This window comes from Streptomyces sp. NPDC091209, from assembly GCF_044757755.1.
Lineage (GTDB): Bacteria > Actinomycetota > Actinomycetes > Streptomycetales > Streptomycetaceae > Streptomyces.
On the sequence record NZ_JBIVVR010000006.1, the window covers coordinates 423,424 to 481,094 of the forward strand.

General features: G+C 71.7%; 44 protein-coding genes and 1 pseudogene (1 of these 45 running past the window's edge). 30 read left to right on the forward strand and 15 right to left on the reverse strand.

The window, feature by feature from the left end; translation table 11 throughout:
- Nucleotides 1-2,310, reverse strand: a 2,310-nt coding sequence (locus ACIQRL_RS20160; protein ID WP_401333016.1) for a DEAD/DEAH box helicase, incomplete at its 3' end; no start/stop codon positions are given.
- A 278-nt stretch (nucleotides 2,311-2,588) separates the two neighbouring features.
- Here ACIQRL_RS20160 and ACIQRL_RS20165 point away from each other — a divergent pair.
- Complete coding sequence (locus ACIQRL_RS20165; protein WP_401333018.1) at nucleotides 2,589-3,350, forward strand: ferritin-like fold-containing protein; 762 nt, start codon at nucleotides 2,589-2,591, stop codon at nucleotides 3,348-3,350.
- Between the two features lie 61 nt (nucleotides 3,351-3,411).
- Here the strand turns inward: ACIQRL_RS20165 and ACIQRL_RS20170 are convergent, their stop codons facing one another.
- From ACIQRL_RS20170 to ACIQRL_RS20185, 4 genes are all read right to left on the reverse strand, one after another.
- Nucleotides 3,412-3,681, reverse strand: coding sequence for a hypothetical protein (locus ACIQRL_RS20170; protein ID WP_401333020.1), 270 nt, complete (start codon nucleotides 3,679-3,681; stop codon nucleotides 3,412-3,414).
- A gap of 250 nt (nucleotides 3,682-3,931) precedes the next feature.
- Entirely contained in the window at nucleotides 3,932-4,159 is a 228-nt protein-coding gene (locus tag ACIQRL_RS20175) for a DUF3107 domain-containing protein (RefSeq protein ID WP_328558121.1), read from the reverse strand.
- A gap of 182 nt (nucleotides 4,160-4,341) precedes the next feature.
- Complete coding sequence (locus tag ACIQRL_RS20180) at nucleotides 4,342-4,983, reverse strand: TetR/AcrR family transcriptional regulator (protein ID WP_401333022.1); 642 nt, start codon at nucleotides 4,981-4,983, stop codon at nucleotides 4,342-4,344.
- 187 nt (nucleotides 4,984-5,170) lie between these two features.
- The gene (locus tag ACIQRL_RS20185; protein ID WP_401333024.1) at nucleotides 5,171-5,389 is read right to left on the reverse strand and encodes a hypothetical protein; all 219 of its coding nucleotides are present in this window, start codon (nucleotides 5,387-5,389) and stop codon (nucleotides 5,171-5,173) included.
- Between the two features lie 159 nt (nucleotides 5,390-5,548).
- Between ACIQRL_RS20185 and ACIQRL_RS20190 the strand changes: the two genes are divergently transcribed.
- The 12 genes from ACIQRL_RS20190 (at nucleotide 5,549) to moeZ (ending at nucleotide 20,672) form a co-directional block, all read left to right on the forward strand.
- Nucleotides 5,549-6,538, forward strand: a complete 990-nt coding sequence (locus ACIQRL_RS20190; RefSeq protein WP_401333025.1) for an alpha/beta fold hydrolase — start codon at nucleotides 5,549-5,551, stop codon at nucleotides 6,536-6,538.
- Nucleotides 6,539-6,546: 8 nt separating this feature from the next.
- Nucleotides 6,547-8,175 carry a DUF3152 domain-containing protein gene (locus ACIQRL_RS20195; protein ID WP_401333027.1) on the forward strand — a complete coding sequence of 543 codons (1,629 nt, stop codon included), beginning with the start codon at nucleotides 6,547-6,549 and terminating at the stop codon, nucleotides 8,173-8,175.
- Nucleotides 8,176-8,231: 56 nt separating this feature from the next.
- Nucleotides 8,232-8,324: an Ms4533A family Cys-rich leader peptide gene (locus tag ACIQRL_RS20200; RefSeq protein ID WP_328553587.1), complete on the forward strand. Its 93-nt coding sequence runs from the start codon at nucleotides 8,232-8,234 to the stop codon at nucleotides 8,322-8,324.
- A 200-nt stretch (nucleotides 8,325-8,524) separates the two neighbouring features.
- Nucleotides 8,525-10,243 carry an ABC transporter substrate-binding protein gene (locus ACIQRL_RS20205; RefSeq protein WP_401333030.1) on the forward strand — a complete coding sequence of 573 codons (1,719 nt, stop codon included), beginning with the start codon at nucleotides 8,525-8,527 and terminating at the stop codon, nucleotides 10,241-10,243.
- A gap of 4 nt (nucleotides 10,244-10,247) precedes the next feature.
- Entirely contained in the window at nucleotides 10,248-11,408 is a 1,161-nt protein-coding gene (locus ACIQRL_RS20210) for an ABC transporter permease (protein WP_401333032.1), read from the forward strand.
- 28 nt (nucleotides 11,409-11,436) lie between these two features.
- Nucleotides 11,437-12,435, forward strand: a complete 999-nt coding sequence (locus ACIQRL_RS20215) for an ABC transporter permease (RefSeq protein ID WP_401333034.1) — start codon at nucleotides 11,437-11,439, stop codon at nucleotides 12,433-12,435.
- Nucleotides 12,432-14,270 carry a dipeptide ABC transporter ATP-binding protein gene (locus tag ACIQRL_RS20220; RefSeq protein WP_401333036.1) on the forward strand — a complete coding sequence of 613 codons (1,839 nt, stop codon included), beginning with the start codon at nucleotides 12,432-12,434 and terminating at the stop codon, nucleotides 14,268-14,270. The genes ACIQRL_RS20215 and ACIQRL_RS20220 overlap by 4 nt, the downstream gene beginning before the upstream one ends.
- Nucleotides 14,271-14,480: 210 nt before the next feature.
- Nucleotides 14,481-16,244, forward strand: a complete 1,764-nt coding sequence (locus ACIQRL_RS20225) for a DUF3492 domain-containing protein (RefSeq protein WP_401333392.1) — start codon at nucleotides 14,481-14,483, stop codon at nucleotides 16,242-16,244.
- Complete coding sequence (locus ACIQRL_RS20230) at nucleotides 16,241-17,485, forward strand: hypothetical protein (RefSeq protein WP_401333038.1); 1,245 nt, start codon at nucleotides 16,241-16,243, stop codon at nucleotides 17,483-17,485. The genes ACIQRL_RS20225 and ACIQRL_RS20230 overlap by 4 nt, the downstream gene beginning before the upstream one ends.
- Before the next feature lie 245 nt (nucleotides 17,486-17,730).
- Complete coding sequence (locus tag ACIQRL_RS20235; RefSeq protein WP_401333039.1) at nucleotides 17,731-18,693, forward strand: NAD-dependent epimerase/dehydratase family protein; 963 nt, start codon at nucleotides 17,731-17,733, stop codon at nucleotides 18,691-18,693.
- Nucleotides 18,681-19,430: a spherulation-specific family 4 protein gene (locus ACIQRL_RS20240; protein ID WP_401333041.1), complete on the forward strand. Its 750-nt coding sequence runs from the start codon at nucleotides 18,681-18,683 to the stop codon at nucleotides 19,428-19,430. The genes ACIQRL_RS20235 and ACIQRL_RS20240 overlap by 13 nt, the downstream gene beginning before the upstream one ends.
- Before the next feature lie 63 nt (nucleotides 19,431-19,493).
- Nucleotides 19,494-20,672, forward strand: a complete 1,179-nt coding sequence (gene moeZ / locus ACIQRL_RS20245) for an adenylyltransferase/sulfurtransferase MoeZ (RefSeq protein WP_401333043.1) — start codon at nucleotides 19,494-19,496, stop codon at nucleotides 20,670-20,672.
- 71 nt (nucleotides 20,673-20,743) lie between these two features.
- On the opposite strand, the gene ACIQRL_RS20250 is transcribed toward moeZ, so the two are convergent.
- The 3 genes from ACIQRL_RS20250 to ACIQRL_RS20260 all read right to left on the reverse strand — a co-directional run bounded on the left by ACIQRL_RS20250 (nucleotide 20,744) and on the right by ACIQRL_RS20260 (nucleotide 26,987).
- The gene (locus tag ACIQRL_RS20250; RefSeq protein ID WP_401333044.1) at nucleotides 20,744-22,297 is read right to left on the reverse strand and encodes an alpha/beta hydrolase; all 1,554 of its coding nucleotides are present in this window, start codon (nucleotides 22,295-22,297) and stop codon (nucleotides 20,744-20,746) included.
- 115 nt (nucleotides 22,298-22,412) lie between these two features.
- Nucleotides 22,413-23,954 carry an alpha/beta hydrolase gene (locus ACIQRL_RS20255; protein WP_401333046.1) on the reverse strand — a complete coding sequence of 514 codons (1,542 nt, stop codon included), beginning with the start codon at nucleotides 23,952-23,954 and terminating at the stop codon, nucleotides 22,413-22,415.
- 153 nt (nucleotides 23,955-24,107) lie between these two features.
- A complete protein-coding gene (locus ACIQRL_RS20260) occupies nucleotides 24,108-26,987 on the reverse strand; it encodes a lysylphosphatidylglycerol synthase domain-containing protein (RefSeq protein WP_401333047.1) in 2,880 nt (959 codons plus the stop codon).
- Between the two features lie 185 nt (nucleotides 26,988-27,172).
- Between ACIQRL_RS20260 and ACIQRL_RS20265 the strand changes: the two genes are divergently transcribed.
- The 5 genes from ACIQRL_RS20265 to nudC all read left to right on the forward strand — a co-directional run bounded on the left by ACIQRL_RS20265 (nucleotide 27,173) and on the right by nudC (nucleotide 37,631).
- Entirely contained in the window at nucleotides 27,173-27,538 is a 366-nt protein-coding gene (locus ACIQRL_RS20265) for an MGMT family protein (protein WP_401333049.1), read from the forward strand.
- A gap of 248 nt (nucleotides 27,539-27,786) precedes the next feature.
- Complete coding sequence (locus ACIQRL_RS20270) at nucleotides 27,787-31,308, forward strand: UvrD-helicase domain-containing protein (RefSeq protein WP_401333051.1); 3,522 nt, start codon at nucleotides 27,787-27,789, stop codon at nucleotides 31,306-31,308.
- A 191-nt stretch (nucleotides 31,309-31,499) separates the two neighbouring features.
- Nucleotides 31,500-35,165: a UvrD-helicase domain-containing protein gene (locus ACIQRL_RS20275; protein WP_401333053.1), complete on the forward strand. Its 3,666-nt coding sequence runs from the start codon at nucleotides 31,500-31,502 to the stop codon at nucleotides 35,163-35,165.
- A gap of 10 nt (nucleotides 35,166-35,175) precedes the next feature.
- Nucleotides 35,176-36,588 carry a dipeptidase gene (locus tag ACIQRL_RS20280; protein ID WP_401333055.1) on the forward strand — a complete coding sequence of 471 codons (1,413 nt, stop codon included), beginning with the start codon at nucleotides 35,176-35,178 and terminating at the stop codon, nucleotides 36,586-36,588.
- Nucleotides 36,589-36,683: 95 nt separating this feature from the next.
- A complete protein-coding gene (gene nudC / locus ACIQRL_RS20285; RefSeq protein ID WP_401333057.1) occupies nucleotides 36,684-37,631 on the forward strand; it encodes an NAD(+) diphosphatase in 948 nt (315 codons plus the stop codon).
- A gap of 281 nt (nucleotides 37,632-37,912) precedes the next feature.
- Here nudC and ACIQRL_RS20290 read toward each other — a convergent pair.
- A pseudogene (locus ACIQRL_RS20290) lies at nucleotides 37,913-40,282 on the reverse strand (ABC transporter permease).
- A complete protein-coding gene (locus tag ACIQRL_RS20295) occupies nucleotides 40,279-40,971 on the reverse strand; it encodes an ABC transporter ATP-binding protein (protein ID WP_401333058.1) in 693 nt (230 codons plus the stop codon). The pseudogene ACIQRL_RS20290 and the gene ACIQRL_RS20295 overlap by 4 nt, the downstream one beginning before the upstream one ends.
- Nucleotides 40,972-41,196: 225 nt before the next feature.
- Here ACIQRL_RS20295 and ACIQRL_RS20300 point away from each other — a divergent pair, with 225 nt between their 5' ends.
- The gene (locus ACIQRL_RS20300) at nucleotides 41,197-42,498 is read left to right on the forward strand and encodes a sensor histidine kinase (RefSeq protein ID WP_401333060.1); all 1,302 of its coding nucleotides are present in this window, start codon (nucleotides 41,197-41,199) and stop codon (nucleotides 42,496-42,498) included.
- Complete coding sequence (locus ACIQRL_RS20305) at nucleotides 42,495-43,175, forward strand: response regulator (protein ID WP_401333062.1); 681 nt, start codon at nucleotides 42,495-42,497, stop codon at nucleotides 43,173-43,175. Before ACIQRL_RS20300 ends, ACIQRL_RS20305 begins: the two co-directional genes overlap by 4 nt.
- Nucleotides 43,176-43,269: 94 nt before the next feature.
- Here ACIQRL_RS20305 and ACIQRL_RS20310 read toward each other — a convergent pair whose 3' ends face one another.
- Nucleotides 43,270-43,527 carry a mycoredoxin gene (locus ACIQRL_RS20310; protein ID WP_328553569.1) on the reverse strand — a complete coding sequence of 86 codons (258 nt, stop codon included), beginning with the start codon at nucleotides 43,525-43,527 and terminating at the stop codon, nucleotides 43,270-43,272.
- A gap of 282 nt (nucleotides 43,528-43,809) precedes the next feature.
- Between ACIQRL_RS20310 and ACIQRL_RS20315 the strand changes: the two genes are divergently transcribed.
- The 5 genes from ACIQRL_RS20315 (at nucleotide 43,810) to ACIQRL_RS20335 (ending at nucleotide 47,829) form a co-directional block, all read left to right on the forward strand.
- The gene (locus ACIQRL_RS20315) at nucleotides 43,810-46,110 is read left to right on the forward strand and encodes an ATP-dependent DNA helicase UvrD2 (RefSeq protein ID WP_401333064.1); all 2,301 of its coding nucleotides are present in this window, start codon (nucleotides 43,810-43,812) and stop codon (nucleotides 46,108-46,110) included.
- Nucleotides 46,111-46,274: 164 nt separating this feature from the next.
- The gene (locus ACIQRL_RS20320) at nucleotides 46,275-46,601 is read left to right on the forward strand and encodes a hypothetical protein (RefSeq protein WP_401333066.1); all 327 of its coding nucleotides are present in this window, start codon (nucleotides 46,275-46,277) and stop codon (nucleotides 46,599-46,601) included.
- A 175-nt stretch (nucleotides 46,602-46,776) separates the two neighbouring features.
- A complete protein-coding gene (locus tag ACIQRL_RS20325) occupies nucleotides 46,777-47,145 on the forward strand; it encodes a WhiB family transcriptional regulator (protein ID WP_028802016.1) in 369 nt (122 codons plus the stop codon).
- Complete coding sequence (locus tag ACIQRL_RS20330; protein ID WP_401333068.1) at nucleotides 47,142-47,465, forward strand: hypothetical protein; 324 nt, start codon at nucleotides 47,142-47,144, stop codon at nucleotides 47,463-47,465. The genes ACIQRL_RS20325 and ACIQRL_RS20330 overlap by 4 nt, the downstream gene beginning before the upstream one ends.
- Before the next feature lie 139 nt (nucleotides 47,466-47,604).
- Entirely contained in the window at nucleotides 47,605-47,829 is a 225-nt protein-coding gene (locus ACIQRL_RS20335; RefSeq protein WP_401333070.1) for a hypothetical protein, read from the forward strand.
- An 18-nt stretch (nucleotides 47,830-47,847) separates the two neighbouring features.
- Here the strand turns inward: ACIQRL_RS20335 and ACIQRL_RS20340 are convergent, their stop codons facing one another.
- Both ACIQRL_RS20340 and ACIQRL_RS20345 read right to left on the reverse strand, forming a co-directional pair.
- A complete protein-coding gene (locus ACIQRL_RS20340) occupies nucleotides 47,848-49,224 on the reverse strand; it encodes an ABC1 kinase family protein (protein ID WP_401333072.1) in 1,377 nt (458 codons plus the stop codon).
- The gene (locus ACIQRL_RS20345; protein ID WP_401333074.1) at nucleotides 49,217-50,413 is read right to left on the reverse strand and encodes a TOMM precursor leader peptide-binding protein; all 1,197 of its coding nucleotides are present in this window, start codon (nucleotides 50,411-50,413) and stop codon (nucleotides 49,217-49,219) included. Before ACIQRL_RS20345 ends, ACIQRL_RS20340 begins: the two co-directional genes overlap by 8 nt.
- A gap of 217 nt (nucleotides 50,414-50,630) precedes the next feature.
- On the opposite strand from ACIQRL_RS20345, the gene ACIQRL_RS20350 reads away from it, so the two are divergent.
- From ACIQRL_RS20350 to ACIQRL_RS20365, 4 genes are all read left to right on the forward strand, one after another.
- Nucleotides 50,631-51,227 carry a M48 family metallopeptidase gene (locus ACIQRL_RS20350; RefSeq protein WP_401333075.1) on the forward strand — a complete coding sequence of 199 codons (597 nt, stop codon included), beginning with the start codon at nucleotides 50,631-50,633 and terminating at the stop codon, nucleotides 51,225-51,227.
- Nucleotides 51,228-51,351: 124 nt separating this feature from the next.
- Complete coding sequence (locus ACIQRL_RS20355; protein ID WP_401333076.1) at nucleotides 51,352-53,016, forward strand: TerD family protein; 1,665 nt, start codon at nucleotides 51,352-51,354, stop codon at nucleotides 53,014-53,016.
- A gap of 11 nt (nucleotides 53,017-53,027) precedes the next feature.
- Nucleotides 53,028-53,708 carry an AIM24 family protein gene (locus ACIQRL_RS20360; protein ID WP_401333078.1) on the forward strand — a complete coding sequence of 227 codons (681 nt, stop codon included), beginning with the start codon at nucleotides 53,028-53,030 and terminating at the stop codon, nucleotides 53,706-53,708.
- A gap of 16 nt (nucleotides 53,709-53,724) precedes the next feature.
- On the forward strand, nucleotides 53,725-54,480 hold the full coding sequence (locus tag ACIQRL_RS20365; protein ID WP_401333080.1) for an AIM24 family protein: 756 nt from the start codon (nucleotides 53,725-53,727) through the stop codon (nucleotides 54,478-54,480).
- A gap of 118 nt (nucleotides 54,481-54,598) precedes the next feature.
- Here the strand turns inward: ACIQRL_RS20365 and ACIQRL_RS20370 are convergent, their stop codons facing one another.
- Entirely contained in the window at nucleotides 54,599-55,120 is a 522-nt protein-coding gene (locus tag ACIQRL_RS20370) for an NUDIX hydrolase (protein WP_401333082.1), read from the reverse strand.
- Nucleotides 55,117-56,580 (reverse strand): zinc-dependent metalloprotease, encoded by a 1,464-nt coding sequence (locus tag ACIQRL_RS20375; RefSeq protein WP_401333083.1) that lies wholly within the window; start codon nucleotides 56,578-56,580, stop codon nucleotides 55,117-55,119. The genes ACIQRL_RS20370 and ACIQRL_RS20375 overlap by 4 nt, the downstream gene beginning before the upstream one ends.
- Before the next feature lie 190 nt (nucleotides 56,581-56,770).
- Between ACIQRL_RS20375 and ACIQRL_RS20380 the strand changes: the two genes are divergently transcribed.
- A protein-coding gene (locus tag ACIQRL_RS20380) for an SDR family oxidoreductase (protein WP_401333085.1) crosses the window boundary here: on the forward strand, nucleotides 56,771-57,671 show its 5' portion. Its footprint extends 215 nt past the window's final position; only the first 901 of its 1,116 coding nucleotides appear in the window; its start codon is at nucleotides 56,771-56,773; the stop codon falls past the right edge of the window.

Consider the following 57,671-nt stretch of genomic DNA (forward strand, 5'->3'; position numbering starts at 1 on the left):
CTTGGCGCGGGTGCGCCGGGGCTTGGTCTCGGTCACGGTCTCGGCGACCTCGGTGGCGACGGCCTCGACGGTGTCGAGGACGGCCTCCGCGGCCTTACGGGTCCGGCGCCGCACGGGCTTTGCCTCGGCGTCGTCGGTGGCCTGGGCCGGGATGTCGGTGTCGGCGACGGCCTTGCGGGTGCGTCGGCGTACGGGCTTGGCGTCCGTCGCGTCGGCGGTCTCGGCGGTGTCCGTGACGGTGGTCGCGGCCTTGGCGCGGGTGCGCCGGGGCTTGGTCTCGGTCACGGTCTCGGCGACCTCGGTGGCGACGGCCTCGACGGTGTCGAGGACGGCCTCCGCGGCCTTGCGGGTCCGGCGCCGCACGGGCTTGGCCGGAGCCTCGGTGACCTCGGCGGGCTCGGCGACCGTCTCGGCGACGGGCGCCGTCTCGACGGCCTTGCGGGTCCGACGGCGGGCGGGCCTGGCCGGAGCCTCGGCGACGACCTCGGCGGCGACGCTCTCGACCACGGCCTCCGCGGCGGTCACCGCGGCCTCCGCCGGCTCGACGACCGTCTCGGCGGCCTTCCGGGTCCGGCGACGGCGCGGGGCGGCCGGCTCTTCGCTGACGCCCTCCGCCGTCGCGACGGCGGCTTCGGCGGCCTCGGTCACGGGGGCTGCCACAGCGGCGGCGGCCACCGGCTCGGAGCCCGTTCCACCGCGGGTACGCCGACGGCGGCGCGGCGTACGGGGCTCGGTGGCCTCGGCCGACGCGGGAGACTCCGTGGTCACCTCGGGGGACGTGGACGCGGACGTCTCGTCCGTCGTCGCACCGTTGCGCGTACGACGGCGCTGACGCGGCGTGCGCGCAGGGCGCTCATGTTCGCGCTCGGTGGCCGACGGCGCGGCCGTACGGCCACCGCGGCCACGCGGGCCGCCACGGCCACCGGTCTCGCCCAGGTCTTCGACCACCTCGGCCGCGAGCCCGGCGCGGGTGCGCTCGGAACGCGGCAGGACACCCTTGGTGCCGGCCGGGATGCTCAGTTCCTCGAAGAGGTGCGGGGACGTGGAGTACGTCTCCGGCGGGTTGCCGAAGCCGAGGTCCAGCGCCTTGTTGATGAGCTGCCAGCGCGGGATGTCGTCCCAGTCGACGAGGGTGATCGCGATGCCCTTGGCACCCGCGCGGCCGGTCCGGCCGATGCGGTGCAGGTACGTCTTCTCGTCCTCGGGGGACTGGTAGTTGATGACGTGGGTGACACCCTCGACGTCGATACCGCGGGCCGCGACGTCGGTGCAGACGAGGACGTCGACCTTGCCGTTGCGGAACGCGCGCAGCGCCTGCTCGCGGGCGCCCTGGCCGAGGTCGCCGTGGACCGCGCCGGAGGCGAAGCCGCGCTGCTGGAGCTGGTCGGCGAGGTCGGCCGCCGTGCGCTTGGTGCGGCAGAAGACCATGGCCAGGCCGCGGCCGTCGGCCTGCAGTATGCGGGCGACGAGCTCGGGCTTGTCCATGTTGTGCGCGCGGTAGATGAACTGCGCGGTGTTGCGGACCGTCGCGCCCGAGTCGTCCGGCTCGGAGGCGCGGATGTGCGTGGGCTGCGACATGTAGCGGCGCGCGAGACCGATGACCGCGCCCGGCATGGTGGCCGAGAACAGCATCGTCTGACGGCGGGGCGGCAGCATGTTCATGATCTTCTCGACGTCGGGCAGGAAGCCCAGGTCGAGCATCTCGTCGGCCTCGTCGAGGACGAGCGCCTTGATGTGCTTGAGGTTGAGCTTCTTCTGGCCCGCGAGGTCCAGCAGCCGGCCCGGGGTGCCGACGATCACGTCGACGCCCTTCTTCAGGGCCTCCACCTGGGGCTCGTACGCCCGGCCGCCGTAGATGGCGAGAACGCGTACGTTGCGGACCTTGCCCGCGGTCAGCAGGTCGTTCGTCACCTGGGTGCACAGCTCGCGCGTCGGGACGACGACGAGGGCCTGCGGTGCGTCGGTGAGCTGCTCGGGCTTGGCCCGGCCCGCCTCGACGTCCGCGGGGACGGTGACGCGCTCCAGGAGCGGGAGGCCGAAGCCCAGCGTCTTGCCGGTGCCGGTCTTGGCCTGGCCGATGACGTCGGAGCCGGAAAGGGCTACCGGGAGCGTCATCTCCTGGATGGGGAAGGGGTTGATGATGCCGACGGCCTCGAGGGCTTCGGCGGTCTCAGGAAGGATTCCGAGGTCTCGGAAAGTCGTAGTCAGGGTGCTGCCTCTTCTGTGTACGCGGTGCGAGGCGAGCGCGGGGGTCGTGACGGGACCGTGCCGGGGACGTCGGCCGCTCTTGACGGGCGGGCCGAGTGGCATGGGACCACTGCCGACGCTCGAGCTCTCGTGCCGCTGAGGGTTCCCTCCGGATGCCGTACGCAAGGTGCCGTACCGGCGAGGAGGGCTGTCGGGTCGGAGCCGATCGGGCCACCGACCGGGCATCCTCATTCGTGCGGCCCGTCGAATTTACTCGCCGGGCGCATTACCACCATACCCCGGAATCACGCACATGTGATGGCCGATTTGGTCACGTAGTCGTCGTCACACTGGTTGACCAGGGACTTCCCTCGTGCTGTGAGCGGGCTATTGTGCGCTTCATGACGACGCCTGACAACGCCGCTGAAAAGCCCGCCGAGGCCCCCGCCGACACCGCCCCCGCGGCCACCGGAGTCGCCGCGCAGAACTGGGACACGGCCTCGGCCGAGCCGCAGTACCGCGCCGCGGTCGTGGACCTGCTCGGAGCGCTCGCGTACGGCGAGCTCGCGGCGTTCGAGCGGCTCGCGGAGGACGCCAAGCTGGCGCCCACGCTCAGCGACAAAGCGGAGCTGGCGAAGATGGCGTCGTCCGAGTTCCATCACTTCGAGCAGCTCCGGGACCGGCTCTCCGCGGTCGGCGCGGAGCCGACGCAGGCGATGGAGCCCTTCGTCGCCGCGCTCGACGGCTTCCACCGGCAGACGGCTCCCTCGGACTGGCTGGAGGGGCTCGTCAAGGCGTACGTCGGCGACTCGATCGCCAGTGACTTCTACCGCGAGGTCGCGGCCCGCCTCGACTCGGACACCCGCAAGCTCGTCCTCGGCGTCCTCGACGACACCGGTCACGCCGGCTTCGCCATCGAGAAGGTGCGCGCCGCGATCGACGCCGACCCGCGGGTGGGCGGCAGGCTCGCGCTGTGGGCGCGACGGCTGATGGGCGAGGCCCTGTCCCAGTCGCAGCGCGTGGTCGCCGACCGGGACGCCCTGTCGACGATGCTCGTGGGCGGCGTCGCGGACGGTTTCGATCTCGCGGAGGTCGGCCGGATGTTCTCCCGGATCACCGAGGCGCACACCAAGCGGATGGCCGCACTGGGCCTCGCCGCCTAGGACCTGTCCGGCTGTCTAGGGGCGCGGTGCACGGTCGCGGGAGCGGCGCCCGCGGAACGGCTTACGCCGTCGCCGAGCGGCGCCGAAACCGCTCCTCGGGGCGGAGCAGCAGCGACAGCAGTGCCGCGGAGACCACCGCCGCGCCGAGAAGGATGGCCAGAAAGTGGCCGGAGCCCAGTGCCGTGTGCGTCAGGAAGGCGCCGAACAGGGCTCCCGCCACGCCGGTCGACAGGACCAGGGCGCGTGCCGGCATCCGGTGGGGCAGGCGGTACGAGGCCGCCCACGCCAGCGCGAGACCGAGCAGCGCGGAGCCGAGCGCTTCCAAGAACATGGTGATTGGTCCCTCCCGCACGGCCGGTGCAAATCGGTCGTAGCCGCTCCTACCCCTGACGTGTGGAACGCAACCCTCCCCTGTGTCCGGCATGTGCTCCATCTGTGGACGGGAGCGGCAGGGGAGCGGACGGGAGCGGCAGGGGATAAGGGAACAGGTACGGCAAGGGGTGGGGGAACCGCGAGAGCAAGGAATAGGGGAAGGGCCCGGTGACCAGGTCACCGGGCCCTTCCCCTACCACTGCGCTGCTCTACAGAGCGCTGAATCCGACCTTGCGCTGCGTGGGCTCGCCGAGCTCCACGTACGCCAGCCGGTCGGCCGGAACCAGGACCTTGCGGCCGTGGTCGTCCACGAGGCTCAGCAGCTGCGACTTGCCGGCCAGCGCCTCGGACACCGCGCGCTCGACCTCTTCCGGGGTCTGACCGCTCTCCAGAACGATCTCGCGGGGCGCGTGCAGCACGCCGATCTTGACCTCCACGGCTTTGTCCCTCCGACGGTCAGTCATGTGCGCGTTCGTACGCGCCGTACGCAGCACACATTAGCCCGGCGAGGGGAGGTGCACGCTCCGCCCGGGAACGCCAGGAGCGAACAGCGGACGGGAACAAAGAAGCGGCCGGGGGGTGTGCCCCGGCCGCTTCCTCGGTGTCGTGATGCGGCGGGTCAGTGGTTCTCGCTGCCGTGCAGCGGGAACCCCGCGATGCCCCGCCAGGCGAGCGAGGTCAGCAACTGGACCGCCTGGTCGCGCGGGACACTGTGGTCGCTGTGCAGCCAGGAACGGGCCACCACCTGGGCCAGACCGCCGAGGCCCGAGGCGAGGAGCATCGACTCCGCGCGCGAGAGACCGGTGTCCTCGGCGATGACGTCGCAGATCGCCTCGGCGCACTCGTGCGTCACCTTGTCGACGCGCTCGCGCACCGCCGGCTCGTTGGTCAGGTCCGACTCGAAGACCAGCCGGAACGCGCCGCCGTCGTCCTCCACGTACGCGAAGTAGGCGTCCATGGTGGCGCGGACGCGCAGCTTGTTGTCCGAAGTCGACGCGAGCGCCGTCCGAACGGCCTGGAGCAGGGACTCGCAGTGCTGGTCGAGCAGGGCGAGGTACAGATCGAGCTTGCCCGGGAAGTGCTGGTAGAGAACCGGCTTGCTGACGCCCGCGCGCTCGGCGATGTCGTCCATGGCGGCCGAGTGATATCCCTGAGCAACGAAAACTTCCTGGGCGGCGCCGAGGAGCTGGTTGCGTCGGGCACGGCGCGGCAGGCGAGTGCCCCGCGGGCGTGCTGCCTCTGTCTGCTCGATGGCTGTCACGCCGCCTCCCAAAATTGTCCACGTGCGGTGTGCGCCGCGCCGCCATCGTACTTTTCGGTAACCCTGCTGTGTGCGGTGCGAGCGCAGAATTTCACGGACCGGACGCCGACGGGGACGGCGCACAGCGGGCCGAAGGGGACGAGCTGGGCACCCGGCCCTCCCGACGGCCTTGATCAGCGCTGTCGCGTCACCTGTAGTCGTCCTCGTTCAGCCGGACGACCCGGGCCTGCTCGGCGAGATCCGCCTCGTCGGCGTTGAGGCGGTCGCCCGGGGGCTCCGGGTCGACGTCGTCCGCCGGGTCCAGCTCGGCGGACTGCTCGACGACATCGGCCTCGGGGGCCTCCGCGTCGAGGATTTCCCGGAACTGGTCGTCGAATGTTCCGGGGTCTGTCGGGTCGACTGTCATGGTTCCTCTTCCCGAACGGTACGAGTGCGCTCCTGACGTACGTGCGAGTGCCCTCGTTCGAAGCCTAGGAGACACGCGATCCGGACGCTATGCGATCCGCTCGCGATCTGTGACGGCGAACACATGAGTCCCCGCGTGATCGTCTCGTAACATTGCGGCATGTCTTCGACCGAACTCCCTTCCGCACCGGCCGCCACCGTCCTGCCGAGGGTCGGCGCCGTCAGGGTCGCGGAGGGGGAGCGGCTGCGATCGGTCGGGCTGCCCGGCATCACGCTGACGATCCGGTCGAGACCGCCGGTCAGGGAGGACCTGCCGCCCGCGCTGTACGTGCACGGTCTGGGCGGTTCCTCGCAGAACTGGTCGGCGCTGATGTCGATGCTCGACGGGCTCGTGGAGAGCGAGGCCCTCGACCTGCCGGGCTTCGGTGACTCGCCGCCGCCGGACGACGGCGACTACTCGGTCACCGGACACGCGCGCGCGGTCATCCGCTATCTCGACGCGTCCGGACGAGGCCCCGTACACCTTTTCGGCAATTCCCTCGGCGGAGCCGTCACGACCCGCGTCGCGGCCGTCCGGCCCGATCTCGTCCGGACGCTCGCCCTGGTGTCCCCCGCGCTGCCCGAGATCCGCGCGCAGCGCACCGCCTGGCCGACGGCGCTGCTGGCGCTGCCGGGGGTGGCGGGCCTGTTCACCAGGCTCACCAAGGAATGGAGTGCTGAGCAGCGCGTACGGGGGGTGCTGGCCCTCTGTTACGGCGATCCCGGCATCGTGACCCCCGAGGGGTTCCGCGACGCGGTCGAGGAGATGGAACGGCGGCTCGCCCTGCCCTACTTCTGGGACGCGATGGCACGCTCCGCGCGCGGGGTCGTGAACGCCTACACGCTGGGCGGCCAGCACGGGCTGTGGCGTCAGGCCGAACGGGTGCTCGCCCCGACGCTCCTGGTCTACGGCGGACGGGACCAACTTGTCGGCTACCGTATGGCGCAGCGCGCGGCTCGTGCCTTCCGCGACTCCCGGCTGTTGTGCCTGCCGGAGGCGGGGCACGTCGCCATGATGGAGTACCCGGAGACGGTGGCCACCGCCTTCCGTGAACTCCTCGCGGATCTGGGAGAGTTGACCCCTTCGGTGGCAATCGGCGCGGAGAGCTGAGGCGGGAAGTGGGACGACACAGTCGTCGGGGGCGGGCCGACAAGACGGACACCTCGCAGACGCGGGCGGTTCCGGCACAGGAAGCGGCACCCGCTGCGGCACCGGGCCCGGACGGCGCCCGCCGCACGGCGACCCGTCCGACCGGCCCCCTGGGCCCCTATCCGCCCTCGGCCGGCGCACCGCAACGAGGTGGACCGCGCTTCGACGACGCGACCCCCGCGCACGGCTTCCCGCGGACGGCCGACGGCACTCCCGCGCGCGGGGTGCCGCGTCACCAGGACGGCACCCCGGCCCAGGGCGTGCCGCGCTTTCCCGACGGGACTCCGGCGCACGGCTTCCCGCGGACGGCCGAGGGCACTCCCGCGCGCGGGGTGCCACGCTTCGCGGACGGGACTCCGGCCCAGGGCGTCCCGCGTTTCGACGACGGCACCCCGGCGCGCGGGGTGCCGCGTTTTTTCGACGGGACCCCGGCGCACGGCGTGCCGCAGGTGCGGGGCGGGCATCCCGAGCAGCGTGAACAGGGCGGCGGCTGGGGGGAGTCCGGGGCCGGCGTGGCTCCGCAGGGCGCACCTCCGGGACCGAGGGTCCCCCGCCAGCGTCAGCAGGCCGTGACGGCCCCCCGGCAGGCGTACGTCGACGCGTTCGACCTCGACTCGCAGGAGAGCGGCGGTCTTCCCACGGCTCGCGGCGGTGCCTCGGGGCGGACCGCCGGCCCCCGTACCGCCGGCCCCCCCGGTTCCGCCGCCGACGGGAACGCCGAGTCCACCGGGGCCGGTGGGCGGCCGCTGCCGGAGACCGACGAGCAGGACGAGGGCAAGGCCCGCAAGGGATGGGCGTTCACCGGGATCGCGGCGGCCGCCGTCACCACCGTGCTGGCCGTCGTCGTGGCGGGGCAGATGACCTCGGGACAGCACGACACCGCCACGCGGACGGAATCCGCCGACGGTGCCGGCCGGGTGACCCAGGACTCCGCCTCGCGCGGAGACGACCGGCCGACCCAGTCGGGCCAGCCGAACGTGGCCGCGGCGGCCCTGACGTACGACCAGAAGATGGCCAGGACGTACCCGCTCGGAGCGAAGCTCAAGGCGTCGGGGAAGTTCGACGCGGTGCCCGGAGTCGCCAAGGCGCCAGGCAAGGGGCACAAGTACACCTATCGCGTCGACATCGAAGAGGGACTCGGTCTGGACGGCGCGCTGTTCGCCGACGCCGTGCAGAAGACCCTGAACGACCCACGGAGCTGGGCCCACGGCGGCGCCCGCACCTTCGAGCGGATCTACACCGGCAAACCGGACTTCGTCATCACGCTGGCGAGTCCCGGCACCACCGCCGAGTGGTGCGCCAAGTCGGGGCTCGACACCACGGAGGACAACGTGTCGTGCGACTCGGCGTCCACCGAGCGCGTCATGATCAACGCGTACCGCTGGGCCCAGGGCTCCAAGACCTACGGCTTCGGTGACAAGATTCACTCCTACCGGCAGATGCTGATCAACCACGAGGTCGGCCACCGGCTCGGATACGGGCACGTCTCCTGCCAGAAGGACGGCGATCTCGCCCCGGTCATGCAGCAGCAGACCAAGTTCCTCGACCACGACGGAATCCACTGTCTGCCCAACCCCTGGCCCTATCCCGGGAGTTGACGGAAAGCGCTCGCATCGCTTTGACATGCGTCGAAAGATCGTTCATATTTCTCCGCATGTCACCCCGTCACGCCTCCGTTCGCGCCGCTCTTGAGCTGGCGCTCTTCGGCGTGACCGCGCTCTGCGTGGCCGACATTCACTGTTGCTGACGCCCGCCCCCGGCGAGTGCGTCGCTTTCCTTCCCGTCTTGTCTCCGTGCGCCCCCGAACCTCCGCGGTTCGGCGCGCCCGTGCCTCTTTCGGTCCGGTCGGACTCCGACGCCTGACGCCCTGGGCGAGCTCCGCGCTCTTCCGTCTCACTCCGCGTCATTCCGTCTCAGTATCCGAGTCATCCGAGAGGTCGTCTTCCGATGCGTCAACCGTCCGTCATAGCGCGCCGCGTGGCCGCGGCATCCGTCAGCCTGGTCGTGGCAGCGGGCGCCGCCGCCTGCGGGCCGAAGGACAACGATGCCAAGAGCTCCGGTGGCGACTCCCAGCCCCACAAGGGCGGCACGCTCACCGTCCTGAACGCCAACCCGCAGCAGGACTTCGACCCCGCGCGGCTCTACACGTCCGGCGGCGGCAACGTGCCCTCGCTCGTCTTCCGTACGCTCACCACCCGCAACCGCGAGAACGGGGCCCCCGGCGCCCAGGTCGTCCCCGACCTCGCCACCGACACGGGCCGCCCGAGCAAGAACGCGACCGTGTGGACGTACACCCTGAAGAAGGGCCTCAAGTACGAGGACGGCACGCCGATCACCTCCGCCGACATCAAGTACGGCATCGAGCGCTCCTTCGCCGCCGAGCTCTCCGGGGGCGCGCCCTACCTGAGGGACTGGCTGATCGGCGGGGCCGGCTACCAGGGGCCCTACAAGGACAAGAAGGGCCTCGACTCGATCGAGACGCCGGACGCGCTGACCATCGTCTTCCACCTGAACAAGCCGGAGGGCGAGTTCCCCTACCTGGCCACGCAGACGCAGTTCACGCCCGTCCCGAAGGCCAAGGACACCGGCACGAAGTACGAGGAGCACCCGGTCTCCTCGGGTCCGTACAAGGTCGTCAGGAACGAGAACGACGGCGAGCGCCTCACCCTGGAGCGCAACACTTACTGGTCCGCTTCGACCGACGCCGAGCGCAAGGCCTACCCGGACAAGATCGACGTACGGTCCGGCCTGGACTCCTCCGTGATCAACCAGCGGCTGTCCTCCTCCCAGGGCGCGGACGCCACCGCCGTCACCACGGACACCAACCTCGGCCCGGCCGAGCTCGCCAAGGTGACCGGGGACAAGGCGCTGGCCTCGCGCGTCGGCACCGGGCACTTCGGCTACACGAACTACCTCGCCTTCAACCCGAAGGTGAAGCCGTTCGACGACCCGAAGGTGCGCCAGGCGATCTCGTACGCCATCGACCGCAGTTCGGTGATCAACGCCGCGGGCGGCTCGTCGCTCGCCGAGCCCGCGACGACGTACCTGCCGAACCAGAAGTCCTTCGGCTACACGCCGTACGACCTGTTCCCGGCGGGCGCGTCCGGCAACGCGGCCAAGGCCAAGGAACTGCTGGCGCAGGCGGGCCACAAGAACGGCCTGACCATCACGCTCACCCATTCCAACAGCAAGAACTTCGAGACCAGCCCGGAGATCGCGACCGCCGTCCAGGACGCGCTCAAGAAGGCCGGCATCACCGTCAAGCTCCAGGGTCTGGAGGAGAACGACTACAGCGACAAGGTCCAGAGCGTCAAGACCGAGCCGGGCTTCTTCCTCGCCCACTGGGGTGCCGACTGGCCCTCCGGCGGCCCCTTCCTCGCCCCGATCTTCGACGGCCGGCAGATCGTCAAGGACGGAGCCAACTTCAACACCGGCCTCCTCGACGACAAGTCCGTCAATGACGAGATTGACGCGATCAACAAGTTGACCGATCTTGACGAGGCCGCCAAGCGCTGGGGCGCACTGGACAAGAAGATCGGTGAGCAGGCGCTGACCGTCCCGCTGTTCCACCCGGTCTACAAGCGCCTGTACGGCGAGGGCGTCAAGAACATCGTGATCAGCGACTGGACCGGCGTTCTGGACATCTCCCAGGTCGCGGTGAAGTAGCGCCGTGAGCGAGGCACTTGTCGCCTCCTCGGCCCCCGTGACGGACGTGTCCGTCACGGGGGCTTCGGGGGCCCGTCAGTTCTGGCGGCGGCTGCGTGCGCAGCGCGCCGCCCTCGTCGCGGCGGCCGTCGTCGTGCTGCTCGTCCTGGTCGCGCTCGCCGCGCCGCTGCTCACGGCGATCGAGGGCCAGGACCCCACCACCTACCACCCCACGCTGGTGGACTCCGCCCGCGGCGGCGTCCCCGTCGGCCCGCTCGGCGGCATCGGCGCCGACCACTGGCTCGGTGTCGAACCCCAGACCGGCCGCGACCTGTTCGCACGCCTCGTGTACGGCGCCCGGGTCTCCCTCGGCGTCGCGCTCGCGGCGACCCTGGTGCAGGTCCTCATCGCCGTCGTCGTCGGCGTCGCGGCCGCGCTCGGGAACCGATGGGTCGATCAACTGTTGAGCCGCGTCACGGAGATCATCGTCGCGATGCCACTGATGATCATGTCGTTGGCGCTGCTGGCCATCGTGCCCGGCAGCTTCCCGCGTCCCGTCCTGGTCGCCCTCGTCATCGGGCTGATCTCCTGGGGCGTCCTCGCGAAGATCGTGCGCGCCCAGACGCTCACGCTCAAGCAGCTCGACTACGTCGCCGCGGCCCGCCTCAGCGGCTGGGGCACCTGGCGCATCGCCCGACGCGAGCTGCTGCCGGGCCTCGCCGCCCCGCTCATCACGTACTCCGCGCTCCTCGTGCCGATGAACATCGGTGTCGAGGCGGCCCTGTCGTTCCTCGGCGTCGGTGTGAAGCCCCCGACGCCGTCCTGGGGACAGATGCTGACCGCGGCCGACGTCTGGTACCAGGCCGCGCCGCAGTACCTGCTGCTGCCCGCCGGCGCGCTGTTCGTCACCGTCCTGGCCCTGACCGTCCTCGGTGACGGCGTGCGCATCGCCCTGGACCCGCGCGCGGCTTCGCGCCTGCGCGTCGGTACGGGCCGCAGGCGCGAGGCCAAGGCGGACGCGAGCACGGAGGTACCCGTCGGCGGCGCGAGCGTGCCCCGGCAGGACGCCGGAACGCCCCCGCCGGGGGCGGATGTGCCCCGGCGGGATGCCGGAACGGCCTTGCCGGGCGCGGCTGTGCCCCGGCCGGGCGCGCCCGCCGACGAGACGAAGGAGGCCACGGCATGAGCGGCTTCGGCACGAAGGAGGCCACGGCATGAGCGGCTTCGGCGGGTTCGTCCTGCGCCGTGCGCTGGGCACCGCGGTCACCCTGTTCGCCATCTCGGTGATCATCTACGTCGTCTTCTACGCCACCCCCGGCAACGTCGCCCAGATCACCTGCGGCCCGCGCTGCTCACCCCTCCAGGTGCGCCAGGTCGCCGAGCAACTGCATCTCGGTGACCGGCTGTACCTGCGCTACTGGCACTTCCTCGAGGGGATCCTCGTCGGCCAGGACTACTCGACGGGCACCTCCGTCCAGCACTGCCCGGCGCCCTGCCTCGGCCTGTCGTACCAGACCGACCAGCAGGTCACGCGGCTGATCCTCACGAAACTGCCGGTCAGCCTGTCGCTGGTGTTCGGTGCGATGGTCCTGTGGCTGGTTCTCGGCGTGGGCACCGGCGTGCTCTCCGCGTGGCGGCGCGGCCGGCTCAGTGAGCGGGTGCTGACCGGCGTCACCCTCGCCGGCACGGCGACGCCCGTCTTCGTCATCGGCCTGATCCTGATGATCGTCGTCTGCGGCCAGCTGGAACTGCTTCCCTTCCCGCAGTACGTGAACTTCTCCGACGACCCCGAACAGTGGGCGTGGAACCTGGTGCTCCCCTGGCTCTCGCTCGCCCTCGTCGAGGCCGCCGCGTTCGCCCGGCTGACCCGGGCCTCGATGCTGGAGACGCTCGCCGAGGACCACATCCGGACCTTCCGCGCCTACGGCGTGGGCGAGCGGTCGATCATCGGGCGGCACGCGGTCCGGGGCGCGCTCGCCTCGATCATCGCGCTGAACGCCAACACCTTCGGATCGGCGGTCGGTGGCGCGGTGCTCACCGAGACACTCTTCGGACTGCCCGGCATCGGTCACGAACTGGTGCACGCGGTGAACGTCGTCGACCTTCCCGTGGTCGTCGGCATGGTCCTGGTCATCGGCTTCTTCGTGGTCATCGCCAACGCCGTCGCGGACGTGCTCTACGCGGTGGCCGACCGACGGGTGGTACTGGCATGAGCGACTCCTCCCTGTCCGTTTCCTCCGCTCCGGCCCCTTCCGCGCTGGTCGAAGTGAGCGACCTCGTCGTCGACTTCGGGGACCTGCGCGCCGTCGACGGGCTCTCCTTCCGGCTGGAGAAGGGCGCCGCGCTGGGACTCGTCGGCGAGTCGGGTTCGGGCAAGTCCACGGTGGCGTCGGCCCTGCTGGCGCTGCACCGGGGCACCGGAGCGCACGTCGGCGGCACGGTCCGGGTGGCCGGGGTGGACGTCCAGCGGGCGTCCGACGACGAACTGCGCCGGCTGCGCGGCGCGAAGGCCGCCATGGTCTTCCAGGACCCGTTGTCGTCCCTCGACCCGTACTACGCGGTCGGCGACCAGATCGCCGAGGTGTACCGGGTGCACACCAAGGCGTCCCGGCGAGCGGCACGCGCGCGTGCCGTGCGGGTACTGGACCGCGTCGGCATCCCCGACGCGGCTCGCCGGTCCCGCTCGCGCCCGCACGAGTTCAGCGGCGGGATGCGCCAGCGCGCTCTCATCGCCATGGCCCTGGCCTGCGAACCCGAGCTCCTGATCGCCGACGAGCCGACCACGGCCCTCGACGTGACCGTCCAGGCCCAGATCCTCGACCTCCTGCACACCCTGCGGGAGGAGACCGGGACGGGGCTGCTGCTGGTCACCCATGACGTCGGGGTCGCGGCCGAGAGCGTCGACGAGATCCTGGTGATGCGTCACGGACGCGCGGTCGAGCACAGGCCGGTCGCGGCCGTCCTCGGCGCACCCCGGGAGCCGTACACCCGCGAACTCCTCCGCGCCGTCCCCCGCGTGGACACACCTCGCGTGGTCGAACGGGCCGGGCGCGAAAAGGCTGCCGGACCGGACACCGGCGCACGCCCCGGCGAGATCGGCGCCGGGCCGGAGGCAGGCGCACGGCCTGGCGAAGGCGCCGGACAGGCCGGAGGCGCCGGTCCCGTCGCGGGGACCGGCCCGGCCGGGGAAACCAGCCAGTTCGAGGGCGCCCGCTCGGACGACGTCGTCCTCGAAGCGGTCGGACTCCGGCGGGAGTTCGGACGCGGGAAGCGGCGGTTCGCGGCCGTCGACGACGTGTCGCTGAGTGTCCGCCGCGGCGAAACCCTCGGCATCGTCGGCGAGAGCGGCAGCGGGAAGACGACCCTCGGAAGGATGCTGGTCGGGCTCCTGGAGCCCACGGCCGGCGTGGTCCGCCACGAGGGGCGCGAACAGTCCGGCGTCCGCCCCTCGGTGCAGATGGTCTTCCAGGACCCGGTGTCCTCCCTCAACCCCCGGCGCAGCGTGGGCGAGTCCATCGCCGATCCGCTGCGGGCGCGCGGGATGGGGGTACCCCCGCTCGAGCGAAGCCGGGAGTGGGGGAGCAACGAGGGGCGCATCCGAGGGCGCGTACGGGAACTGATGGAGCGTGTGGGGCTCGAAGGGGCGCACTACGACCGCTACCCGCACGAGTTCAGCGGCGGACAGCGCCAGCGTGTCGGTATCGCGCGGGCCCTCGCCGCGGAGCCGCACGTCATCGTGTGCGACGAGCCGGTCTCCGCGCTCGACGTCACCACACAGGCCCAAGTGGTTTCCCTGCTCGGCGAGTTGCAGCGGGAACTCGGGCTCGCGCTGGTGTTCGTGGCGCACGATCTCGCGGTCGTACGCCAGGTCAGCGACCGGGTCGCGGTGATGCGGCGTGGCCGGATCGTCGAGTACGGTCCAGCCGACGAGGTCTACGGGAGCCCGCGGGACCCGTACACCCGGCAGCTCCTGGCCGCCGTACCGGCACTCGATCCGGAGATCGCGGCGCGGCGCCGCGCCGAGCGCAAGGAGCCGTCCCCGGCGTGAACCGAGGGCCCGAGGCCCGCGAAAACATGCCTGCTTGATCTCGTAGCGCGACGAAACGCCGCCTGCGCGGGAAAGTTACGACCGTTCACCCCTTTTGGTGGTGCGACGGACAACCGTCCGTCGCACCACCGCCTTGTCCGCATACGTTCGTCCCGCTGCGAGCCGCCGGGTCAACGGCGGCTCCTCATACGGGAGATCGGGGGTGTGCTCGTGCGCATCGGACTGCTGACGGAGGGTGGCTATCCGTATGTGAGCGGTGACGCCGGACTCTGGTGCGACCGGCTCGTCCGCGGGCTCGGGCAGCACGAGTTCGACATCTACGCGCTCAGCCGCACGGAGCGCCAGGAGGACCGGGGCTGGATCCAGCTTCCGCCCCAGGTCGGCCGCGTACGCACGGCGCCGTTGTGGACGGCGCACAGCGACGGGGTGGTGTACGGACGCCGGGCCCGGCGCCGGTTCGCCGAGGCGTACGGCGAACTGGCGGCGGCCGTGTGCGGAGGCCCGGAAGCCGCGGGCGCGGAAGTACCCGCTGAGGCCGCCGCCGGGGACCCGGCGGACGCCGTCGGCGCCGAGGCGGACCGTTTCGCCAACGCCTTGTACGGACTGGCCGAACTCGCCCGGGACGAGGGCGGACTGGTCGGCGCCCTGCGCTCCGAGAACGCGGTACGGGCCCTGGAGCGCGCCTGTCGCGCACCCGGAGCACTCCGTACGGCCCGCACCGCGCGCGTACCCGATCTGCTCACCGTCGCCGCGCACATCGAGCGCACCCTGCGCCCCCTCTCGCTGGACTGGTACGAGGACGACGCGCTCGGCTCGGCCGACCTCTGCCACGCCGCGGCCGGCGGAGCGGCGGCGCTGCCCGGCCTCCTCGCCCGGCACTTCCTCGGCGTCCCTCTGCTGGTCACCGAGTACGGCGTGCAGTTGCGCGCGCACTACCTGGCCGCCGCGACCCTCGAAGAGGCCCCCGCGGTCCGGGCGCTGCTCGCGGCGTTCCACGGCCGGCTCGCCGCCGAGGTCTACGGCGCGGCCGCGCTCATCACACCCGGCAACACCCACGCCCGCCGCTGGCAGGAGCGCTGCGGCGCCGACCGCGCCAAGCTGCGCACCGTCCACCCCGGCATGGAGGCCGCCCGCTTCGCCGACGTCGGGGAGGGCACGCGGGGCAGCCGGTGCGCGGACCCCGACACGCTGGTGTGGGTCGGCCGCGTCGAACCGGCCAAGGACCTGATCTCCCTGCTCCACTCCTTCGCCGAGATCCGCAAGGCAGAGCCGAAGACCCGGCTGCGGATCGTCGGCGCCCCCGCCGAGGGCCCGGACGGCACGAGCTATCTCGCCCACTGCAAGGCGCTGGCCGCACAGCTCTTCCCCGACGAGGCGGAGGGAGCGCACGCGGTCGGCGACAACCCGGTCTCCTTCGAGGAGATCGGCGGCCCGGAGATCCCGAGCCTCGCGGAGGCCTACGCCTGCGGAGCCCTGGTCGTCCTGTCCAGCGTCGTCGAGGGCTTCCCGGTCGGTCTCGTCGAGGCCATGCTCTGCGGCCGAGCCACCGTCTCCACGGACGTGGGCGCGGTCGTCGAGGTCATCGGCGGTACGGGGCTGGTGGTTCCGCCGCGCAATCCGCGGGCGCTCGCGGAGGCGTGCGTGGCACTGCTGCGTGACCCGGAGCGCCGTGAGCGTCTGGGCGCGGCCGCCCGCGCACGCGCCCTCGAACTCTTCACCGTCGAGCAGAACATCACGGCATTTCACGGCATTTACCTGGAGATCGTCTCGCACTCCCCGGTGCGTCGGGTCATCGTGGACGACGAGGGGGAACCGTTGCCCTTCGGCGTCCCCGCCGAGGCTCATGTGCCCGGTCGCTGGACCGAGCCCCGCCTCATGACCGCGGGCCGGCCGCGCTGGGCACAGGGGGCCCCGGTACGCGCCACCGCGTCCGTGTCCGCGCCGGTGCCCGTTTCCGTGGGGGAGGGCGCGTGACGATCGACAGCGCCGGACCGGGCGTCCCGAGCGGGCTCGACGGCCAGCGCGCCCCGGACCTGCCCACCGCACCGACGAGCCCCGGCACCAGGAACGAGCGCTCGGCACGCGACGGCGGTCCGCTCCGCGACGGCGACTCGGCACGCGACGGCTCCCCCGGTGCCCGCAGGGCCAGCGGGCACCGCGGCGCGGTGGACCCCGTGAAGGTGCTGATGCACCGGCATCGCGAGCTCTGCGAGCGGGCCGTGGACCCGCTGGAGATCGCGGCGGGGCTGGAGGCCCACGGGATGACCGACCGGACCGCCGCCCGCTTCCGGCACCGGGACGTCTTCTCGCTCGCCGAGGAGATGTACGCCCGCGCGGCACGCGAGGGGGAGTCCGCGCCCCGCACCGAGCCCCCGGGACGCCCCGGCACGCGCGCCTCCTGGGCGGCGCTCGCCCTCGTGCCGGGCGCCGTCGGCACGGCCGTCGTCGTCGGGCTGCGCCTCACCGACGGGCAGCCGCGTCTCGCCGTCGCGGCGTTCGGCGCCCTGGCCATGACGACCGGCCTGTGCCTCGCCCTCCGCCACGGCCCCCTCAGTACCCGGCACCGCACGACGAACGCCGCCCGCGCGTGGACCTGCTCGCTCATCGCGTACGCCCTCGCAGGCGACGGACTGCTGAGCGCCGGCCGGGACGGCGGCCCGGACGGTCCCTGGCCCCTGGCCACCGCGCCCGTGCTGGCCCTCTTTCTGGCCTGCGCCCCGGCGGCCTGGTGCGCCCACCTCTTCGCCGCCCGCGCCCGTCGCCGACTGAGCGCGAGCCGCGGCCTGGAGGAGTTCGCCACCGCCGTACGCCCGCTGCTCCTCGGGGCGTTCGCCCTGTACCTGTGCGCGCTGGGCGGACTGCTCGCACTGTGCGGAACGGCACTGGACGAGTCACCCGCCTACGCCGGAGCCGGCGCCCTCGGCGCACTGCTCCTGCTCGCGCGACTGCTGACGGCACGCGGCTTCACCCACGCCCCGGTCCGCGCCCTCGCCGGTGCGGGCGCGGCGGAGGCCACCGCCCTCGCCACGGTCTTCGCCGCGCGACTGCCCGGCTGCTCCTTCCTGGCCACCCCCGTCGACAGCCTGGTCGGGGCCGTGGGACCCGGCGCCGTACCGGCCCTGGCCTGCGGGGCGGGCGCCCTCGTCCTGCTCGTCCAGGCCACCCGCACCCTCACCCGCGCCTCCGCCCACGCCCTGCCCTGCGAGGCCCCATGAGCCGCGATCCGCGCCCCGGCGCACCAGGTCCGCAGGACCGGTGGCCCGAGCCCGCCCGAAACCGGCCCACGACGCCCCCACCGCCGTGAGCCCTCCCCGGCGTCCGGACAGCGTCCCGGATCCGGGCCCCCTCTCTCCCGCGGGGCCGACACCGCGGGCCCTCTTCACGACCTACGGCACCACCTCGAAGGAGACAGTCAGATGATCACCTCCCGAACCGGAGAATCCGCCCCGGGAGCTGCCCGATGAGGGTCCTGCTGATCGGAGCCAACGGCTACCTCGGCCGTTTCGTCGCCGACAGGCTGCTCGCCGACCCGGCCGTGCAGCTCACCGCCCTGGGCCGGGGCGACGACGCCGACGTCCGGTTCGACCTCGCCTCGGGCAGCCCCGGCGCACTCACCCGCTTCCTGGACGCGGTGCACCCCGGAGTCGTCATCAACTGCGCGGGCGCCACCCGCGGCGGCGCCCGCGAACTGACCCGGCACAACACCGTCGCCGTCGCCACCGTCTGCGAGGCCCTGCGCCGCAGCGGCTGCGGCGCCCGACTCGTCCAGATCGGCTGCGGCGCCGAGTACGGGCCCAGCCAGCCCGGCTCCTCCACCGCCGAGGACGCCATCCCGCGCCCGGGCGGCCCGTACGGAGTGAGCAAACTCGCCGCGACCGAACTCGTCCTCGGCTCCGGCCTGGACGCCGTCGTGCTCCGCGTCTTCTCGCCCGCGGGACCCGGCACCCCGGCCGGATCCCCGCTCGGCCGGCTCGCCGAAGCCCTGCGCCGTGCCATGCAGGCCAACGACGGCGAGCTCAAACTCGGCGGCCTCGGCGTCCAACGCGACTTCATCGACGTCCGCGATGTCGCCCGCGCCGTCCACGCAGCCTCCCTGTCCGCCGCACAGGGCGTGATCAACATCGGCTCGGGCCGTGCCGTACGCCTCCGCGACGCCACCGCCGTCCTCGCCCGCGTGGCCGGCTACAGCGGCACCCTGCACGAACTCGACGGCCCGCCCGGTCCGTCCATGCGGCCGTCCATCGGCCACCCCCGCCCCGAACCCGACCACGTGGCCCCGGTCGCGTACCCCTACCCGGACGGCTGCGGCAGCTGGCAGCAGGCCGATGTGCGCACCGCACGCGACCGGCTCGGCTGGCGGCCCCGGATCAACCTCGAGGAATCCCTCGCCGATATCTGGATGGAGGCGGCATGTCGTATCTGACCAGCACCGCGACCGGCAGCGCGAGCACCGACTTAGGACTCGGCTTCGGCATCCCCGGCTATGCGCACCCCCTCGTCGCTCCCGTCGAATGGGACGAACTCACCCGACCCGGCACCCCCTTGCACTGGGTCGTCCTGAACGTGGACAACGGTCCCGGCGCGAGACCCGACCCGCGCTGCCTGGAGGCCACGGGACGGCTGCGCAACGCGGGCGTCCGGGTGCTGGGACACCTCGACACCGCCCATGGAGCCCGCACCTTCGGCGACCTGACCTCCGACGCGCGCCGCTATCTCGACTGGTATCAGGCCGACGGGTTCATCCTCGACCGCTGTCCCACCGAACGCGCCGCGCTTCCCGGGATCCGCCGCACGGTCGGCACGCTCCGGGCACTGTGCGACGGCGCCCACATCGTGCTGGGCCACGGCACCCATCCGCACCCGGGCTACGCCGAGAACGCCGACCAGCTGGTGACCTTCTCGGGCCCCTGGACCGAATACCGCTGGTCCCAGGTCGCCGAGTGGACCGCCGACTATCCCCCCGAGCGCTTCTGCCACTTCGTGCACGGTGTGCCGCGCGGCCACCTGGACGAGGCACTGCGCGTCGCCCGCTGGCAGGGCGCGTCGACGATCTACTTCACCGACCGCTCGGATCACGGCGGGAGAGCCGACCCCTGGGAGACGATGCCCGGCTACTGGGACGAAATCGTCTCGCGGATCGGAACGGGTGTCTCGGAATGAAGAAGGGCGTGGCAGTGTTGCCGGGAGAACAACTGTAGTGATTGACCGACCAACGGAGTCCCCGTGTCGCTGCCACCCCTGGTCGAGCCAGCCTCTGAGCTCACCGTAGACGAGGTCCGCAGGTACTCCCGCCACCTGATCATCCCCGATGTGGGCATGGACGGGCAGAAGCGGCTGAAGAACGCCAAGGTGCTCTGTGTGGGCGCCGGCGGCCTCGGATCGCCGGCATTGATGTACCTGGCCGCGGCGGGCGTCGGGACGCTCGGCATCGTGGAGTTCGACGAGGTCGACGAGTCGAACCTGCAGCGCCAGATCATCCACAGCCAGGCGGACATCGGCCGTTCCAAGGCCGAGTCCGCACGCGATTCCGTGCTGGGCATCAACCCGTACGTGAACGTGGTCCTTCACGAAGTGCGGCTCGAGGCCGAGAACGTGATGGAGATCTTCAGCCAGTACGACCTGATCGTCGACGGCACGGACAACTTCGCGACCCGCTACCTGGTCAACGACGCGTGCGTGCTGCTCAACAAGCCGTACGTCTGGGGCTCGATCTACCGCTTCGACGGACAGGCCTCCGTCTTCTGGTCCGAGCACGGTCCCTGCTACCGCTGCCTCTACCCGGAGCCCCCGCCGCCGGGCATGGTCCCCTCCTGCGCCGAGGGCGGCGTCCTGGGCGTGCTGTGCGCGTCCATCGGCTCCATCCAGGTCAACGAGGCCATCAAGCTTCTCGCGGGCATCGGTGAGCCGCTCGTCGGCCGTCTGATGATCTACGACGCCCTGGAGATGCAGTACCGCCAGGTCAAGGTCCGCAAGGACCCGGACTGCGCGGTCTGCAGCGACCACCCCACCGTCACCGAGCTCATCGACTACGAGGCCTTCTGCGGCGTCGTGTCCGAGGAGGCGCAGGAGGCGGCCGCCGGCTCGACGATCACTCCCAAGCAGCTCAAGGAGTGGATCGACGAGGGCGAGAACATCGAGATCATCGACGTCCGTGAGATCAACGAGTACGAGATCGTCTCGATCCCCGGCGCGAAGCTGATCCCGAAGAACGAGTTCCTCATGGGCACCGCCCTGGAGACCCTGCCGCAGGACAAGAAGATCGTCCTGCACTGCAAGACGGGTGTCCGCAGCGCGGAGGTCCTCGCCGTCCTGAAGGCCGCCGGTTTCTCCGACGCGGTGCACGTCGGCGGCGGTGTGATCGGCTGGGTCCACCAGATCGAGCCCGAGAAGCCGGTGTACTGACCGACGGCTCGGCCCGCTCTTTCGACGGCGGGGGTTTCGCGGACCCGGTGTCCGCGAGGTCCCCGCCTTCGTCATGAGCAGACTTTGCCGTCCTTCGGCACCGTCCCGTCCAGCAGATAGCTGTTCACGGTCGAGTCGACACAGTCGCTCCCACTCCCGTAGGCGCCATGGCCCTCGCCCTTCCAGGTGAGCTCCACGCCCACGCCCTTGCCGAGCTCGTCCGCCATCCTGCGGGCGCCCTCGTAGGGTGTCGCCGGGTCCCCGGTGTTGCCGACGACCAGTACGGGTCCGGCTCCCGGCGCACTGACCTCGGGGTTGTCGTACTGACCGGCCACCGGCCAGTCGTGGCACCAGCCCGCCGTGTCCCAGCCCATGAAGTCCCCGAAGACGGGCGAGATCTTCTCGAACTCGGGCAGCCGCTTCCTCGTCTCCTCGGCAGTCGGCCGCTCCTTGTCGTCCAAGCACGATATGACCCGTTGGGAATGCGTCGTCGTGCCGTAGTGCCCCGAGGCGTCGCGTTCGTTGTAGCCGTCGGCGAGCGCCAGCAGGGCCGAACCGTCCCCGCCCTCGGCGTCCTTCAGGGCTTCGGTGAGGCGGGGCCAGCCCTCCTTGCTGTAGAGCGGCAGCACGATGCCGGTGAGGGCCAGCGTCTGGCCGAGCTCGCGCCCGCGCGTGGTGGGCAGGGGCTTCGCGTCGATCCGCTTCAGCAGGTCGGCGATCTTCCGGGAGCCCAGCTTCGGGTCCTGGCCGGTGGACCTGAGGTAGTCGTCCAGGGCGCGCTGGAAGCCCAGCGTCTGGTTCTTGGCGTGGCCCACGGTGTCGGCGCTCGGGTCGACGACCGCGTCCAGCACCAGGCGTCCCACGTTCTCCGGGAACAAGTGCGCGTACACACCGCCCAGTTCGGTGCCGTAGGAGATACCGAAGTAGTGCATCCGGCGGTCGCCGAGGACCTGGCGCATCAGATCCATGTCCCGGGCCGTGTCGGTCGTCGAGACATGGGACATCAGCTTCCCGGCGGCCTTCGCGCAGCCCTTGCCGAAGTCCGCCGCGTCCTTGAAGTACGCCGCTTCCTCGGCCGCGTCGTCCGGTGTGGCGTCCACCGACTCGGAGGCCTGGATCGCCTTGTCCCCCCGGCACCGCACGCCTTCACTGGCGGCCACCCCGCGCGGGTCCCAGCTCACCAGGTCGTAGCGGTCGTGGAGCGGGCCGACGACGCTCTCGTACGACGGCATCGTGGAGACGCCCGAGCCGCCGGGGCCACCGAAGTTGAACAGGAGCGAGCCGATGCGCCTGCCCTGACCGCCGGTCGCCTTCGAGCGGATGAGCGCCAGGCCGATCGTCGCGCCGCCCGGCTTCGCGTAGTCCAGCGGCACCTTGAGCGTCGCGCACTGCCAGCCGCTCCCGGGCGCGGGGGAGTCCGAAGTGCCTTTGCAGCGACCCCAGTCGAGCTTCTGCGAGGTGAGCGAGGCGGGCAGAGCCGAGGACCCGCCGGAAGTCGGCGCGGTGGCCGACGGCCCGTCACCGTTCTTCCCCTCGTCCTTGGTGCCGGCCGACGAGCCCCCGCCGCAGCCGGCCAGCATCAACGCGGCGGCGGCCGCGGCCGTCCACCGTGCGAAACGTGTCATGAGTGTCCCCCTCGCCCGTGGTCCGCCCGAAGTCGCGGATCACATGCAGGCCATAGTAGGCGCCCGCCGCCGACCGCCGTCGAGGCCTGTGGATAACGCTCTGACCTGCGACTTTCTAGGAACAAACGGTGCCGGCCGATGGCACGGTGCCCTGCAGCAGATAGGCGTTCACCGCGCCTTGCACGCACTTGTTCTTGCTGTCGTACGCCCCGTGCCCCTGACCCTTGTAGGTCAGCTCGACCCCGACACCCTTGCCGAGCGCGTTCACCATCGCCCGAGCGCCCTCGTACGGTGTGGCGGGGTCGCCGGTGTTGCCGACGACGAGGATCGGTGCCGCGCCGGGAGCGCTGACGTCCGGGTGCTCGGCGGCTCCCGGCACGGCCCAGTCGGTGCAACTGACCATGCCCCAGGCCAGATAGTCGCCGAACAGCGGGGAGGCGGCCCGGAACTCCGGAACCTTCGACTGCACGTAGTCCGCGGTGTAACGCGGCTTGTCGTCGGCGCAGTTGATGGAGATGTTCGCGGGGGTGATGTTGCTGTACTGGCCGTTCTCGCTGCGCCCGTTCAGCGAGTCCGACAGCAGCATCAGCACCTTGCCGTCGCCGTCGTACGCCTGCTGAAGTCCTTCCGTCAGGTACTGCCAGAAGTCCTTGGAGTACAGCGACTGCGCGATACCGCTGGTCGCGGCGGTCTGGGTGAGCTGACGCGGGAAGACGCCCGGGATCGGCTTCGCTTCCAGGTCCTTCAGCAGTTTGGCGATGCGGTCCTTGACGTCCTGCGGGGTGTCACCGATGGGGCAGCCCTCGGCCTTCGAAGTGCAGTCCTCGGCGAAGTTGTCCAGTGCGAGCTGGAAGCCCTTGGCCTGCCCGAGGGAGCTCTGTTCCAGGTTCTGCGTCGGGTCCACCACTCCGTCGAAGACCGCGCGGCCCACGTTCTTGGGGAACAAGTGGGCGTAGACGCCGCCCAGTTCTGTGCCGTAGGAGATGCCGAAGTAGTGCAGCTTGTCGTCGCCGAGCACCTGCCGCATCAGGTCCATGTCGCGAGCCGCGTCCGTCGTGCGCACATGGGGGAGGACCTTGCCGGAGTTCTTCTCGCACGCCGCGTTGAACGTCCTGGTGTTCCGCAGGAGTTCCTGCTGTTCGGCGGCGTCGTCCGGAGTGCCGTCCTGCTGGAAGAACCTGTCGAGCTGCTGGTCGTTCTCGCACTTCACCCCCGCGCTGCGGCCGACGCCGCGCGGGTCGAAACTCACCAGGTCGTAGCGGGTGCGCAGGGTCGCATAGTCCTGTCCGAAGGCGGGCAGGGTGGTGACGCCCGAGCCGCCGGGACCGCCGAAGTTGAAGACGAGCGAGCCGATGCGCTTGCCCGGGCCGCCGGCCTTCGCCCGGATCAGCGCGAGCCCGATCGTGTCGCCCTTGGGCCGGGACCAGTCGAGGGGCACCTTCAAGGTCGCGCACTGCCACTCCGTACCGCCGGGCAGAGGCGAGGGGGCGCTGCCACCGCCCTCTGCCTCGGACGGTGCCGGGCACGCCTTCCAGTTCAGCTTCTGTGCTGTCAGATCCTCGCCCTTGGAGTCACCGCTGCAGCCGGACACCCACGAGGTCAGCAGGACGGCGGTGACGGCCAGGGCGGCGGCGCGCCGCTGGGGCGGGTTCGGCATGTTCCCCATCCTGCGGGCGGGCGAGGCGGGGCGCTCGGGGCACGAGCCGTGTGGGTGAGGAGACACGGGTCCGCACCCGGTGGGCGGAGGGCATGGACGGGACCGTCCGTACGCGGCTGGGCCGAGGCGTACGGGACGGTCCCCGCGCGGACCCTAGAGCGCGCCCTTGCGTGTCAGATGGTTGAAGAACAGCCAGCCCGGAAGGACCGGGATCCACAGGGTCAGCAGCCGGTACAGGAGCACCGCGGGCGCCGCGACCTCCTTGGGGAGGCCGATGGCGATCAGGCCGACGGTGAGGGTCGCCTCGACCGCGCCGACACCGCCCGGGGTCGGCGCCGCCGAACCCAGCGCGTTTCCGGCGAGGAAGACGACGGCGACACTGGCGAGGCTGAGCGAGGTCGTCTCCTCGTGGCCGAACGCGCGGATCGACGCGTCCAGGCACATCACGAAGCAGGCCGTCAGCAGCAGCATGCCGCCGATGCCGGTGACCAGCTTCTGCGGCCGCTGCAGCACGTCGAGCATGCGCGGGACGACGCCCGCGAACAGCGACCGCACGCGCGTGGAGACGAACTTGCGCAGCAGCGGCACCGACGTCACCACGAGGATGAACACCGCGACCGTCAGCAGACCCGCGATGACCGTCCGGGACGGCGACAGGGACGGTGTCTTCTCCGTACCGGTCAGATAGCCGAAGGACAGCAGCATCAGGATGTGGCAGCCGAGCCCGAACAGCTGCGACGCGCCGACACTCGCCACCGCGAGTCCCGGCCGCACCCCGGCACGCTGCAGGAAGCGTGTGTTGAGGGCGACGCCGCCGACCGCGGCGGGTGCCACGATCTTCACGAACGAGCCGGCGACCTGCGCCGCCGCGGTCCGCAGGAACGGCACCCGCTCGGGCACGAAGCCGAGCAGGCTCATCGCCGCCGCGAAGTAGCTCAGCGCGGAGAAGAGCACGGCCGCCGCGACCCAGCCCCACTCGGCGTTGTCGAAGAGGGTCCCGAACTGGATGTGGGTGAGCTGCGTCAGCAGGAAGTACGCGCCGATCGCTCCGGCGAAGACACTGATCAGCGTGCGGGGCTTGACCCGCTCCAGACGGGCCGGCTCGACGGGCGCCTGCGGCCTGATCAGCAGGACCTGGTGGCGGATCTGGGTGAGCAGATCCTCCTCGCGCGCCTCGTCCAGGGCCTCGTCGAGGGCCCGCTTCTCGGCGCGCTGCTCGGCGCGCACGGCCTTCTTCCCGGGCCTCTCCGGAACGGGTACGGCGGCTTCCGAGGCTTCCTCGGCCGCCGCCTCGGCGCGGGCGAGCCTGGCCTGCCGTGAGGCCTCCAGTACCGCCTCGCGTTCGCGCTGCGAGCGCTCCCGGGCGAGTTTGCGCAGCGTCGCGCGCGTGGTGCGCGTCAACGCGATCGGCTGGAGCATGGGCAGGCAGTCCGCGACGGCGTCCGGGCCGAGCACGCCGACCGCCGACGCCACCGCGCGCTCGGCGCCCACACGGAGCCCGAGGGTGGTCACCAGCTGGGCGATGTCCATGCGCAGCAGCAGATCGCCCGCCGCGATCTCGCCGCCCCGCAGATCGGTGAGGATCACAGTGCCGGAACGATCCACCAGAATCGCGTCGCCCGCGAGCCGGCGGTGCGCGATGCGCCGTGACTGCAGCGCCTGCACCTGGTGCCAGGTGTCGCGCAGCAGGTCGTCGGTGATCAGCTCGTCGGGCAGCGAGTCGAGGGTGTGACCGCCGGTGTGCTCGTAGACGAGCATCACGGCGTCCGGGCCCAGCTCGGAGGTCGCGATCAGCTTGGGCGCGTTGGCGCCGGCCGCGATGGCCGCGTACGCGAGGAGGGCTTCCTGCTCCAGGGCCTGGCGCAGTGACTGGAGGCTGCGGCGCGTGGTGATGCCGCGCAGCGTCAGACGGCGCCAGACGCGGTAGAAGAAGCCCTGCGCCTGCTGCTCACGGTCGACGACCGTGACGTCCAGCGGGGGGCCGTCCTCCAGGGTGACGAAGTAGCGCCGGCCGCGGTCGCCGCTCTCCGTGGTCTCCGGCACCTCCTCGCGGGCCGCGCTGACCGGGTGGAAGCCGACGTGCCGAAGGCCCGCCATCAGTGTGCGTCCGGTCGGCCGCACGTTCGGTGAGCCGACCGCGTACAGCGTCCCGTAGGCGACGGTCCAGCCGATCAGCACCGTCAGGATGATCGAGAACGGGGTCGTGTAGCCGGTCACCAGCATGGAGAAGGCGTCGAGGAGCAGTACGACCCAGAGCACCCCGCGCCAGCGAGGTCTGCGGGACATGCCGACGGCCGTCATATAGGCGATGACCGGTGCGAGATAGCCGTGGACCGGGTCGGTGAGGGCGTGGATGTCGCCCGGAGAGGGCTGGGTGAGCGCCTCCTGGATGGATCCCGGGGCGCCCTTCGCGACCCAGAGGTCCGTGGCCAGCGTCACTCCGTGCGCGAGGACCGCGGCGAGGACGCCGTCGGCGATGCGCAGCCCGTCGCGTTTGATCAGCCGCTCGATGGCGAAAGCGACCGGCACCAGGAGGATCGCGATGCTCGACGCCAGCCCGGCGATCTTGATCAGCAGGTCGGGTGCCTGCCCCGTGCCCTTGTTGATGTCCTGTTCGAGGCCCGAGGTGGTGCCGTGCGCGAACGCGGCGATGGCGAGCAGCACCACGATCGCGAGCACGCCCACCAGGAGCCGCATCAGGTCGGACGGGCGGTGCACGCGCGCGGGGAGCAGCGGTTCGTCGCCTTCGACCTCGTCGGCATGGACCTCGTCGGCGCAGTCGGCGTCCCGCTCGGCCTGCCGCTCCTCGTCCCCGTGGGCCCGGGCGGGGGCTTCGTGGGCCTCAGGAGAGGTGTCCCGGGCCTCGCCGGAGCCGGTCCCGCTCGCCTTCGCGGAGGCGGACTCGCGCGTGACGGAGGAGGATCCGTCAGCCCGGTCGTCCGTTTCCTTCTCGCCGACGCCGCCGGTGTCCGGGCGTGACGAGGCAGCGGAGGTGCCCTCCGCGTCTTCGGGGTGCACGCCCTGCTGCCTCATGGTCTCTTCTTGATCTCGTATCACCAGTCACCGCCCGCACGATGGTGGCATGCCCGACCGACACACGGGGGCATCAGGGTGCAAATGCGGGGCGCGCAATCTGCTACAAGCGTCACTCCGTGGCGGGGAATATGCACAGCCGCCGCCGCGGCACGTTGTCGGTGGGGTGGGGCAGGATGGGGCGGATGAGCGAGGAGAGCCTTCCGGTGGACGCCCTGCCGGAGTACGCGGAGCGGGTCCTCGACGTCGCCGAGCTGATCCCGCCCGGCCGCGTCCTGACGTACGGCGACATCGCCGAATGGCTGGAAGAGGGCGGGCCGCGCCAGGTGGGCCGGGTGCTGGCCCTCTACGGAGGAGCGGTTCCGTGGTGGCGTGTCATACGCGCCGACGGTGTGCTGCTCCCCGGCCACGAACTCGACGCCCTGGCCCACTACCGCGCCGAGGGAACGCCTCTCAAGGAAGCGAGCCGGGCCTCCGAGGGGCATCTGCCGCGCGTCGACATGAGACGGGCCCGGTGGGACGGCGGCGAACGCGCGGAAGGTCACACCTGACAGCTTCGGGCATTCACGGGGCCGAGGGGGAAACTGAGGCCCGTACGAGGGAAACGAGGCACATCCGTGACATGCCGTACGTTCGTGAAGGACGGGACACACGTGGCGTGAGGGAAGAATCGGAAGCCCTCCTTCCGCGAACCGCACCGGCGTAGCGTCGTCGGCACGCGTCCCTCTCACCCCGCGGTCACCGCCCTCCACGTGCGGCAGTCCGCCAACCAGTACGACCACCAGGACCGGCGAACCACGTGAGCTCCACTTCTTCCACCAGGCGCCTGACGCACCCATCGGTGCGCCAGGGGGCCCGCGGTGCGTACCGGCTGGTGCGCACCCTGCCGGCCCGGGTGGATCCCCCTCGTCTTGACGCAGGACAGCGCGCGGTGGTTGACCACGGGAGCGGCCCGCTGCTCGTGCTCGCGGGTCCCGGTACGGGCAAGACGACCACGCTCGTCGAATCCGTGGCCGCCCGGATCGAACGGGGCGGCGACCCGGAACGCGTCCTGGTGCTCACGTTCAGCCGCAAGGCGGCCGTCGAACTGCGCGACCGCATGGCGCTGCGCATCGGCGCCGCCCGCGCGCCCAGGGCCACCACGTTCCACTCCTTCTGCTACGCCCTGATCCGCGCCCACCAGGACAGCGACCTGTTCGTGGAGCCCCTGCGGCTGCTGTCCGGCCCCGAGCAGGACGTCGCCGTGCGCGAGCTGCTCGCGGGCCAGCCCGACCTGGAGCGGCTGGGCCTCGCCCATGTGCGCTGGCCGGACGAGCTGCGCGCCTGCCTGACCACGCGCGGCTTCGCCGACGAGGTCCGCGCGGTCCTCGCCCGCAGCCGGGAGCTCGGGCTCGGCCCCGACGCCCTGGAGGCCTTCGCCCGCCGCATCGGCCGCCCGGACTGGGGCGCGGCGGCCGCCTTCCTCGCCGAGTACCTCGACGTCCTCGACATGCAGGGAGTCCTCGACTACGCGGAACTGGTCCACCGCGCGGTGCTCCTCGTCCGGCGTCCCGAGGTGGCCGAGCGGCTCATGGCGCAGTACGACGCCGTCTACGTGGACGAGTACCAGGACACCGACCCCGCGCAGGTGCGGCTGCTGCGCGGCCTCGCCGGCGGCGGGCGCACCCTCGTCGCCTTCGGCGACCCCGACCAGTCGATCTACGCCTTCCGCGGCGCCGACGTGAACGGCATCCTGGACTTCCCCGAGACCTTCCCGCGCGCGGACGGCGGTCCGGCTCCGGTCGAGGTCCTCGGGACGTCCCGCCGCTCGGGCGCCGACCTGCTGGCCGCCACCCGCCGGCTCACCCAGCGCATGCCGCTGACCCGCCTGCCCGCGCGGAAGGTGCGCGCCCACCGCGAGCTGTCCGCGGTACGGGACGGGGGACACGTCGAGGTCTACACGTACCCGACGTCCGGCACGGAGCTCGACAACATCGCGGACATCCTGCGCCGCGCCCACCTGGAGGACGGTGTCCCCTGGGGGGAGATGGCCGTCCTGGTGCGCGCCGGTTCCCGGACGATCCCCACGATCCGGCGGGCGCTCACCTCGGCCGGTGTGCCCCTCGACATCGACGGCGACGATCTGCCCCTGCGGCACGAACCCGCCGTCGCGCCGCTGCTGACCGCGCTGCGGGCGGTGGCCCGGGCGGAGTCGGCGACCGGTACGGACGGGCTGTCCGGTGCCGGCGCCGCCCCGCGCACCGGCGCCCACCCGCCTGCCGTGACCGATCCGAGTGCCGAGACCGGCCCGAGCGAGGGCACCGGTCCGGATGGGGACACCGGCCCGCGCGAGGGCACTGGTCCGGATGAGGACCCCGGCCCGCACGAGGGCACCGGCCCGCGCGAGGGCACTGGTCCGGATGAGGACCCCGGCCCGCACGAGGGCACCGCCGACGTCCGCGTCGCGTCCTGGCTCGACACCGAGACCGCGCTCACCCTCCTCGCCTCGCCCCTCGCGAGCATGGACGCCGCCGACCTGCGGCGCCTGGGGCGGGCGCTGCGCGAGGAGGAGCGCGCAGGCGGAAACCTCGTACCGCCGCCGTCCGATGTCCTGCTCGCCCGCGCGCTGGCCGAGCCGGAGCGGCTCGTCGCGCACGATCCCGCGTACGCCCGAGGGGCCCAGCGCCTCGGCGCGCTGCTGCGCAGGGCGCGTGAGCGTCTCGCGGGCGGCGGGACGGCCGAGGAGGCCCTCTGGGAACTCTGGGACGGCACACCGTGGCCGCAGCGCCTGGAGCGGGCCGCCCGGCGCGGCGGCGCGGCCGGACGCAACGCCGACCGGGACCTCGACGCCGTCTGCGCGCTGTTCGCGACCGCCGGACGCGCGGAGGAGCGCACCGGAGGCCGTGGCGCGCTGAACTTCCTCGAGGAGATCGACGCCGAGGACATCGCGGCCGACACGCTCACCCGCAGGGCCGTCCGCCCCGACGCCGTCCGCCTGATGACGGCACACCGCTCCAAGGGACTGGAGTGGCGCCTCGTCGTCGTCGCGGGCGTCCAGGAGGGACTGTGGCCGGATCTGCGCCGCCGCGGTTCCCTGCTGGAGGCCGACCGCATCGGGCGGGACGGGCTCGCCGAACCCCTCACACCCGGGGCACTCCTCTCCGAAGAACGCCGGCTGTTCTACGTGGCCGCCACGCGCGCGCGGGAACGGCTCGTCGTGACCGCGGTGAAGGCGCCGGCCGACGACGGCGACCAGCCCTCCCGCTTCCTCACCGAACTCGGCGTCGAACCCAAGGACGTGACCGGCCGCCCGCGCCGCCCCCTCGCCGTCGCCCCGCTGGTCGCCGAGCTGCGAGCCACCACGGTCGACCCGCGCGTCTCGGAGGGCCTCAGACAGGCCGCAGCCCGCCGCCTCGCCCGGCTCGCCGCGCTCGCCGACGAGGACGGCCGCCCGCTGGTCCCCTCCGCCCACCCCTATCGCTGGTGGGGCATGTACGAGCCGACGGAGAGCAAGGTCCCGCTGCGCGACCGCGACCAGCCCGTCGTGCTCTCCGGCAGCGCCCTCGACCAACTCGCCAACACCTGCGCCCTGCAGTGGTTCCTGGGGCGGGAGGTGAAGGCCGACGCGCCCGCGACGGCCGCCCAGGGCTTCGGCAACGTGGTGCACGTCCTTGCCGACGAGGTCGCGTCCGGCCGTACCCCCGCCGACCTCGACGTCCTCATGGAACGCCTCGACTCCGTGTGGAACGCGCTCGCCTTCGACGCGCCCTGGAAGTCCGCGCAGGAGAAGGAGCACGCGCGCGTGGCGCTCGAACGCTTCCTGAAGTGGCACGTCATGGACCGCACCGGCCGTACGCCGGTGGCCAGCGAGCACGACTTCGACGTGACCCTGGAAGCGGGCTCCTACGAAGTACGCATCCGCGGCTCGATGGACCGCGTCGAGGCCGACACCGAGGGCCGCGCCTACGTGGTCGACTTCAAGACCGGCAAGCAGGCGCCGAGCGCCGCCGAAGTGACGCACCACCCGCAGCTCGCCGTCTACCAGCTCGCCGTCGGCGAGGGCGCGGTCGACGACGTCTTCGACGGCGTACGACCCGAAGCGGGCGGTGCCGAACTGGTCCAGCTCCGCCAGGGCGCCGCCAAGAAGAACGGCGGCGAGACCCTGCCCAAGGTGCAGGCGCAGGAGCCGCTGGAGGGCGAATGGGTCGGCGACCTGCTGGCGAACGCCGCCGGCAAGGTCCTCGACGAACGGTTCTCGCCGACAACGGGACAACACTGCACGCATTGCTCCTTCCGGGCATCCTGCAGCGCCCGGCCGGAGGGACAACAGGTGGTCGAGTGACGGGTCCCGCGGCGGCGCGGGGCGGGGTCGGACACCGAGTCGTCCGACGCTCGCCAGGTCGCCGGTCCGGGCGGGTCCGGGGCCGTACGTCAGCGAGTGACGCACGGCACCACATGTGCTGACCTGCGTTTCTTCCGCCCCGGGCGCAGATGTGGCCACCGCTGTCAGTGGACGCCGCTAGCCTCTGCGACATGCCCGCCCGTATCACCGACCCCGAACAGCTCAAGGAGCTCCTCGGCATCCCGTTCACCCCGGAACAGACGGACTGCATCACCGCGGAGCCGGCCCCGCAGGTGATCGTGGCCGGAGCCGGTTCGGGCAAGACCACGGTGATGGCGGCACGTGTGGTGTGGCTGGTCGGCACCGGGCAGGTCGCCCCCGAGCAGGTCCTCGGTCTGACATTCACCAACAAGGCGGCCGGTGAACTCGCCGAGCGCGTCCGCAAGGCACTCGTCAGGGCGGGCGTCACGGACCCGGACGTCATCGACCCCGACAACCCGCCGGGCGAGCCGGTCATCTCCACCTACCACGCCTTCGCGGGCCGCCTGCTCACGGACCACGGCCTGCGCATCGGGCTCGAACCGACGTCGCGGTTGCTCGCCGACGCCACCCGCTACCAGCTCGCCGCGCGCGTGCTGCGCGAGGCGCCGGGTCCGTATCCGGCGCTGACCCGATCCTTCCCGGACCTGGTCGGCGACCTCCTGACCCTCGACTCCGAGCTCGCCGAACACCTCGTACGGGCGGAGGGGCTGCGCGCCCACGACGCCGAACTGCTGCGCACCCTGGAGAGCGTCGCTCTCACCAACCCGGATCTGCGGAAGGTCCCCGAGGCCGCCGCCGCCCGGCGGGAACTCGCCGAGCTGGTGGGCCGTTACCGGGCGGCGAAACGCGAGCGCGACCTCCTCGACTTCGGCGACCAGATCGCTCTCTCGGCCACACTGGCCAGTACCCGTCCCGAGGTCGGGGAGATCCTGCGCGACGAGTTCCGGGTGGTCCTGCTGGACGAGTACCAGGACACCTCGGTGGCCCAGCGCGTCCTGCTCGCCGGACTGTTCGGCGCCGGGACGGGACACCCCGTGACCGCGGTCGGCGACCCCTGCCAGGCGATCTACGGGTGGCGCGGCGCCTCCGTGGCCAACCTCGACGACTTCCCCGAGCACTTCGCGCGCCCCGACGGCCGCCCCGCGACCCGCCAGTCGCTCAGCGAGAACCGCCGCAGCGGCGGCCGCCTCCTCGACCTCGCCAACGGCCTCGCTGAGCCGCTGCGCGCGATGCACGCGGGCGTGGAGGCCCTGCGGCCCGCTCCCGGGGCCGAGCGGGACGGCCTCGTGCGCTGCGCGCTGCTGCGCACCCATGCCGAGGAGATCGGCTGGCTCGCCGACTCCATCGCCCATCTGGTCCGCACCGGAACGGCACCCGCCGAGATCGCTGTCCTGTGCCGCACCGCCACCGACTTCGCCGAGATCCAGGGCGCACTCGTAGCCCGCGACATCCCCGTCGAGGTGGTGGGCCTCTCCGGTCTGCTGCACCTGCCCGAGGTGGCCGACCTCGTGGCCGTCTGCGAGGTCCTCCAGGACCCCGGGGCGAACGCCTCCCTCGTCCGGCTGCTCACCGGTCCGCGCTGGCGGATCGGCCCGCGCGACCTCGCCCTCCTCGGGCGCCGCGCCCGGCTGCTCGTGTCCCGCGCGCGCGTGGGCGCCGACGACGATCCGGACCGCAGGCTCGCCGCGGCCGTCGAGGGGGTCGACCCGGCCGAGGTGATATCGCTCGCCGACGCCCTCGACACGTTCCTGGAGACACCCATCGAAGCCGCCGGGGACGACGACGGGCTGCCGTTCTCGCCGGACGCGCGAGTGCGTTTCGCGCGTCTCGCCGCCGAACTGCGCGACCTGCGCCGCTCGCTCGCCGACCCGCTGATGGACGTTCTGCACCGGGTCCTCGCCGTCACCGGTCTCGAGGTGGAGCTCTCCGCCTCCCCGCACGCCCTGGCCGCCCGCCGCCGCGAGACCCTGTCGAACTTCCTGGACATCGCCGCGTCCTTCGCCTCCGGTGACGGCGAGGCGAGCCTGCTGGCCTTCCTCGGCTTCCTGCGCACCGCCGCGCAGTACGAGAAGGGCCTGGACAACGCCCTGCCCGGCGGCGAGAACACTGTCAAGGTGCTCACCGCCCACAAGTCCAAGGGCCTGGAATGGGACGTGGTGGTCGTCCCCGGTCTCGTCAACGGCACCTTTCCCAGCAGCCAGGGACGCGAGAAATGGACCTCCCAGGGCAAGGTCCTGCCGCACCGGCTGCGCGGTGACGCCGACACGCTGCCGGACGTCGAAGCCTGGGACGCGAAGGGCATCAAGGCCTTCCACGAGGCCATGAAGGCCCACCAGCACACCGAGGAACTGCGCCTCGGCTATGTCACGTTCACCCGCCCCCGTTCGCTCCTGCTCGGATCCGGGCACTGGTGGGGCCCGTCCCAGAAGCGGCCGCGCGGCCCCTCGGACTTCCTGCATGCCCTGTACGACCACTGCGCGGCCGGACACGGTGAGATCGAGGTCTGGGCGGACGAGCCGGCGGAGGACGAGGAGAACCCGGCCCTGCACGAGGCGGCCGCCGACCATGCCTGGCCGCTCCCGCTCGACGACGCGGCCCTCGCCCGGCGTCGTGCGGCGGCGGAGACCGTACTCGCCCACCTGGAGCGGGTCGCGTCCCAGGCCCAGGCCCACCCGGGGGCCGACGGACACCGGCACGCGGCTGCCCACGACCCCGCCTCCCACGACGACCCGGAATGGCCGCCGCCGTCGCAGGACGACGTCCCGCCCTACGACGAGGACGACCTCCCCGAAGACGAGTTCTTCGAGGACGGGTTCTCCGGAGACGGGTTCTCCGAGGACGGCTTTCCTGAGGACCGTGTCCCGGAGGGCGACCTCCTGGACACCGCCCTGTCCGAGGGCGACGACTCCGACTCCGACTCCGACTGGGACTCCTGGACGACGGAACGACCGGGAGAGCGTCCGGCCGCCGGCACGAACGGCCGCCCCACCGTGCCGCACCAGGCCCAGGGCCCTGCCACGCTGCCCGCGGCCCGCCCGCACTCGCAGGAGACCGCGAACGAGCGCCTCACGCCCGAAGAGGCCCGCACCCTCGCCTCCTGGGACCGCGACCTGGACGCGCTGACCGGAGAACTCCTGCGCGCCCGCGCGACCGTCACCCACGTACCCCTGCCGGCCTCGCTCACCGCCTCCCAGCTCCTGCGCATGGCCGCCGACCCGGACGGCTTCGCACAGGAACTCGCCCGCCCCATGCCGCGCCCCCCGCAGCCCGCCGCGCGCCGGGGCACGCGCTTCCACGCCTGGGTGGAGTCCCGCTTCGAAGAGCTGCGGCTGCCCATGCTCGACCCCGAGGAACTGCCCGGCGGCGAGGCGGAGATCGCCGACGAACGTGACCTGGAAGCCCTGAAGGACGCCTTCGAACGCACTCCCTACGCGCACCGCACCCCGTACCGCGTCGAGGTGCCCTTCCAGCTCGCGATCGCCGGCCGGGTCGTCCGCGGCCGGATCGACGCCGTCTACAGGAACGGCGACGGCGAGGGGACGACGTACGAGATCGTCGACTGGAAGACCGGCCACGGCCGCACCGCCGACCCGCTCCAGCTCGCGCTGTACCGCCTGGGCTGGGCCGAGCGGCTGGGCGTGCCCCTGGAATCCGTCACGGCCGCGTTCCTGTACGTCCGCGACGGCGAACTCGTACGACCGGACGACCTCCCGGACCGTGCCGCGCTGGAGCGACTGCTCACCGAGGACCCGGCGGGCCCACCGGAGGGGGCTCCCGGAGAACCACCGGACGAACACGCCTCTGTGGGCGGATAGGCTCAGGAACATGAGCAAGCCCGTTGACAACGCCGTCAGCACCGTCCGTACGTACATCGGGACCCACCGCGCCGCCTTCCTCGACGATCTCGCGGAGTGGCTGCGCATCCCCTCGGTGTCGGCTCAGCCCGAGCACGCAGCGGACGTGGCACGCAGCGCCGACTGGCTTGCCGCCAAACTCCGGGAGACCGGCTTCCCGACCAGCGAGATCTGGCCGACCGCCGGCGCTCCGGCCGTCTTCGCCGAGTGGCCCTCCGAGGACCCCGAGGCGCCCACGGTCCTCGTCTACGGGCACCACGATGTGCAACCCGCCGCCCGCGAGGACGGCTGGGACACCGACCCCTTCGAGCCGGTGATCCGCGGAAACCGCCTCCACGCGCGCGGGGCCGCCGACGACAAGGGCCAGGTGTTCTTTCACACACTCGGCGTCCGGGCCCACCTCGCCGCCACCGGGCGCACCGCCCCGGCCGTGCACCTCAAACTGCTGATCGAGGGCGAGGAGGAGTCCGGCTCCCCGCACTTCCGCGACCTCGTCGAGAAGCACGCGGAGCGGCTCGCCGCCGACGCCGTGATCGTCTCCGACACCGGCATGTGGTCCGAGGACACCCCCACGGTCTGCACCGGCATGCGGGGCCTCGCCGAGTGCGAGATCGTCCTGCACGGGCCCGCGCAGGACATCCACTCCGGGTCCTTCGGGGGCGCCGTGCCCAACCCGGCCACCGCGGTCGCCCGCCTGGTCGCGGCCCTGCACGACGAGCACGCGCGCGTGGCCGTGCCCGGCTTCTACCAAGGCATCACCGAACTCACCGACCGCGAGCGCGAACTCTTCGCCGAGCTGCCCTTCGACGAGGAACGGTGGCTGCGCACGGCCAGGTCGACAGCCACCCACGGAGAGGCCGGACACACCACCCTGGAGCGCGTCTGGGCCCGCCCGACCGCCGAGGTCAACGGCATCGGCGGCGGCTACCAGGGCGCCGGCAGCAAGACGATCATCCCGTCCTCGGCCCTGGTGAAGCTCTCCTTCCGGCTGGTCGCCGGGCAGGATCCGGACCACATCGAGAAGGCCGTACGCGCCTGGGCGGCCGAGCAGGTACCCGACGGCATCCGGCACGAGATCACGTTCGGCGCGGCCACCCGCCCGTGTCTGACTCCGCTGGACCACCCCGCCCTGCAGTCCGTCGTACGCGCCATGGGCCGGGCCTTCGAGCAGCCGATCCGCTACACCCGCGAGGGCGGCTCGGGACCGGCGGCCGACCTCCAGGAAGTCCTCGGTGCCCCGGTGCTCTTCCTGGGCATCTCCGTTCCCTCCGACGGCTGGCACGCTCCCAACGAGAAGGTCGAACTGGATCTCCTCATGAAGGGCGTCGAAACGGCCGCCTACCTGTGGGGCGACCTGGCCGAGAACTGGCGCGAGACACACTGAACAAGCCGATCCGCACCCTCAAGAGCGCACCGCACACCCGTCCTGCTGGACCGCCCGCCGAAATAACCGTTCCACCGGGGGAGTTGGAAGCACCCGTGACCACCTGGACCGACCACAGCGCCGACCGTCCCATCTCGCTCACCGCTCCCAGCGGCATCGACCGGGCCGCCCACCACCGGCTCGACGAGGCCTGGCTCGCGGCGGCCTGGAGCCACCCCACGACCCGCGCCTTCGTGGTCTCCGGAGGCCAGGTGCTCATCGACGAGACGGCCGACGGCACCACCGAACTGCTGATGACGCCCTCCTTCGAGGCTCCTCTCACGGAGGCGCACCGCTACTTCCTGGGCACGGACGACGACGGGGTGAGCTACTTCGCACTCCAGAAGGACGCGCTTCCCGGCCGCATCGACCAGTCCGCCCGCCCGGCGGGCCTGCGTGAGGCCGGTCTCCTGCTGTCCCCGCGCGACGCCGGACTCATGGTGCACGCGGTCGCTCTGGAGAACTGGCAGCGGCTGCACCGCTTCTGCTCCCGCTGCGGCGAGCGCACGGTCATCGCGGCGGCCGGCCACATCCGCCGCTGCCCCGCCTGCGGCGCCGAGCACTACCCGCGCACCGACCCGGCCGTGATCATGGCCGTCACGGACGACGAGGACCGCATCCTGCTCGGCCGCCAGGTGCACTGGCCCGAGGGCCGCTTCTCCACGCTCGCGGGCTTCGTCGAGCCCGGCGAGTCGATCGAGCAGTCCGTGCGCCGCGAGGTCTTCGAAGAGGCGGGCGTGACGGTCGGCGCGGTCGAATACGTCGCCAGCCAGCCCTGGCCGTTCCCGTCCAGCCTCATGCTGGGCTTCATGGCCCGCGCCACCTCGTCGGAGATCAACGTCGACGGCGAGGAGATCCACGAAGCCCGCTGGTTCTCCCGGGAGGACCTGCGAGCCGCCTTCGAGTCCGGAGAGGTGGTGCCTCCGTACGGAATCTCGATCGCGGCCCGCCTGATCGAGCTCTGGTACGGCAAGCCCCTGCCGACGCGAGGGAACACCGCCTGACGTCGGCCGGACGTCGTTCTCCGCTCGACCTGCGCTCGACCTGCGCTCGACCCGCGCGAGCGAAGGGTTCGTCAGCCGCGAACCCTTCGGGACGGGAACGGTGGGCACGATCGGCTTCGTCTGTCGCGGCGCGGCCGTGACCGTCTCGACGATGTCCCGGTACGACCGCTGGCAGCGGCTTCGACTCCAGCCCCTGGCGCCATCGCGGCGCCAGGGGCGAGCCGACTCCCGCCTTGAACTCACCGGCCCGGCGGACGTCGCCCCCGCGCTTCGCCCGGTGGTCACTCCGTGCGCAGCGCCGTGGCCGTGCGGGCCCTGGCCGCCCAGCCCGCCGGAAGCAGCGCGCCCAGCACGGCGATCACGATCCCGGCCAGCCCCAGCAGCACCAGCTGCGGAGTGTCGTACACCTTGAGAACCGACGCCGGCAGTTCGGTGCCCGCCGCGTGCCCCATCACCGGGAGCACGAAGCCGTGCAGCGCGTAGCCGGCCGGTACGCCGATCAGTCCGCCGAGCACGCCGATCCCGGCCACCGAGGAGAGCACGAGGCTCACGGTCTGCCGCGGCGACATGCCGAGCGCCTTGCAGACACCCAGGTCGTGGACGCGTTCGCGGGTTTCGAGGACGACGGAGTTGAGCACGCCGAGGCTCGCCACGCAGACCAGCATCAGGGTGAGCAGCACCGCCATCGCGTCCAGGACGAGGATCATGCCCTCCTGCTGCGAGGCCGAATCGGCGAAGGCTCCGGCGCCGAGCGGCTTCAACGCCGCGGAGAGCTTGCGGGCGTACTCGTCGGGGGAGACACCCGGCTTCACCTGGATGTAGAAGGCCTGCGGCCCGGCGCCGGCGAAACCGGGGATGTCCGCGTGGATGTGCAGGCCGTCGTCGGACGTGTCGAAGGCTTCGCCGACGATCCGCAGGGTTTCCGTGTCCTTCTCGGAGGTGACCCGCACGGTGTCGCCGATCCTGGTGCCGGTCCGTTCCAGGAAACGCGTCGACACGACGATCTGTCCCGCGCCGGAGAGCCAGTGCCCGGAGATCATCTCGTAGCCGCCGGAACTCGAATCGCCCTGGTAGAGGCCGGCCCGGACCGAGCCGGAGATTCCGGCCACCGTGACCTCGGCCTGGCTCATGCCGTAGTACGCGGCGGTACCCGTCTGCGCCTCGATGGCGGCGCGGACCTTCGCCGGGTCGGCGGGCGTCGGCGCGCCGTGCCCCCTGGAACGGGGCCCGCCGCCCGGGGCGACCGGCCCGCCGCTGACAGCGGTGACATCGACGCGGTCCTCGGGATCCGACGCCGCGCCGACCGCGTTCAGGGACTGCGTCAGCCCCACCGCGAAGGTCGCCGCGACCGTGCCGAAAGCAACTGCCAGCAGCAGCGCGGCCGTACGGACCGGATGCGCGAAGGGGCTCGCGAGGCCGTAGGTCACCGGCCGCGGCAGCGGCAGCCGCCCCACCGCCCGATGCGCCCACTGGCCCCGACCCGTGCGCGGTGCCCGGCCGACCGCGATGGCCTCGACCGTACGCAGCCGCCCGGCCCGCAGTGCGGGGACCAGCGCCGCGACCCCGACGACGAGCAGCGCCACGGCCGGCACCACGACGTCCACCCACCAGGCCACGGCGAGCGAGGCCGTGCCGTACACCTGCTCGCTGTCCTTGAGCAGCGGTACGGCCAGCAGATTGCCCAGCACGACCCCCAGCGCGATGCCGACGCCGGCCGGGATCAACGCCTGGGCCACGTAGGCGCGTACCACCTCGCGCGGGGTGAAGCCGATGGCCTTGAGGATGCCGATCCGGCGCAGGCTCGTACCGACCGCGCCGCTGACCACACTGCCGACGATGATCACCGACATGACGATGCCGAGCAGGCCGAAGGCGACCAGGAACGGGATGCTCGCCGCCGCGCCCTGATCGGCGGCGTGCTTGGTGTCGAGATAGGACTGGGTTCCCAGCAGCGCCCCGGACGGCACCGCCGCGGCGAGCCGCTTCCTGTCCGCGGTCAACTGCCCCTTCGTACCGGCCGAGTCGAACCGGTAGAGCATCTGCCGCGTGACCGGGCCGTCCTTCGACGCCATCCCGCTGACCTGCGCGGGGAGTGTCCAGGCGTCGGCGGTCCGGCTGGCCGACAGGGCGAAGCCGACCACGGTGAGCGTCCGGCTGCCCGCGGCGTCCGAGGACTTCAGGGTGGAGCCGGTCCTGAGATCGGGTCCGGACAACGCCGCGGAGAGCACGATCTCGCCGGGCTTTCGTGCCCACCGGCCGGACTTCAGGGTCAGGTCGTCGACGGCACCGCCCGGACCGGACCGCCCGACCAGGGTCAGCCCCGGCAGATGCCCGCCGTGACCGTCCACCGGGTGGATGGTCGTGACGGGGAACGGCCCCGCGCTCGCCGTCACTCAGTCCAGCCGCCGGGTGGCATCGAGCTGCGCCGCAGTGGCTTTGGCCGGATCGAACTGCACGGTCAGATGCGCGCCGTGCTGGGCGGCGAAGGCGTGGTCGAAGGGCGCGTCGGTCGCGACCATGAGGGATCCGGCGACGACGGCCGAGGCCACGGCCATCATCGTGGCCACGGCGATCACCGCCGTCTGCACGCGGCGCCGGCCCACCCCGGAGCGTACGACCCGGCCGAGCGCGCCCGTGCCCCAGCGGCTCATCGGGCGGCCTCCGCATGCGTGTCGAGGGCCAGGTGACCGTCGACCAGATGGATCGTGCGGCTCGCGCACGCCTCCGCCAGCACCAGGTCGTGCGTGACCAGCACGATGGTCTGCCCGCCGCGGTGCAGATCCAGCAGCAGTTCCCGTACGTCGTGGCCCGAGGCGGTGTCGAGCGCGCCGGTCGGCTCGTCGGCGAGCAGCAGCGCGGGCCGGTTGACCAACGCCCGGGCGACCGCGACGCGCTGACGTTCACCGCCGGACAGTCTGCCGGGGTAGGCGCGGGCGTGCCGGGTGATGCCGAGCACCTCCATGAGCTCATCGGCGCGGGCCGCCGCCTCGCGCCTCGGGGTCCCGGTGAGCTGGGCGGGGAGCTGGATGTTGTCGGCGACGGTGAGGTCGTCGAGCAGATTGAAGAACTGGAAGACCATGCCGATCCGCGCGCGGCGGAACTTCGCGAGGGCGTGCTCGGTCAGCCGGTCGATCCGCTGCCCGGCCACGGTCACGGCTCCCTCGGTCGGCTTGTCCAGACCGGTGACGAGGTTGAGGAGCGTGGACTTGCCGCTGCCCGAAGGGCCCGTCACGGCGAGCGCCTCGCCCTGTTCGACGGTGAGCGTGAGCGGTCCGAGTGCGGGCGCGCCCGCGCTGTCGTACCGCTTGACCACGTCCTCCAGTTCGATCACCTGGGTCATGTGGAGTGTCCGTCCTTTGCGGTCGGGAGGGGACGTGCGCCGGCTTCCGGCTCAGCGAACGTAGGGGCGGTCCCGTTCCGGCCGCGTCGGCCGTGGCACCGACATCGGGCCCTTCTCGCGGAGGATCCGTCCGTGAGGTCATCCCTGCGATGTACGCCTCGAGGACAGCGGGCCTGCTCACGCAGGCGGACGCGAGTCCGGGCGCCAGGGCCGCACACTGGGCCGATGGAGACGGAGGACCGGCGCGGATGGCGACAGCAACTGCGCGACGCGCTGCGGCCGGAGGCGAAACCGGCCCCCCTGTCGCGCCGGGCGGTGCGCGCCGATGTGGTGCTGGCGGTCGTGCTCACCGTCATCGCGCTGATCGTCGCGACGCGATACCCCGACAGCGGGCCGGTGCGAATCGGGCAGGACGTGTCGATCGGGGCCCGGGTGCCTCCGATGCCCCCGGTCCCCAGGGTGCCCCCGGGCGGCCCGGTGGGGGAGGAGGAATCGTCGTCGACGATCTGGGTGCTCGTGGCGCTGTCGGCGCTGCCGCTGGCCTACCGGCGCCGGTATCCGCTGACCGCGTTCGCGGTGGTGACGGCCGCGACGCTGGCCATGGTCGACGACGCCCCCTGGATCAACGTGGCGACCTGCGTCATCGGCGCCTACAGCGCCGTCATGTACAGCCGCCACCGGATGCGGGCCATGGCGGGCATGGTCCTCGCCGCCGTACTGGCCGGCCTCGCGTTCAAGGACACGCAGCCCATCCTGCCGGGCTGGTCGAGTCCGGCCGTCGTGCTGCTGATCGCCGGGGCGCTGGCCGGCCTGGTCCGCATCTGGCAGCGACAGCTGGCGGCGAGCAGGGACCGCTACACGCAGTTGCAGCAGGCCCAGGAGGAGGCCACCCGCCGGGCGGTCCAGGAGGAGCGTTCCAGGATCGCCGCCGAGCTGCACGACGTCGTGACCCACAATGTGAGCGTGATGGTGATCCAGGCCGGCGCGGCGCGCAAGGTGATGGACGCGGCGCCCGAGCGGTCGAAGGAGGCGCTGCTCACGGTCGAGGCCGGGGGCCGGGCCGCCATGGCCGAACTGCGCCACGTCATGGGCCTGCTCGCGGCGCCGGACCACGAGCGCCCCGACGGCCTCGAACCCCAGCCCGGGCTCGGGCAGCTGGACGCCCTGGTCGAGCGGGTGCGTGCCGCCGGGACACCGGTGCGCGTAGCGGTCTCGCTGCCGCCCGACCCGCTGCCGCCCGGGGTGGACCTCGCGGCGTACCGGGTCGTCCAGGAGGCGCTGACCAACACGATCAAGCATGCCCCCGGCGCCGAAGCCTCCGTCATGGTCGGTTACGCCGAGGACTGTCTGGAGATCGAGGTCATGGACACCGGTGGCGCGCGGGACGCCGTGCCGGCGGCGGGCAACGGCCGCGGGCTCATCGGACTGCGCGAGCGGCTGGCGGTGTACCACGGCGAGCTGACGTGTGGGCCGACGCTCGTCGGCGGCTACCGGATCAGCGCTCGTATCCCCCGGCGGACCGCGTGAGCCGGCCGGCGCTGCGCGCTGTCATCGCCGACGACCAGGCCCTGGTGCGTACGGGCTTCGGGATGATCCTCGCCGCCGACGGGATCGAGGTGACGGCCGAGGCGGCCGACGGAGCCGAGGCGGTCGCCGCCGTCCGGCGAACCCGGCCCGACGTCGTCCTCATGGACATCCGGATGCCGCAGATGGACGGCATCGAGGCGACCCGGCGGATCCTCGCCGACGGCGGCCCGGACGGCACCAGAGTGATCATTCTGACCACGTACGACCTCGATCACTATGTCTATGCCGCGCTCACCGCCGGAGCCAGCGGTTTCCTGCTCAAGGACGTCACCCCGGAGCATCTGGTGGCCGCCGTACGCCTGGTGCAGTCCGGCGACGCGCTGCTCGCGCCCACGATCACCCGTCGGCTGATCGAGCGCTTCGCGCCCCGCGACGAGGTGCGGGCCACCATCCTGCACCGCGATCTGTCCGGACTGACGCCGCGCGAGCTGGAAGTCCTCCGGCTTCTCGCGACGGGTCTCAGCAACGCCGAGCTCGCCGAGCGGCTCTTCCTCAGTCCGACCACGGTCAAGACACATATCAGCCGCATCCTGTCGAAGCTGGATCTCCGCGACCGGGTCCAGGCCGTCGTCCTGGCGTACGAGGCGGGGCTGATCTCCCCGGGCGGCGGCGCCTAGATCGTTCGCACGGCTCCGCACGGCTCCGCACGGCTCCGCACAGCGACGCCCCCTCCGGTGACCTCGACCGGAGGGGGCGTGGCGCGCGGGAGCGTCAGACCGCGAGAGCCTGCTTGACCTGGGCCAGGCTCGGGTTCGTCATGACGATGTTCTCGCCACCGCCGGAGGGGACCACCAGAACGGTCGGAACCGTCTGGTTGCCGCCGTTCGCCTTCTCGACGAACGCCGCGGACTGCGGGTCCTGCTCGATGTTGATCTCGTTGTACGCGATGCCCTCACGGTCCATCTGGCTCTTGAGCCGACGGCAGTAGCCGCACCACGTGGTGCTGTACATCGTCACAGTTCCCTGCATGTCTCATGCGCTCCTTCACGGCTTCGGGTGCGTGGTCGCTGCTAGTGGAACGCGGGTCACCCGGTCGCCATTCCCACCGGGGGTATCAAGGGCGCCCGCCGAGACGTGACGCTCGCCGCACTGCACTGCACTGCACTGCACTGCACTGGACTGCGCTGCGCTGATGCACCGCACCGTAGCGCGACGGCTGGGGCAGGGGAGGGGCGACGGCCGGGGCGGGGGAGGATCGACGGCCGGGGCAGGGGAGGGGCGCGACGTCCGGAGCGTGGCCGAGATACGACCATGGCGCACGCGGCGGACGTGACGCTTGCCGCATTCGTACGACTGCAGGCGCCTCCCTGTGGACAACCGGCTCACCCGTCTCTCCCGACCTGGCAGCATGGCGGGGTGACAGCAGCAACGCACTCCACCCTCTTCCCGCAGGTTCCGGACACGGCCGACGCGGTGCTCGACGGGCTCGACCCCGAGCAGCGCGAGGTCGCCACCGCCCTGCACGGTCCGGTGTGCGTACTGGCGGGCGCCGGTACGGGCAAGACGCGGGCGATCACCCACCGCATCGCCTACGGGGTGCGCGCGGGGATTCTCCAGCCCTCCAGCGTGCTCGCGGTCACGTTCACCAACCGGGCCGCGGGCGAGATGCGCGGCCGGCTCCGTCAGCTCGGCGCCGGAGGAGTCCAGGCCCGTACCTTCCACTCCGCGGCCCTGCGCCAGCTCCAGTACTTCTGGCCGAAAGCTGTCGGTGGCAGTCTGCCCCGGCTCGTGGACCGCAAGATCCAGCTCGTCGCGGACGCGGCGGCCGCCTGCCGCATCCGCCTCGACCGAGGAGAGCTGCGGGACGTCACCGGGGAGATCGAGTGGTGCAAGGTCACCCAGACCATCCCCGCCGACTACGCCGCTGCCGCCGCCCGCGCGGGACGCGAAGCCCCCCGGGACCCGGCCGAGACCGCCAAGATCTACTCCGCGTACGAGGACCTCAAGCGCGACCGCGCCGTCATCGACTTCGAGGACGTGCTGCTGTTGACGGTCGCCATCCTGCAGGACCGGCACGACATCGCCGAGCAGGTCCGCTCCCAGTACCAGCACTTCGTGGTCGACGAGTACCAGGACGTCAGCCCGCTCCAGCAGCGCCTTCTGGAGCTGTGGCTGGGCGAGCGGGACAACCTCTGCGTGGTCGGTGACGCCAGCCAGACGATCTACTCGTTCACCGGTGCGACCCCCGACCATCTTCTCGACTTCCGCACCCGCCACCCGGGAGCCACCGTCGTCAAGCTCGTCCGCGACTATCGCTCCTCGCCCCAGGTCGTCCATCTCGCCAACGGACTGCTCTCCCAGGCCCGAGGCAGGGCCGCCGAGCACCGCCTCGAACTGATCTCCCAGCGGCCCCCGGGTGCCGAGCCCGTCTACGCCGAGTACACGGACGAGCCCGCCGAGGCCGAGGGCGCCGCCCGACGCATCCGCGACCTCATCGCCTCGGGAGTTCCCGCCGGCGAGATCGCCATCCTGTTCCGCACGAACTCCCAGTCCGAGACCTACGAAGGGGCCCTCGCCGACGCCGGTGTGCCCTACCAACTGCGCGGTGCCGAGCGGTTCTTCGACCGCCCCGAGGTGCGCAAGGCGGGATCGGCCCTGCGCGCCGCAGCCCGCTTCGGCGGCAACGACTCACTGCTCGACGATGTCGTCGACCTGCCCTCGCAGGTCCGAGCGGTGCTCTCGGGCGAAGGCTGGACCAGCAATCCCCCGGCCGGCTCCGGCGCCGTCAGAGAGCGCTGGGAGTCGCTGGCCGCCCTGGTGAATCTCGCCCAGGACTTTGCGACCGCCAAGCCCGGCGCGACGCTGGGCGACCTGGTGGCCGAGCTCGACGAGCGCGCGAGCGCCCAGCACGCCCCGACCGTGCAGGGTGTCACCCTCGCCTCCCTGCACTCCGCCAAGGGACTGGAGTGGGACGTCGTCTTCCTGGTCGGGGTGGCCGAGGGCATGATGCCGATCACCTACGCAAAGACCGACGAGCAGATCGAGGAGGAGCGCCGCCTTCTCTACGTCGGTGTCACCCGCGCCAGGGAGCGCCTCTTCGTCTCCTGGGCGCTCGCCCGCTCGCCCGGCGGCCGCGCGGGCCGGCGCCCCAGCCGGTTCCTCGACGGGCTGCGCCCGGGCTCCGTCGCCACGGCGGGCCGCGGCGGTGGCGGCGCCTCGGGCGGCATCGAGCGCGGCGCCGGAAGCAGTGGCGTCACCGCCGTGCGGCGCACGAGCCGCAGCCCCGCGCGCTGCCGGGTCTGTGGCCGCACCCTCACCGACGCGGGTGAGATGAAGCTGATGCGCTGCGAGGGCTGCCCCTCCGACATGGACGAGGGTCTCTACGAGCGGCTGCGCGAGTGGCGCGCGGTGCAGGCGCAGCGCAGTGGGCAGCCCGCGTTCTGCGTCTTCACCGACAAGACACTGATGGCGATCGCGGAGACGGCGCCGGACGGCGAGGGCGAGCTGGCCCGGATCCCCGGGGTCGGTGTGCGCAAACTCAACCGCTTCGGAGCCGACGTTCTGGCCATCTGCGCAGGTCGGGAGGTTGGAGGGGACGGTGAGGGTGATTGATTCAAACTCGTCGGAAAAATAGTTTGCGCATGCCCCAGCAATCCCCATAGGTTCTTAACCACGGCAGCAGCGGCCTTCTCCAAGGCCCTGGTTCCGTGCTGTACTTAATAACCGTCGGACCGGCTCGCACCGGTCCCCCAAGACGCCGAGAGGAGGCGATTCCAGTGATCAGCATCAACACCAGCTTCATCAACACCGTGAAAATGACCGATCGCTCGGTCGTCGTCTCCACGTGCATGCTCGGCGTCTCGAACCTGGGCACTGGTCTGTCCGGCATTCCTGCCGTCCGGCCGGCGTCCTCCGTGTCTCTCGCGGGTCTTCCCGTCAGTGAGCGCAATGAGCGACCGACACAGGCACTGGAAGCGGCAGTAGAGGCCCAGGCACATGCCTATGCCTTTGCGGCAACCGGTGCCGGATCCCTGAAGCAGACGCAGCAGCACCACACGATGTGGGCCTTCCGTGGGCCTGAACCCTGGAGTGATCCAGCCTGATCAACCATCAGGCCGGCGCCTTCAGGGCCGCGGAACCCCACCCGGGATCCGCGGCCCTTCTGTTTGTCCCCGACCGGGGATGGCAGAGCGAAGGGGCCTCGGGACAAGAACAGAACCCGGTACCAGCCGCCAACCGGCCAACCCGGCCGGCACGACCAGACGAGGAAAACCAACCGTGCAACTCGAAGCGCACGCCCCGTCCGTACCGCCTTCCGAAACGATCCCCCCGCCCGGCCTCACGGAGGACTCCACCTTGATCCCGCTCACTGCGCTCACCGCGCTCGACGACGCCATCGAGAACCTCGGCGTACCCGTCCCCTGCCGTTCCTACGACCCGGAGGTCTTCTTCGCCGAGTCGCCGGCCGACGTCGAGTACGCCAAGTCTCTCTGCCGCACCTGCCCACTGATGGAGGCCTGCCTCGCCGGCGCCAAGGAGCGGCGTGAGCCCTGGGGCGTCTGGGGTGGCGAGCTCTTCGTCCAGGGTGTTGTCGTGGCCCGCAAGCGGCCGCGTGGCCGCCCGCGCAAGAACCCGGTTGCGGCATGAACATCCGAGGAACGATCGACCGCCCCCTGACGCACGACCCCAAGAAGCAGGCCCCGATGAAGCCGTCCACGAGCGAGCCCGCAGGCTCCGCGACCCCAGACTTCACCACCACCGGCGCGAACGACTCGCGTCAGAACAGGACCCGAGAGATGCAACTCATCCCAGAAGCCTTGGCTCGTGCGCATATGCACGAGCGACTGCACCAGGCCGAGCGGGAGCGCCGGGCTGTGCGCCTGGCGACCGCTCGCCGCATGCAGCGCAGGGCCGAGCGCGCTTCGATGCGAGCCCGGCGCGCGCTGGCCATGGCGGTCATGCAGTAATCGACGCACGTCGTCGTAGCAGCCGTTGCAGTCGCAGCAGTCTCAGGCATTGAATCTGGCGGGGGCCGGTCCGAAGGGACCGGCCCCCGCGGTGCGTTGCACCGGACGAACCGCCGATCGCGGCGATATCGTCGCCCGAGTGACGAGTCTTCCCGAAGACAGTGACAGCACCGGCTCCACACCCGCGTCCGACACGGGCGAGCCCCAGAAGATCGTGTGCGCCCTCTGCGGCACACCGGCCGACGGTCCCCGGCCGATGTGGACCTGTTCCGTCGAGAACGGCACCCGCCACTACTTCTGTGACAACTGCGCCCGCGGCAACCTCAGAGCGATCGAGGGCCGACTCGACTCGGCCTGGTGGTAGAGCCGGTCCCGCACCGGCTCATGCCTCGGCGGCCGACACCTCTTCGCCCAACTCCTCGTCCTCCAGCTCCTCCTCCGGCATGAACCCCGGCAGCCACTCCTCCAGTTCGTCGCGCAGCCGGACCGTCGCGCCGAGCTGGCACAGGACACCTATGGTGCTGAGGGTCACCCGGTGTATGAGGAGGTACGCCGGCGGAAGGTTCAACTGCCGGCCCAACTGGTGGGCGGGGGAGCGCGGGTCGGCGATACGGGCGGCCTGGCTGCGCATCCAGCCTCGGGTGAAGGTGAACGCGTCCACCTGGGCCGGTTCGATGATCGGCAGCAGATAGTCCAGGACCGCGTCGGGTTCGAGGTCTATCGACTCCTTGACGAAGCCTTCCTCGCGGAGCAGTTCATAGACCGAATCGGCGTCACCGTCCAGGGTCATGCGGAGGGAATCGCCGATCGGCTGGGGCAGGCCGCCGGGAAGCCGGTCCACCGTGCCGAAGTCGAGGACCCCCAGACGCCAGCCGCTCTTCTCGTCCGGCAGGAGACGGAAATTGCCCGGGTGCGGATCGGCGTGCAGCAGGCCGGTGCGGGCGGGCCCGGAGAAGAGGAAGCGGGCCAGCAACTGGCCGGCGCGGTCCCGCTGCTCCTGCGTACCGCCGGTGATCACCTCCGACAGCGGCACCCCGTCGATCCACTCGGTCACCAGGACCTGCTCGCACTGGTGGACCACCGCGGGCACCATGACGTCCGGGTCGCCCGCGAACTCCTCGGCGTGCGCCGCCTGGGCCCGCGCCTCCAGGCCGTAGTCGAGCTCCTCGGAGACGCGGTCGCGCAGCTCCGAGATGAGCGGCTTGATGTCCATACCGGGGATCAAGGGACCCAGGAGCCGGGCGAAGCGGCCGAGCTGGGTCAGGTCGGACAGGAGGGCCTCACCCGCACCCGGATACTGCACCTTGACGGCGACTTCGCGGCCGTCGTGCCACACCGCCCGGTGCACCTGACCGATCGAGGCCGCTGCCGACGGCTTGTCCTCGAACTCCACGAAGAGCTCGGGCCAGTCCGCGCCGAGCCGCTCCTCCAGCACGGAGTGGACCGTGCGCGTCGGCATGGGGGGTGCCGCTTCCTGGAGTTTCGTCAGCGCCGCCCGATAGGGACCCGCGACTTCTTCCGGTAGTGCCGACTCGAATACGGACAGTGCCTGCCCGAACTTCATAGCACCGCCCTTCAGCTCGCCGAGCACCTTGAAGAGCTGCTCCGCCGTGCGCTGCTGAAGCTCGCGGCCCACGATCTCCGCGGACTTCCCGCCGATCCGCTTCCCGAGTCCCCAGGTCGCACGCCCGGCGAAGCCGAGCGGCAGCGCGGCCAGTTTGGCAGTACGGGTGACTGCCTTCCGGGGAAGATCAGACATGCGCCCTCCAGGTCCCAGCAAGCCGTGCAGCGTTCGGCTGTTGCCCTGCCATTGTCTCGTGCGTTTCGCCGTCCTCGGGGGTCCGCTCACCTTTTGTTTTCTCCGCGGTGCCGCAGGAGCAGGCGGGATGCGCCCAGACCGGCGTCGCGTGCCAGTCGCATCCGGGCAGGGACGCCTCCCAGCGGGCGCCCGTGCTGGAGGGCGGATCTCCGTCCAGGAAGGCGAGCGCGTGGCTCGCGGCGAGTCCGGCGACGGCCGCGGCCAGGGCGAGGTCGCACGCGGCCACCTTGCGCTGCCGTCCGGAGCGCCACTGCGCGACCAGCCGCGGCCAGGTCGGATCCCGGTCGGTGCGCCGCTGGTCCAGACAGCCCGCACAGCCGGTGTCGCCCGGCAGGACCAAGGGGCCCACGACTCCGGTCGCCTCGACGACCCCGGCGTACAGGTGGGGTGTGCCTGAGGTGATCAGGCTCTCGGCCGCCGCGGGGTCCGGCGCGTGGACGGCGAGACCGTCCAGGGGAGCGAGGACCACCAGGGACAGTCCGTGCGTCGGCTCCCCCTCCCTCTCCCTCTCCTTGGAGGAGGCGCGGGGCGGACGGTCCGGGGCCGCTCGGCGCACCGCCCGACGGGCGGCGTCCTCCCGGCGCTCGCCGATGGACTCCACAGAGAGCCCGCCCGCCGCCACGTCCCACGGCTCGACGCGGCCGAGGTCCCGCACCTCGACCTCGCCCACCCCGGCGCCCGCGAGCAGCGCGGCCAGGACCACGCCGACCCGGCCGGCGCCCCGTACCTGTACGCGCAGGCAGCGGCGGGCGGCCAGACGCTTGACCGCCCCGCCGGGCTCGGGGGCGACGAGGGAGAGGGAGGCGAGGTCGGACCGCAGCCGGTCCATGACCTCCTTCCTCTCGCGCAACGCGTCCGCGGCCGGACCGCCTCCGGTCGTGTCGTCGAGCAGGCCCGACCGGGCCAGCCGGTCCACCAGCCCGTCGACATGGCCGTCGGGCAGCCCCATCTCCCGTCCCTGCTCCCGCAACAGCGGCATTCCGCGTGTCCCGTCGAGCAGTTCGAGGAAGCTGCCGGTCGCCGTGTCCATCGGGCCCAGCACCATCGCGTGCGCCGGTGCCATCCCGAACTGGACCGTGTTGAGATCCCGCCAGCCGCGCCGCAGAGCGGGCTTCATGATCGGATGCATGACCTACCCCCGTAGATCCGTAGTACGTCCCCGTATGTCCGCGGTGCACTCCCGCAGCGCGGACCGAATGCCAGCATGCCCGTCCCCGTCGACCCACGCCGAAAGTTGTCCACAGGCGGCACCGTTCGTCGCACAAATCAAACGCGCAGGGTGCGGATCGGCATCGAACCGTCCCGGGGGCGGGACTTCCCCCATGTGCAGCAGGTAACGTCGGGGCGTGCCCGCCGACCCACCGCACAGCGCCGCAACATCACAGCGCAGCACGACGAGCCCGCCGCCGAGCGGTTCGGGGGCGAGCGCGATCGAGGTCCGCAGGAGTGCCCGACGGCGCAGAACCGTCTCCGCCTACCGCGAGGGCGATCGCACCGTCGTGCTCATCCCCGCCCGTATGTCCGAGGCGGAGGAACAGCGCTGGGTGACCGTCATGCTCGACAAACTGGCCGCCCAGGAAAGCAAACGGCTGCTCGGCGACACCGAGCTGGCGGAACGCGCCGAGCGACTGTCGGTCCATTACTTCGACGGTCGCGCACGGCCCTCGTCGGTGCGCTGGGTCACCAACCAGAACACCCGCTGGGGCTCCTGCACCCCCGCCGAGGGCAGCATCCGGCTGTCGCACCGACTGCAGGGCATGCCCGAGTACGTCGTCGACTACGTCCTCCTCCACGAGCTCGCCCATCTGCTCGTACCCGGTCACGGGCCGCGCTTCTGGCGGCTCCTGGAGGCGTATCCCCGTACCGAGCGCGCTCGCGGCTATCTCGAAGGTGTCGTCGCCGCCGACCGGCTGCCCCACCTCCCGACGGCGCGCGACGAGTAGGGCCGGGCCGGCCCCGCCGCGGATGTGATTGTGTACCGGGTCTGTACCGGCTTCGTCCACTTCCGGACTTTGCCGTTAGCCTGACGCGACGCACTCGCATCGGGATGGGGGACGGTCGTTACGCATGGCCAGGGAATTCCAACGCGGCCACAAGGCCAAGATCAGTGACCTCACCGCGGGCACCGATCTGTACGTAGGCGTGCAGATCACCGGCCCCGGACTCACCTTCGACATCAGCTGCTTCGGTCTGGACGCCGACGAACGGCTGTCGGACGACCGGTACTTCGTCTTCTTCAACCAGCCGAAGTCCCCCGAGGAGTCCATTCAGCTCCTGGGCACGCAGTCGGGCGACACGGAGTCCTTCCGGGTCACCCTCGACCGGATTCCGGCGCAGATCCAGAAGCTGGCCTTCACGGCGACGATCGACGGCGCCGGACAGATGTCGCAGATAGCTCCCGGATACCTGCGGGTCGTCGCGGGCGGCGAGGAGGTGGCCCGGTACGCGTTCAGCGGTGCCGAGTTCTCCACCGAACGCGCGGTGATGCTGGGCGATTTCTACCTCAAGGACGTATGGCGGTTCGCCGCCGTGGGACAGGGCTTCGACGGCGGTCTCGAAGCGCTCCTGAAGAACTTCGGCGGCGAGGTCGCCGAGGAGACGCCCGCCGCCCCGCAGCCGCAGCCGCAGCCCGGCGCCGCGCCGTCCTTCGCCCCGCCCGCGTTCGGCGCGCCGGCGGCGCCCGCTCCGGCACCGGCGCAGGGTTTCGCGCCGCCGCCCGGTGCCGCGCCGCACGCTCCGATGCCCGCTCCCTCCGTGCACGGCGCCCCCACGATCGTGGCGCCTCTGCACACCCCTCCGGGCGGCACCGTCCCGCCGCCGGGTCCCGCGCCGTACGGGCAGCCGCCCGGTCCGCCCGGTCCGCCGCCCGGCTATGGCCAGCAGCCGCCCGGTTACGGCCAGCAGGCGCCGCCCGCCCCTCCCGGATACGGTCAGCAGCCCCCGACCGCGCCCCCCGGATACGGCCAGCAGCCGCAGTACGGCCAGGTCCCGGGCCAGGCACCCGCGCCGTACCCGGGTCAGCCCGGCGCTCCCTCCCCGTACGGCGCACCCCAGGGAGCTCCGCAGGGCGGGGCCGGTGTGTCCGCCGCGCTGGGGCTCTTCAAGGAGACGCCCACCGGTCAGCGGTGGACTCCGCAGAACAAGAAGCTCATCCGCGTCGATCTCGGCATCGGCGGTCAGCCCGTGCTGGCCCGTCAGGGCAGCATGGTGCTGTACCAGGGCAAGGTCGATTTCAGCTACAAGGGCGCCGGATTCGCCGGCCGGCTCGTGGGCAGCGCGACCGGCCAGGAGATGCAGCTGATGCGCTGCACCGGTCAGGGCCAGGTGTTCTTCGCCGAGAACGCCACCCATGTGCACCCGATCGAGCTCCAGGGGGACGCGATCTGCGTCTCCGCGGAGAACGTCCTCGCCTTCGACGAGTCCCTCCAGTACGAGGTCCGCCGCATCGAGGGGCACGGCATCCCCGGAGGCGCCCTGTTCACGATGCAGTTCCAGGGGACCGGCACCATCGTCGTCAAGACGCACGGTGCCCCGGTCGTCCTGCCGGTGACCCCCACCACGTTCGCCGACTGCAACGCCGTCGTCGCCTGGTCCGCCGCCGCTCAGGTGATCGTCTCCAGCCAGGTGAGGATGCGCCGGAACGCCTACCCCGGTGACACCGGCGAGAGCGTGAACCTCCAGTTCCGCGCCGCGCCAGGCAATTTCGTCGTCGTCCAGCCGTACGAGGTCTGAGGGAGCCCGTCATGAACCAGCCACTCGCGGGCTTTGCCCCGGCACCCGTCACCGCGCGCATGGAGAACCACGGCAGCCACATGCTGAAGGTCGCCATGCAGACCGGAAACGACCTCCTCGCGCGCGTGGGGTCGATGGTCGCCTACGAAGGGTTCGTCCAGTACGAGCCCAACCCGCCCGCCGTACGCCAGATCGCGCGCGACTGGATGACCGGCGAGGGCGCACCCCTCATGAAGTGCTCCGGCGACGGTCTGCTCTATCTCGCCGACTACGGGGCGAACGTCGTCGTCATCAACCTCAACGGGGACGCGATCTCCGTCAACGCGACGAATCTGCTCGCCTTCGACGCCCACCTCAGCTGGGGCGTCGAGCGCGTGAAGGGGCTCGCCAAGTTCGCCGGACAGGGTCTGTGGAACACCAAGATCTCCGGTCAGGGCTGGGTCGCGCTGACCTCCCGGGGCACCCCGATCGTCGTCGACTGCGGCGGCGGTGAGGACGAGACGTACGTCGACCCGGACGCGCTCGTCGCCTGGTCCCCGAACCTCAAGGTGAAGGGCAAGCGCAGCTTCAAGGCGCAGTCGCTGATCGGACGCGGCAGCGGCGAGGCGTTCCAGATGGCGTTCTCCGGGCAGGGCATCGTCGTCGTCCAGCCCAGCGAGGACAGCACCGACCGCCTCCGAGTCCGGGGCTGAGGGGGAGCAGGACATCATGCAGAGCCCGCTTTTCGGCTACAACGAACAGCAGACCCAGGACCGCTACAGCCTGCAGAACGAGCAGATGCTGCGCGTCGTCCTGGAGGGTCACGACGACATCCTCGCCCGCAAGGGCACCATGGTCGCGTACCAGGGTCTCGTCGAGTTCGACGCCGAGTACCAGAACACCAGCCAGCACCGCGCGCGTGCGTACACCGGTGAGGGCCTCAACCTGATGCGCTGCCACGGGCAGGGCACGGTCTACCTCGCCAACCTCGGCCAGCACGTGCACATTCTCGACGTGGACCAGGACGGCCTCACCGTCGACAGCAGCTACGTGCTGGCGATGGACTCCGGGCTGCACCACGAGGTCATCGCCGTGGACAGCCAGTACGGCATCTCAGGCTCCGGGAAGTACCAGCTCAACATCACCGGGCGCGGCAAGGTCGCGCTGGTGACCTCCGGGGCGCCGCTGATGATGCAGGTCACTCCGGACAAGTACGTCAACTGCGATGCCGACGCGATCGTCGCGTGGTCCACCGGCCTGCGCGTGCAGATGCAGGCCCAGACCCACTCCTCCGGAGTGTGGCGGCGCCGCGGCAACACCGGTGAGGGCTGGGAGCTCAGCTTCATGGGCAGCGGTTACGCGCTCGTCCAGCCCAGTGAACTGCTGCCGCCGCAGAACGCGGCGATCGGCCAGGGACTGCGCGCCCAGTACGGCATGGGCCAACAGGGTGTGCACGCGCAGAACCAGGGCAACGCCTGGAGCTGACGTCCGACCGTCCGGGAAACGACGGTCCGGAGAGCAGAGGTAAGGGGCGACCGCCCATGGCGGTCGCCCCTTACCCGTACCGGTCCCCGCGGCGACCCGCTCGTCGTCCACGCGCCGGTCACAGCCGTGCGCGGGCCGCTTCCAGCAGTCGTACGACCGAATCGTCGGCCACCTCGCCGACCTCGTCGTACGTGAACCAGCGCAGGTCGAGGGACTCGTCGCTGATGGCTTCGACGGCGTCGGCCGGGGCGAGGGCGGCGTACTGGACGTCCAGATGCCAGTGGCACGGCGCCGGGATGGCGTGCCGGTCCAGCGTCACGGGGCCGCCGGGCAGGAGGGTCAGACCCTCGATGCCCGACTCCTCGGTCGCCTCGCGCAGGGCGGCGTCGGCCAGGGTCGGATCGCCCGGCTCGCAGTGCCCGCCCATCTGCAGCCACATCCGGAGCTTGCGATGCAGGGTCAGCAGGACGCGGCCGCGCGGCGGGTCGATCACCAGGGCGCTCGCCGTGAGGTGCCCGGCGTGGCACGCCTTCCACATCCCGTCCGGGTGCCCGGACAGGTGGTCCAGATAGACCTGGCGCAGCTCTTCCTGGCCCTCATACCTCTTCAGTACGAGGACCGCGTCGTCATACAGGCTCACTCGGTGCCGTCACCCTTGCCGTCAGCCTTGCCGGAGTCCCCGCCGCCGTTGTCGGAGTCCTTGGAGTCGTCGTCCTTCTTCAGGTTCGGCTTCTCGGCTTTGCCGCTCGCGGCCTCGCCGAGCATCTTGTCGAGCTCGGAGAAGTCCATGTGCTCGCGGTGCACGAAGCCGTCCGGGTCGTCCAGGTCGGACGCCGTCGGCAGCATGTCCGGGTGGGCCCACAGACCGTCCCGGCCGTCCACACCGCGCGCGTCGGTGAGCGAGGCCCACAGGCGCGAGGCGTCCCGCAGCCGGCGCGGGCGCAGCTCCAGACCGATCAGTGTGGCGAACGTCTGCTCGGCCGGACCGCCCGTGGCGCGGCGGCGGCGCAGCGTCTCGCGCAGCGCGTCGGCCGACGACAGGCGCGGCTTGGCCGCCGAGTGGACGACCGCGTCCACCCAGCCCTCGACCAGCGCGAGCGCCGTCTCCAGACGGGCCAGCGCCGCCTTCTGCTCCGGCGTGTCCTCCGGCTGGAACATGCCCTGCTGGAGTGCCTGCTGCAGCTCCTCAGGGTTCTGCGGGTCGAACTGGCCGACCACGTCCTCCAGCTTCGCGGTGTCGACCTTGATCCCGCGCGCGTACCCCTCGACCGCGCCGAACAGGTGCGAGCGCAGCCACGGCACGTGCGCGAAGAGCCGCTGGTGGGCGGCCTCGCGCAGGGCGAGGTAGAGGCGCACCTCTTCCTGCGGGACGCTCAGGTCCTTGCCGAACGACTCGATGTTCAGCGGCAGCAGCGCGGCTTTGCCGACCGGGCCGAGCGGCAGACCGATGTCGGTCGAGCCGACGACCTCGCCCGCGAGCACGCCCACGGCCTGCCCGATCTGCGTACCGAACATGGCGCCGCCCATCGAGCGCATCATGCCGATCAGCGGGCCCGCCATGGCCTGCATCTCCTCGGGAAGCACGTCGCCCATGGCCGCGCCGACCCGCTCGGCGACCGGGTCGACGAGTTCCTTCCACACGGGAAGGGTCGCCTCGACCCACTCCGCACGGCTCCACGCCAGCGCGGAGGCGGCACCGGACGGCAGGGACGTCGCGTCGTCCAGCCAGTGATCGGCCAGACGGACGGCCTCCTCGACCGCGAGCCGTTCGGAGGGACCGACGCTCGCGTCCTTGGTGCCGTCAGAGGTGCCCTGGGCGACCGTCTGCCGGGCGATCTGCTTGGCCATGTCCCAATTCACCGGACCACCCTCGTACGAGAGCATCTGGCCCAGTTGCTGGAACGCGGCGCCCAGGTCATTGGGGTTCATCGAGCCGAACATGGCTGCGAGCGGATTGTCGGCGCCGGGGCCACCGGCTCCGGGCGGCCCGAAACCGAACGGTCCCTGACCACCACCGCTCTGCTGGTCCTTCTTCTTGCCCTCGTCGCCGTTCTCCGGCTCCTCCGGCGGAAGGCCGAATCCGAATGGGGTGTCACTCACGGGATTCCTCGGCTGGTAAGGCCGCCGGTTCGTTCCGACGGCGGCTGCCCACAACACCACCCAGCGTAGACACCAGAACCCGATCGGGCCTCGGTGCTTCGCCGACTCGTCGCCTGCGGCAGGATGGATGCCACCTGGTAGGGGCGCGTCACGCGCGTCCATTACTGAAGACAACCGCTGGAGACGCCCGGTGAGTTCCCCAGATCCGCAGGTTCGCGCAGCGCGAAACCACTCAACCAGCCCAGCCTCGCGCGGCCCCGTCGTCGCGGTCACCGGCGCGGCGGCCGGTGTGGGCGCGCTGCTCACCGAGCGGCTGGCCGCCAGCGAGGAGATCAAGCAGGTCGTCGCCATCGACGAGCGGCGCGGCGAGTGCGCCGAGGCGCAGTGGCACATCCTGGACGTCCGGGACCCGGCGATCGCCGAAAAACTGCGCGGAGCGGACGTCGTGGTCCATCTGGCGCTCGACCTCGATCTGGAGACGGACGCGGCGGCCCGGACCGCGTACAACGTCCGGGGGACGCAGACCGTTCTCACCGCCGCCGCGGCGGCGGGGGTGCACCGGGTCGTGCTGTGCACGTCGGCCATGGTCTACGGGGCGCTCCCCGACAACGAACTGCCCCTCTCCGAGGACGCCGAACTGCGGGCGACCGCCGAGGCGACGGGGGTCGGTGACCTCCTGGAGATCGAGAGGCTCGCCCGCCGCGCGCCGCGGGCCCACCCGGGGCTGAACGTGACCGTCGTACGGCCTGGAGTCCTGGTCGGCGGTGGTACGGACACCGCGCTGACCAGGTACTTCGAGTCTCCCCGGCTGCTGGTCGTGGCGGGTTCGAGGCCTGCCTGGCAGTTCTGCCACGTCGAGGATCTGTGCAGTGCGCTGGAGTACGCGGTCGTCGAGAAGGTCGAGGGCGAGCTGGCCGTCGGGTGCGACGGGTGGCTGGAGCAGGAGGAGGTGGAGGAGCTGAGCGGGATCCGGCGGATGGAGCTGCCGTCCGCGGTCGCGCTGGGCGCCGCCGCCCGGCTTCACCGGATCGGGCTCACTCCTTCGCCCGCCGGGGATCTCGCCTACACGATGTACCCCTGGGTGGTGAGCG

Excerpts from the sequence above, each read along its gene's own strand:
- ACIQRL_RS20165 (WP_401333018.1), top strand. The coding sequence starts at position 2,589 with ATGACGACGCCTGACAACGCCGCTGAAAAGCCCGCCGAGGCCCCCGCC.
- ACIQRL_RS20170 (WP_401333020.1), bottom strand. The coding sequence starts at position 3,681 with ATGTTCTTGGAAGCGCTCGGCTCCGCGCTGCTCGGTCTCGCGCTGGCG.
- ACIQRL_RS20185 (WP_401333024.1), bottom strand. The coding sequence starts at position 5,389 with ATGACAGTCGACCCGACAGACCCCGGAACATTCGACGACCAGTTCCGG.
- ACIQRL_RS20190 (WP_401333025.1), top strand. The coding sequence starts at position 5,549 with ATGTCTTCGACCGAACTCCCTTCCGCACCGGCCGCCACCGTCCTGCCG.
- ACIQRL_RS20200 (WP_328553587.1), top strand. The coding sequence starts at position 8,232 with ATGTCACCCCGTCACGCCTCCGTTCGCGCCGCTCTTGAGCTGGCGCTC.
- ACIQRL_RS20205 (WP_401333030.1), top strand. The coding sequence starts at position 8,525 with ATGCGTCAACCGTCCGTCATAGCGCGCCGCGTGGCCGCGGCATCCGTC.
- ACIQRL_RS20215 (WP_401333034.1), top strand. The coding sequence starts at position 11,437 with ATGAGCGGCTTCGGCGGGTTCGTCCTGCGCCGTGCGCTGGGCACCGCG.
- ACIQRL_RS20220 (WP_401333036.1), top strand. The coding sequence starts at position 12,432 with ATGAGCGACTCCTCCCTGTCCGTTTCCTCCGCTCCGGCCCCTTCCGCG.
- ACIQRL_RS20235 (WP_401333039.1), top strand. The coding sequence starts at position 17,731 with ATGAGGGTCCTGCTGATCGGAGCCAACGGCTACCTCGGCCGTTTCGTC.
- ACIQRL_RS20240 (WP_401333041.1), top strand. The coding sequence starts at position 18,681 with ATGTCGTATCTGACCAGCACCGCGACCGGCAGCGCGAGCACCGACTTA.
- ACIQRL_RS20250 (WP_401333044.1), bottom strand. The coding sequence starts at position 22,297 with ATGACACGTTTCGCACGGTGGACGGCCGCGGCCGCCGCCGCGTTGATG.
- ACIQRL_RS20255 (WP_401333046.1), bottom strand. The coding sequence starts at position 23,954 with ATGCCGAACCCGCCCCAGCGGCGCGCCGCCGCCCTGGCCGTCACCGCC.
- ACIQRL_RS20260 (WP_401333047.1), bottom strand. The coding sequence starts at position 26,987 with ATGAGGCAGCAGGGCGTGCACCCCGAAGACGCGGAGGGCACCTCCGCT.
- ACIQRL_RS20265 (WP_401333049.1), top strand. The coding sequence starts at position 27,173 with ATGAGCGAGGAGAGCCTTCCGGTGGACGCCCTGCCGGAGTACGCGGAG.
- ACIQRL_RS20275 (WP_401333053.1), top strand. The coding sequence starts at position 31,500 with ATGCCCGCCCGTATCACCGACCCCGAACAGCTCAAGGAGCTCCTCGGC.
- ACIQRL_RS20280 (WP_401333055.1), top strand. The coding sequence starts at position 35,176 with ATGAGCAAGCCCGTTGACAACGCCGTCAGCACCGTCCGTACGTACATC.
- ACIQRL_RS20295 (WP_401333058.1), bottom strand. The coding sequence starts at position 40,971 with ATGACCCAGGTGATCGAACTGGAGGACGTGGTCAAGCGGTACGACAGC.
- ACIQRL_RS20300 (WP_401333060.1), top strand. The coding sequence starts at position 41,197 with ATGGAGACGGAGGACCGGCGCGGATGGCGACAGCAACTGCGCGACGCG.
- ACIQRL_RS20310 (WP_328553569.1), bottom strand. The coding sequence starts at position 43,527 with ATGCAGGGAACTGTGACGATGTACAGCACCACGTGGTGCGGCTACTGC.
- ACIQRL_RS20315 (WP_401333064.1), top strand. The coding sequence starts at position 43,810 with ATGGCGCACGCGGCGGACGTGACGCTTGCCGCATTCGTACGACTGCAG.
- ACIQRL_RS20330 (WP_401333068.1), top strand. The coding sequence starts at position 47,142 with ATGAACATCCGAGGAACGATCGACCGCCCCCTGACGCACGACCCCAAG.
- ACIQRL_RS20340 (WP_401333072.1), bottom strand. The coding sequence starts at position 49,224 with ATGTCTGATCTTCCCCGGAAGGCAGTCACCCGTACTGCCAAACTGGCC.
- ACIQRL_RS20345 (WP_401333074.1), bottom strand. The coding sequence starts at position 50,413 with ATGCATCCGATCATGAAGCCCGCTCTGCGGCGCGGCTGGCGGGATCTC.
- ACIQRL_RS20355 (WP_401333076.1), top strand. The coding sequence starts at position 51,352 with ATGGCCAGGGAATTCCAACGCGGCCACAAGGCCAAGATCAGTGACCTC.
- ACIQRL_RS20360 (WP_401333078.1), top strand. The coding sequence starts at position 53,028 with ATGAACCAGCCACTCGCGGGCTTTGCCCCGGCACCCGTCACCGCGCGC.
- ACIQRL_RS20365 (WP_401333080.1), top strand. The coding sequence starts at position 53,725 with ATGCAGAGCCCGCTTTTCGGCTACAACGAACAGCAGACCCAGGACCGC.